The sequence below is a fragment of the Mesorhizobium bavaricum genome (assembly GCF_056781655.1).
In genome coordinates this window covers 737,349-792,084 of the sequence record NZ_CM165566.1, presented here as the reverse complement: position 1 = coordinate 792,084, position 54,736 = coordinate 737,349, and the positions used below count along the sequence as shown (strand labels likewise).

The following is a 54,736-nucleotide window of genomic DNA, read 5'->3' as shown; positions in this document are numbered from 1 at the left end:
CAAGTCGGCGCTTGAAGCCAAGGGGCTCAGCTCGGCGCAGGTCGTCGCCGCCAGCATGGAGCCCAATGGCGCGCTGACCCTGATCACCAAGAAGGCGAGCTGACAAGGCGCTGCGGCGGGCCGGCGCCCGGTCCCGCCGCATCGGCAAGGGAACCGTGGCAGGGCTGGATTCGTTTGGCTGCGTGAGTGCTGAAACGAATCTCGAAAGTGAGCGATGACCATCACCACCTTGCCCGAAGGCCGATGGCTGCATGCCATTGCGGCGACTGCGTTTCTTGCGGCGAGCCTTCCCCAGGCGCTGAATGCGCAGGGACTTGAAAGCCCAGAGACCGTCAACCGCATCGTCGGCTCGCAGGTCAAGCAGGAAGAGGCCAACGCCACCGCCGAAGCCGGCAACGTCAACACCGCAATCGACCGGACGCGCCAAAACATCGGCACGGTGCGCAAGACGTCCAAGCTCGACAAGGTCGATATCGTGTTCCTCACCGATGCCGCGCGCAGCGAAGGCGGCCCGCCGCCAGTGATCGAGAGCAAGGTCAAACAGCATCAGGACGATATCGCGGAACTGCGCAAGGAGATCGAGGCCAACGCCCTGCTGTTCAACGCCATCGAGTCGCGGCGCGTGCTTGCGCAGGATATTCTCGCCGTCGAATTCGATGCTCCTGGAAAGATCGTAATCTACGCCGCAGCCAAGCCGTCGAACTAGAGCAGTTCCAGGAAAAGCGTGGAACGGCTTTCGGTCCGGAATAGCGTCAAAACAGAGAGATAGAACGGCTTGGCGGTTCCGTGAAACGGCGACCCACCCTAGGCCGAACGCGCCGCTTGTCGTTGCTTCAAAACCGCTCGACGCTTTTTGGCGACAGGCATGAGACACCATCGATCTCACAGCTTGCCCATCACCTTCTGCTGAAATCCATAGACCTCGCGCTTGCCGCCGAGCGGCACCAGCGTTACGTCACGTTCCTGGCCGGGCTCGAAGCGCATGGCCGTGCCGGCGGCGATATCGAGGCGCATGCCGTGCGCCCGGTCGCGGTCGAATTTCAGCCCCTCATTGGTCTCGATGAAATGGTAGTGGCTGCCGACCTGGATTGGCCGGTCACCACAGTTGGCCACTTTCAGGATGACGGTCGGCAGGCCCTTGTTGAGCTCGATGTCGCCGTCCCTGGTGATGACTTCGCCCGGAATCATCGTGCCTCACACGACGCCGAAGGCGAGGCCGACGCCGATCGCGGCGCAGGCCGCACCGGCGGTGCGGGCCAGGCCACGGAACCTGATGCCGAGGCCAAGGCCGGCGGCGATGCCGACGGCATGCAGCAACGCGGTGGTGATGGCAAAGCCGGCCATGTATTCGAGTCCACCGGCACTCTCAGGCACCTCGGTGCCATGGGCGTGGCCGTGGAACAGCGCGAACAGGGCGATGATGGCGACGCCGGCCGATACTGGCAGATCAACTGCTAGCGCCACCAGCAGCCCGAGCGCCACGACCGACGCCAATATGCCGGGTTCGACGAAGGGCAGTGGCATATGCAGCATGCCGAACGCGCCGCCAACCAGCATGACGCCGACGAAAGCCGCCGGCCAGGCCCAGATTGCCTTGCCGCCTTTCAGCGCCGCCCACAGGCCGACCGCGATCATCACCGTCATATGATCGAGGCCGGAGAGCGGGTGCATGAAGCCGGCCATGAAGGAGGAGGTCGTGCCGATACCGACATGGGCATAGGCCGGCATGGCGGCGGCCAGCAGCAGGATCGCCGACAGGCATAGGCGTTTGGCGGACATCATTCTATGTGCCTTTCGTTTGCTGTGTCGTGGTGTTCACGCGGCCTTGCGCGGACCACACCCTTCGACTTTGAGAACACGCTTGGTCGAAGCGGGATATTTCTTCAGCATCGCCGCCGGGCGGATCGGCCGCGCCGAAAAATTGCCGCCGCAATTGGGGCAGGTGCCGCCCAACACGTGTTCCACGCAGTCGGCGCAAAAGGTGCACTCGAAGGTACAGATCAGCGCGTCGGCCGCCTCGGGCGGCAGGTCCTTGTCGCAGCATTCGCAATTGGGGCGCAGCTCGAGCATCTTTTTCTCTCCTCACCGGACAGGTTCGTGCACGGTCACCAGCTTGGTGCCGTCGGGGAACGTCGCCTCGACCTGCACGTCATGGATCATCTCGGCGATGCCTTCCATCACCTGCGCGCGGGTGACGACATGGGCGCCGGCCTCCATCAGTTCGGCGACCGGGCGACCATCGCGGGCGCCCTCGACGACGAAATCGCTGATCAGCGCGATCGTTTCCGGATGATTGAGCTTGACGCCGCGTTCGAGCCGCTTGCGCGCCACGACCGCCGCCATGGCGATCAGCAGCTTGTCCTTTTCCCTCGGCGTCAGGTTCATGCGTTTCCCTGGACTGGCATAGACAGACTCACAGTGACCATAATTTAGGCAGCCCCGCCCTTCCGTTGAGCAATTCGACGAGAGGAACCAGCCGCTGGCGCAGCTGATAGCCGTCCCCGGCGTAGAGCCTCGCAAGAAGCTTGCCAGATTGCTTCACGCTCCAGACGCTGGCGCTGCCCTGGTCGCCGACGATCGCCAGAACCGGATCGAGCAGCGCCTCCGCCCGCGGCGACACCAGCAGCAGCGTCGCCATGGCTATCGCGCCACCGGCAACCACCGGGCGGTCGAGCATGGCCGCGATATCGGGTCCGATGCGGAAATCCTCGGCATGAATGAGTTCGCCATCCCTGCGGACACGCCAGCGGTCATGGAAATGGCCCTGTGTGGCGCGTTCGCCCATCGCCAGGCGGCCGAAGACGGTGGCCTCCAGCACCAGCGCCTCGGCGCCGACGGCAAGCTCGACGTCGAGCGTGCGGGCAAACGCTGCCCGGTCGAAGACGATGGTTTCCTGCGGCAACCAGGCGATGCGGCCGTTTTCGCCGACCGACAAATTGACCCGCACTTCGGCCCGGTCGGATGCGGCCTTGTAGATCTTCTCGCAGGCCTGGGTCGTGATCGACGCCGAAGCAGCCTCGCCGACGTCCACCTCCCAGCCGAGACGGTCGCCGCCGGTCATCCCGCCGGCGGTGTTGATCAGCACTGCCTCGAGCGGATCGGCCGAGACGGTCGGCATCCTTATTTTGGCGGCACCATCCTGATAGAGGCGCCGCAGGCGCGTGCGACCCTCGCCGACAGCACAGGAAAGCCGCGCCACGCCCGCAACCCGCTGCGTCGAAATCCTGCCATCTTCGATCGTATCCATGCCAGCACGTTAAGCACTCAGGCGGCTTTGTCGATATATGGCTCGATATAGCTTGTTGCTTGACAACGTTTCGGTTTCTATAGAGGGAACCACCTTGGTACGGTCATGCAGCGCTTGGCGGGGGTATAGAGCGAAGACGGCGGCTTGATGCCAGGAAAAAAAGGGGCGCTGCTCAATTGGCGTCGGGAAACGCGACATAGTGGGGAAGAAACCGAATGGCCGACCAGCTGGCAACGGATATCATCGCGAAGATCAAGGCCCATGCCGAGCCGGGCGGCGAGGAAATCACCGCCAACACTGAATTGACCTCGCTTGGTATCCATTCGCTCGAGCTGACGGAGATCATCTTCGATCTCGAGGAAGAATATGGCATCGAGATCGAAATGAACACGGTCGATGCCTGGAGCAATCTGAAGAATGTCGGCGACATGGTCGAAGCTGTTCGCGCGCTGATCGCGAAAAAAGCTTGAACTGAATGCGGCAGCGCGTCGTCATTACCGGCATGGGTGGCATTTGCGGGCTCGGCACCAACGCGCCCGCGATCTGGAACGAGATGCGCGCCGGCCGCTCGGCGATCGGCCAGATCACCAGTCCACAGCTGCATGACCTGAAGGTCAAGGTCGGCTGCGAAATCAAGACGCTCCCCGATCATGGCATCGAGCGCAAGCAATTGGTGTCGATGGACCGCTTCAGCCTGCTGGCGGTGATCGCGGCCAGGGAGGCCATGCAACAGTCCGGTCTGGTCTCGAACGAAGCCACCACCTATCGGATGGGGACTGTCGTCGGTGTTGGCGTCTGCGGCTGGGAGGCGATCGAGGAGAGCTATCGCGCCATCCTGGTCGAGGGCAAGAACCGCGCCGGCATCTTCACCGTGCCAAGGGTAATGCCCAGTGCGGCCTCCGGCCAGGTCAGCATGAGCCTCGGCCTGCGCGGCCCGGTTTTCGGCGTCACCTCGGCCTGCTCATCGTCCAATCACGCCATCGCCTCGGCGGTCGACCAGATCAGGCTCGGCCGCGCCGACGTGATGGTCGCCGGCGGTACCGATGCGCCGCTGGTCTGGGGTATCCTGAAGGGCTGGGAAGCGTTGCGGGTGCTGGCGCCCGATACTTGCCGGCCATTCTCGGCCGATCGCCAGGGCCTGTCGCTCGGTGAAGGCGCCGGCATGGCGGTGCTGGAAAGCTATGAGCATGCCATGGCGCGCGGCGCCACCATCCTTGCCGAAATAGCCGGCGCCGGCCTTTCCGCCGACGCGTCCGACATCGTCGCACCGACCATCGAAGGACCGACTGCCGCCATGCGTGCCTGCCTGGCCGACGCCGGGTTCAATCCCGAGGATGTCGACTACCTCAATGCCCATGGCACCGGCACCAAGGCCAACGACCAGATCGAGACGGCAGCGATCAAGCGCGTTTTCGGTGACCACGCCTACAGGCTGTCGGTGTCATCCACCAAATCGATGCATGCCCATTGCCTGGGCGCATCGGGCGCGCTGGAGATGATCGCCTGCGTGATGGCGATCCGTGAAGGCATTGTGCCGCCGACGGCCAATTTTCGCGAAGCCGACCCCGATTGCGATCTCGACGTCACACCGAATGTCGCGCGTGAACGCAAGGTGCGCGCCGCGATCAGCAATGGTTTCGCCTTCGGCGGCACCAATGCGGTGCTGGCCTTCAAGGCGGTTTGATCCCAAGGCAGGTCTTGACCTGCCCCGGGCGGTTACCAGTTATCGCGAGGGCGGTCGCGCCTGTCTCGAACCGCCCGATTGCATTGACTGTCCGTGCATGGCGAAACTGTCGCCGCCATATTGATCAGAAGCGGCCGCGCCCCTAATCCTTGCGGAACCCGCCAAAACCGCGTCGCCAGGCGCCAATCCCCCCATTCAGGAGTTTTCCATGGCCGACCTGTCCGCCTTTCCGATCGCAACGCGCTGGCCGGCCAGGCATCCGGACCAGATCCAGCTCTATTCGGCCACAACCCCGAACGGGGTGAAGATCTCGATCGCCCTGGAAGAACTCGGCCTTCCCTACGAGCCGCATCTGGTCAACATCAGCAAGAACGAGAGCTGGACGCCGGAATTCCTGTCGCTCAACCCCAACGGCAAGATACCAGCGATCATCGATCCGAACGGTCCGGACGGCAAGCCGATCGGCCTGTTCGAATCCGGTGCCATCCTGCTCTACCTCGCCGAAAAGACCGGCCTGCTCATCCCGGCGGACGCGGCGCGGCGCTACGAGACGATCCAATGGGTGTTCTTCCAGATGTCTTCGGTCGGACCGATGTTCGGCCAGGTCGGCTTTTTCCACAAATTCGCCGGCCGCGAAATCGCCGACAAGCGTCCGCTGGAGCGCTACCGCGATGAATCGCGGCGGCTGATCGGCGTGCTCGACGGCAGGCTGAAGGGCCGCAAATGGATCATGGGCAATGACTACACCATCGCCGATATCTCGCTGCTCGGCTGGGTGCGCAACCTGATCGGCTTCTACGAAGCGCGCGAACTGGTCGGCTTCGATGATTTCGCCAATGTCGGAGCGTGGCTGGAACGCGGTTTGGCGCGTCCGGCGGTGCAGAAGGGCCTGACCATCCCGGCGAAGGGCTGAGTTTAAAAACCAGCCAGGCCCTAATACGCGGCTACTTTGCCTTCGCCTTGGCTTTCGAACCGCCCTTGCCCATCATCGAGGCGGCATACGATGCAGCACCCCGCGCTGCCACGACGACGGCGCCGGCTGCTACATTGGCCGTGGCCTTGACCGTGCGCATGGCGCTGCCCGCCAGCGAATCGTTGGCGTTTGCCGGCTTTTTCGGCTTTGCGGTTCTAGGCGCGGCTTTCGCCGCCGCCGACACCACCTTCTTCGGCGGTGACTTGCCGAACGCCGGCTTGGCGTCCTTTGAACGCTCGGCGATCGCCGGACCGGCGCCTGCTTTCGACTGGGTCGCCTTGCCCTTGGCGGGCGCAGGCTTTCTTGCCTTTTGTGCCATCGGGTGGAATCCCTCTTCTGGCAGAATTGCCTTGTCGCGATAACGGCCTGAAAGTCTTAAGGTTCCCCTTGGAGAATCTTTAGAATCAAACGGAATCGCCGATCACCAGGTCGGCGGCCCGGCGGCGGGCAAGCACCCGGTCGATATTGGGCATGTCGTTGGAGGCGATCCAGGCGCGGGCATCCGCGTCGGAGCGGCCATGGCCGTGCCAGCGCTCGAGCAACCGGCGCTCGAGCTCGTCGCGCGGCACGTCGACGAAGATCGAGAAATCGAACAGCGGCGCCAGCCGCGACCACGGCTCCTCGTCGAGCAGCAGGTAATTGCCCTCGACCAGGATGAACTTGGTCTCGGTGGCGACGATCGCGGCGGCGGCGCGCGACAGCTCCATGCCGCGGTCGAAGACCGGGATGGCGATATCGGGTTCACCGGCCCGGATGCGCTTCAACAGGGTTTCGAAGCCGGCAAAGTCGAAGGTTTCCGGAGCACCCTTTCGTGAGCGCAGGCCGCGCTGGTTGAGCACGACGTCGTCATAGTGGAAGCCGTCCATCGGCACCACTTCCACCGCACCTTCGGGCAGCAGATCATGCAGGCTCGCCGACAGCGTCGACTTGCCGGCGCCCGGAGGACCGGCAATGGCGACGATGAAGCGCGGCGCCTTGCCGGCGCGCTTGAAGATGGTGGCGGCGAGATGGGCGATTTCGGACATGAGAGCCTCTCTCTGGCAGGAGCTTCAAATCCACCATGTTCCGCATGATGATTTCGGCCCCATCTTGGCGGCAGTTGGCGGAAATTTCAAATCCGCATTGATGCCGCGCACTCAGTCTGGAGCAGGCTGGCCGATGCGCAGGAAATCGCTGTCGAAGGGAACCTCCCAGGTCGAGCCGCCGGCTGCCAGCCGCATGCGGCCATTCGCCGTGGTGATCTCCCGCGGCGGCGCGCCGCCGGACAGGGGCATGGCGCCGATGACATGGCGGAAGGAGACGCTGCGGCCTTCGCCGAGCGCAAAGGCGGTCGCCACCCCTTCGCGCTTCAGCCAGTTGTCGCCGATCGACGCGGCATGGCCGACGGAAGCGCGGCCGTCCTCGATGCCGAGCACGCCGCGATGGCGGCCGCTCCAGGGCGCGTAGTCGCGCCCGCCATTGCTGAGCCACAGCATGGTGATCGGCAGTTCGGCCGGGTTCTTCAGCACCAGCACCAGATCGTCCTCGGCCTGGCGCGCCAGTGCCGTCCAGCCCGGCCCGCCATGGTCGGCCTCGACCAGTGTGACGAAATCCTCGCGACGGTCGCCCATGCGGTATTCCGTCAGGTCGAGCGTGCCGCCGCCGTTGGCGGGAAAATGACTGAGATCCGCGGACCGCGCCGGATAGGCCAGCATGAACCGGCCGCGTGACGGGTCGGGCTCCAGCGGATCGTCCAGCGTCGCGGCAAACCGTTTTGGCGAAAAAGCCAGCCTGCCGCCGCCCGTCATCGCCGTCATCGGGTGATGGGCGACCGAGATCGCACCATGGCCGCCGGAAAACACATGCTCCTGGTAGAGGAAGGGATGGCCGTCGCGCAGCGCCAGGATCTTGTCGACGGTCGCGCCCATCACTCTGTGCCGCAAGCGGAAGCTAGCCCGCCAGCCATCGTCTGTCGCAGCACTCTCGACGACATCCCAGGCGCTGTTGGCCGGCCAGCCATGCAGCGGCGCGTCCTCGACATCGCTGCGCGAAAACGGCGCGCAGAGGAAGTCGCCGGACAGGCGGACGGTGCCTTCGGGCAGGTCCTTCGGCAGCGTCTCGCGCGGCTCGTCGATCCAGGGTGCGCGATGCAGTGGCCGCAGTTGGCGCCCGTCGGCGTTGATGACCATGTCAGCGATGTGGCCGACCGTGAGATCGAGCGAGACCGAAATGCCTTTTGCCTTGATCGTGCTGGTATCCATTGCGCTCTCACCGATTCTCGGCGCATGACCCCGAAAATCGGAATCGATTTTCGGAAAGGATCCTGCGCAAAATCAAAACGTTACAGCGTCCTTTGCGCGTCCGAAAGGACGCGCGGCGCTGTAATGGCGCAAACAGAACCCGTTCGGCGCCGCTTGCGCAAGCACCGCAATCGGCATTTTGCATCAGGGCTCGCTTCGACCCTGGCCGCGCCTGCTACTGACGCTTGTATTCCCGCACCGGCGACTTGGTGCCGTCGGTATAGGTGACCTGCACCGACATCGACGTCACGCTGTCGGCGACCTTGAAATAGGGCTGGTAGTCGTAAGGGATGGAATATGGATCCTTCTTGTCGCAAGGTGGTATCTTGAGCGACTTGTCGAGCGCGGCGCCGTTCAGGCTGTAATGCACCTCCTTGATGGCGCAGCGGTAGGACAACATCTGGGTGAAATAGACCAGGCCGTGATTGCCGCTGGCGTCGAAGGCGATCCACGAGGTCCAGAACTGGTCGAGGATCTGCTTGTCGCCTTGCTGCAGGGCCGTCTCGGGGTCGAAGCGGATGTCGAACGGCCCGGTCTCGCGGCCCCTGATGTCGAGATATTTGACGGCGATGATGCCGGCCACGGTGCTGCCGGACAGCTCGAAACTCGGATTGGGCATCGGCTTGCCGGTGGTCTGGTCGTTGACCGCCAGGAAGCCGGTGTCGGTGAACGGACCGCTGTCGCCCATGCGCCAGGAGATGGCGGTCGCCGGTTCCGGCAGCGAGATGGTCATCGACCAGCCCTGGTTGGAGCGCATCGGCGTCAGCGTCGGCACGAAGCGGGAGGGGTCGAGCACGTCGCCGAGGGCTGCCAGCCGGCTGCGGCTGCGGTCCAGCCAGTCGGCGAGCTGGGTCTGGTCGACGAAATATTTGAGCAGCCCGCCGTCCTTTTCGTAAGACAGGAACCTGGTCAGCGCCTTGGCCTCGTTGCGCTTGTCGGCCAGGGTCTGAGCGCCGAGGCGGTCCTCCGAAAACTCCTGCGCCAAAAGGAAATAGGCCGGTGCGAAATCCGCATTGGCCGCCAGGAAGGCATTGAGCTTGTCGAGGCGCTGGGTGTCGTCGAACTGCAGGATATGCACCAGCTTGATCGACAGCGCCTTGCCCTTGTCGGAAAGCGCGCCGAACACTTCGCGGGCGCCGGCCTTGCCGTCCTGGACCCTGAGCAGCGTGGCAAAGCGCGTATAGGGGTCGATGGCGTCGACATCGAAGCCGGCAAAGGCGAGATAGGCGCGCCGCGCATTGAGCATGTCGCCGGACAGCTCGTAGACGCGGGCATTGTGATAGAACTCGTCCGGTCGCTTCGGCTCGGCGATCGCCCCGCCTTGCGCGGCAAGGGCGGCAAAGCCCTTGGCGATGGTGTCGATCGAGGCGGCGATCTGCTCGGTCGTCGCCTGCAGCTTTTCGGTCTGGGCCTGCTGCTGCGCCTGGCCGGCGGCCAGCGTCTCGGTCTGCTTCTTCACCTCTTCGGCGGTCTTCTGCACTTGTGCCGTCTGCTGCGTCTGCTGCTGCTGGGTCGACGCGATCTCCTCGGTCTTCTTCGCCACCGTGTCGGTCGACTGCTTGACCGCTTCGACCGTCTTTTGCGTTTGCGTGACGGTCTGCTCGATCCTGGCCACCTTCTCCGAGACGATGCCCATCGACTGCTGCAGCCCGGCGATGGCTGGCACCAGACTGGCGATCACCCCGTTCTGCGAGTTGGTCTGCTGTTGCAGGCCGTAGACGCCGCCGGCGACGGCCGCCGCGCTGGTGGCGAACACCAGCGCCGGCAGCGCCTTGGCCGCCAGCACCAGCCTGAGCACGATGGCAATGGCGATGATGACCGCCGCGACCGAGGCGACCAGCGCGATATAGGCGGCGAACGGCGCCAGCGGATTGAGGATGTCGGAAGCCGCGCCGCCGACAAAGGCGATGCTGCCGGCCCATTTGCCGGTGCGGCTGAGTGATGCCTTGATAAGCGACGGCGCTGCGCCGCCCGCCCCGATATTCGTCATGCCCAAGCCCCCCAGCTATCAGATACCACGCCCCTTCCCACAGGAAACGCGGCTTTGGCAAGGGAAGACAGGAAACAGGCGATTTCGCGGCGGGGCAAACCTGGGGATGCACGACAATCCTGGGTATGACCGCCATTAACCTGTTGGACGCAGCTGGCGGGTTACGTTAGCTTCGCCTCATCTCAGCAACAGCATGACCAGAACAGTCCAGCCCTTGTCCAGACCGCGTCCCCTTCCGCTCATCCAGAAGCTTTTCGCGGCGCTTGCCCTGCTGGTGCTGCCCCTGCTGGCGCTGCTTGCCGGCTGTACGACCGTGACGCCGCCGGATGCCGTGCTGGCCGTGCCGGCGGCGCCGCAGAAATATGCCGCGATCGTCGTCGATGCCAAGACCGGCAAGCAGCTGTTCGAGGTCAATTCGACGGCGCAGCGCTATCCGGCGTCGCTGACCAAGATGATGACGCTGTATTTGCTGTTCGAGGCGCTGGAGACCGGCCGCGTCACCAAGGAGACGCAGATCCCGGTGTCCGGCCATGCCGCCTCGCAGCCGCCGACCAAGATGCGTTTCCGGCGCGGCGAGACCATCGACGTCGATTCGGCGATCCGCGCCATTGTCGTCAGGTCGGCCAACGACGTGGCGGTGGCGGTCGGCGAATATCTCGGCGGCTCGGAGGAGCAGTTCGCCGGCATGATGACCGCCAAGGCGCGCCAGATCGGCATGACCAGCACCGTGTTCCGCAACGCGTCGGGCCTGCCCGACGCCGACCAGCACACCTCGGCGCGCGACATGGCGGTGCTCGGCATGGCGCTGCATTCCCGCTTCCCGCAGCAGTTCCACTATTTCTCCGAAAGCGATTTCATGTTCCGCGGCAGGCTGGTGCGCGGCCACAACGACATGCTCGGCCGCGTGCGCGGCGTCGACGGCATCAAGACCGGCTACATCAGGGCCTCCGGCTTCAACATCGTCACCTCCTACAATGCCGACGGCCGCCAGCTGATCGTCGTGGTGATGGGCGCCGACAGCGCCCGCCAGCGCAACGACCATGTCGAGGCGCTGATCCAGCGCAGCCTGTCGCCTGATATGGCAGACACCAGGACAAGGCTGATGTTCGCTCAGCAGTGAGGAGTGGTCCGCAGAGCGGACAAAAAGCCAATTGCTTGGCTTTTTGAACGACGAACGCCCTGAGCCTGCGAAGGGCGAGCTGCCTGTGGTAAGGATCGCGCCCGGCTGCCCCTGGCGGATTGCAAAGTGAGGGCAGTTATGCTACTGTTTTAGCCATGGTGCTGATTTGCGCCATCGACCCGCCGCAAGGCGGGTTTTTGTTTCCGTTGCCGTCCTTCCCCGGGAGCCATCCCGCTTTCTTCGCGGAGGCTTCGGCCAATCTCGAATGTCTCCGATGGTCCGCGGCCCGCGAACCGCCGCCGGCTGCGGCCCGCCTCTCCCGATCATCACAACCACTTGTACGCGATGCGAAATCCGCCGTGACGGTGGATAAGCTCTCTTCTATTGGCGTATCGTCTCAATCCAGCACCATTGCAGGAGCCCGCACCATGAGCACCGTTCCGAAAGCGCCGCCCGAACAGGCGGCAGACAATCAGCACGATGGCGGCGGCGAATATTTCGAGGCGCCGACCACCGACGAGCTCGAGGCCGAACAGGGTTCGGACGAGCATCTCGAAACGCCCGATGTGCCGGACTCGGAACCATCAGGGCCCGGCGGCCACCGTGGCAAGCCGAAGAAAAAACCATCGGCGATCTCAGGCCGAAAATTCCGCAAGCGCGACCTCGTCCGTATCGACACCTTGCGCCCGAGCCTCGCCGACCGCATCCGCGCCGATCATCCGGACCTGCCGGCCGGCGCCCGCATCAGCCGCGCCGAGCTAGGCCGCTACCGCATGCGCTACATGGAGGAGCTGCTCCAGCAGGAGCACGGCGAATTCTCCGAGCTCGACCGCCAGGTGGTCGAATCGATCGCCAGGCAGGACACCATTTCCGAAAACAGCGAGGAGGAGTTCGAGGAGCACCGCACGTTTGCCGACCGCGTCTCCGACAACATGGCGGCCTTCGGCGGCAGCTGGTGGTTCCTGATCTCGTTCGGCAGCGTGCTTCTGGTGTGGATCGGCATCAACCTGCTCGAGGGCACGGTGAGCGCCTTCGACCCCTATCCCTTCATCCTGCTCAACCTCTTGCTCTCCTGCATTGCCGCCATCCAGGCGCCGATCATCATGATGAGCCAGAAGCGGCAGGAGACCAAGGACCGCCTGCGCTCCTTCAACGACTACCGGGTCAACCTCAAGGCCGAGCTGGAAGTGCGCCACCTGCACGAAAAGCTCGACTACCTCATCTCGCGCCAATGGCAGCGGCTGGCCGAAATGCAGCAGATGCAGCTCGACGCCATGCATGAACTGACCGGCGCCAAGAAGCCAAAGCGGGTGCCACGCAGGAGGCAGGCAGGTGAGGCGCGGTCCGCGTAGCGGACGAAAAGCCAATTGCTTGGCTTTTCGAGCAACGATCGGTGAAGTCCCGGTCCGCCTTCGGGCGGATCAGGAGGTCCAGTGGACCCTTTGAAGGGGCTGAACGCCCGAAGGGCAGGGAGCCTGCGAAGGGCCGGGCGCGGCGCGACCCTCACAGCCGCTAACCTGGACGCACCGAGCCAGGTCGCACCGCCAATCGCCAATTGCCCGTTGAAGCCCGCCCCGGCTTCCGCTAAGAAGCCGTGACTTGCCGGTTCACCGGCTGGTTCGTTTTCCGGATCGCCGATCCTGAAAGCACCCGTAGCTCAGCTGGATAGAGCGCTGCCCTCCGAAGGCAGAGGTCACAGGTTCGAATCCTGTCGGGTGCGCCAGACCTCCAAGGTCCGTTCCGGGCACATAGTTTACTATACCGCAGACATGGGTAACACTTTTGGCCCAAAGCGGGCATCGGGCCCAGCGCCCACCTTACCCCTGCATCACCCCCCGCAGCCACCCCACAATCGCCTCGAAATTAATCGCCTTCGTCGTATCAACCTCAAACAGCGGTCCGCGCCGCAGCGGCTCGGCGCGTTTGGCCAGTTCGATCAGTTCGGGGATGTAGGCGGCACCGGGATGGCCGGGGAGGCGCTGGTCGAGGCGGGCGCGGTAGCGTTCGGCCAGGACGTCGCCGGGGGCGTGGCACCAGATCTCGAAGGTCTCTTCGACGCCGGCCCGGCGCAAATGGTCCTCGAGCACCTGGCGCGGCTGGAAGCCGAACCAGGCATCGACGACGAAAATGCTGCCCGAAGGCGCTTCCGCGACGACCGACCAGATGGCCTGGTAGCTGGCGCGGCCGAGCGTGCGGTTGAACGCGCGATCGCCGCCGCCGAGCACTTCAAGGAACGGGTTCTTGATCGTGTCCAGCGCCAGCAAGGGCCAGCCCATGCGCTCTGTGATGCCGCGCGAGACCGTGCTCTTGCCGCTGGCGGGGATGCCGTTGACGAGCACGGCGCGCCGGCCGCGATCGGGACGGGGCCGGGCGGATGGCAAAGAGACCGGCGACACTCGGGGCGACGCCTGGGGCGACACCTGGCTGGCTAGCGCCTGTGCCGCCATCGCCTGCAGGCCGGCGCCGATGACGCCGGCGTCGTCGCCGAGCTGCGCCGGCTCCACCGGGCACTGGAACCAGGCAGCGAGAGCGGGGGCCCTGGCAAGTGCCCTGTGCGCCGCCTGGCCAAGTCCGCCGCCGAGCAGCACCAGGTCGGGGGCGAACATGGCGACCGCCGTGTCGATCGCCGCCCTGAACGGCCTGGCCCAGGCATCCAGTATGCCGCGCGCGACAGCGTCGCCGCCGGCATCCCGGGCGAAAAGCTGATCGATAGAAACGTCGGGACCGAGGCCGGCGCGGGCGATGTGGCGGCCAAGTGCTGTGCCGGAGCTGGTGGTTTCGACGCAGCCGCGCCGGCCGCAGATGCAAGGCTCGCCGTTGACGTCGACGCCGATATGGCCGAGCTGGCCCGCCGTCGCCTTGCCGCGCACGATCTTCCTGTGCTGGACGACGGCGCCGCCAATGCCGGTGCCGATGGTGAACATGACGATGTTGTCATGGCCTTTGGCGGCGCCCCGCGCCATCTCGGCAATCAGCGCCATGTTGCAGTCATTGTCGATGACGACGGGCTTGCCGGCCATGCCTTCCAGCCGTTGCGCGAGCGCGACCGATGCGAGGTCGACATAGCCTCCGGACAGCACCGCGCCGCGCCGCGCATCGACGCGCCCGGGCACGCCGACGCCGATGGCCGTCACGTCGCGGGCATCGAGCTGGCGCACCATGTCGGCGATCCGGCCGAGCACCAGCTCCGGGTCGGGCGCGCTCTTCTCGGACAGGCGCCTGAGGATTTCGCCCGTGCTGGAAATGTGGGCGGCGCGCAAATTGGTGCCGCCGATATCGATCCCAATGGCCATCGAACTATCTTGCGGTTTGACCATGATCTTTTCCGAAAACCGGTTCCCACTTTTCGGGATCATGGTCGAGGCATGACGTCCCGTACTTGTCTGGCCTTGCTCCAAGGTATGTCGAGAGTCAGGTCAGGCCGAGTCGAGAATGATGGCTTCCGAGAACCGGAGCGGAGCGTACTTGTTGTACGTGAGCACCGGAGGCGCGGGAAACCGCCATTCGCAGGCCGGCATCACCTGAATACCGACAACAGCTAGGCCGCCTTGCGGCGATAGTTTCCGATCACCGCCTGAAGCTCGCGCAATCTCGACACGGCGATGGTCCTGAGCTTTTCACGCTGAATGTCACGGTCGAGCGAGATGCAGTCCTTCCACAGCGAGCGGCCGGCGATGACACCCGAGGCGCCGTTCTTCATGGCGATTTCGACCTGGCCGAGGAACGTCGCGTGGTTGACGCCGGCCGACAGCACCGCCCACGGCACCTCGCCGGCCATGCTGGTGATCCTGGCGCAGGCTTCCGGCGTGCCTGGATAGGGAAGCTTGAGCACCTTTGCCCCGCAGTCCAGGGAAATCCTTGTGCCCTCCTCGACCAGCGACGGAATTTTGGCCGTATAGTCCTCCAGGCTTTCGCCATCGAGTTGATAGGTCAGGAACTCGACGACGAGCAGCAGGTCCTCCTTGCCGAAATCGGCAATGCACTGGCGCAGGATGGCGATGTTGTGCTCGTTCGCCTCGGGCTTGTCGGCACGCAGATAGACCATGATCTTGCCGCCGGTGCCGCCCAGTTCGCGCACCCGGCGCGCGTCGATGCCGGGGACGAGACGCGACAGCCGGTAGCCGGCGGGCGAGACGTCGAAGCCGGAGGCGTCGAGGCCGATGAGCAGGGCCGTATCGCGGTTCAGGACCCCTTCGTCGACAACGCGCGGCACCGCGCAGAGCGGGTCGAGCAGCACGCAGGATGCCTGGCTGGCGAGGTATCGCGTGATGTCGGCCTTGGTGTCGCCCAGCATGTCGTTGGTGATCCTGGCCTGGTCTTCGGGGTCCGACGCCAGCAAGGTCCGCATGCCGCCGCGCTGGTCACAGGCGATGGCCATCATTGCCCCGTCCTTGCCGCAGATCTGCTGGTAGCCGCGCAACTCCGCCGTCGTCATCTTTGTCATGGTGTTTTGTCCGATGTTGGCGCCCATTCACCCGGGCGCAATTCCGTGGAACAAGAAGGTTCAGTTTTTTACCTGCCGGTCGGCAGGCAGGTCTTGCGCTTTGATGCGCTATCGAACCGGCAATTCCGGCCCGGCCCACACTGTCTGGCGGGAACGAACCCACGTTGCGAACCTGCCGGATTTGCGCGATAACTCGATCGGTCGCCGACCCTGTAACACATTGCTGAAAGGAATTGCAAGCTGTCTGCCCCTCCCGCAAACGATGCGGCCGCATCGCGCACGATGCTGCATACGGTCGCCAAGATGCACTACGAGGCGGAGATGTCGCAGGTCGATATCGCGCGGCGGCTCGGTGTCTCGACCGCCACCATATCGCGTCTCCTGCAGCGGGCGCGGGCGGAGGGCATCGTGCGGATCGAGGTTCTCGATATTGCAACGCCCGAGGTGATCACCATGCAGCTGATCGACGGGCTTGGGCTTCGCAATGCGGCGGTCATCGAGACGCCGGCAGCCGGCGCCCTGACGGCGCTCGGCGCACCGCTCGGCGCCTTGCTGAGGCAAGCCGAGCTGACCGCCGGCTCGGTCGTCGCCATCGGCTGGGGCCGCGCCGTCCGCGAGGTGATCCGCGCCGGCCTGCCGCGCATTCCCGGCGTTCTGACCGTCGCCGCCACCGGCGGCATGCAGCAGCAGGCGGCGCATTTCCAGATCAACGAGTTCGTGCGGCTGGCCGCCGAGGAATTCGGCGGCACACCGCATTTCATCCATGCGCCCTACCTGCCATCCACCGAATTGCGCGACGTCTTCCTTGGCGACGCGGCTATTCGTGACAGTGTCGCACTCTGGGACCGGACCGATGTCGCGATCGTCGGCATCGGCCTGCCGCATGCCATCAACCCACCCGAGGCGAGTGCGGCGACGCTGAGTGAGCAGGCGCTGTTTCAAGCGGCTGGAGATGTCCTTCGCCATTATTTCGATGCTGACGGCACCCTCATCGCGTGGGAAGGGGAGAGCCGGATGATCGCCATGTCGCCGGCCCAGCTTCGCGCCGTCCCGCTGGTGATCGGTGTTGCCGCCTCGCCGGAGAAGGCGACGGCCATCATCGGCGCCGTCCGCGCCGGGCTCATCAATGCCCTGATAACGGACACCAAGACGGCTCAGGCGATTCTCGAGGCGCTGTCACCTCGATAGTGTGGGGCGCGCCAGCTGCAAAATCACCCGTTGTGCCATCGGCGGGTTGAGGCGATAGTCTCGCGAGGGGCTCCACAGAGCAGACAGATGTCTGATTTTGAAAAGCGTTTCACCGGGGAAATACCCGGTTGCAATTTCTTTCAGCAAAGTGTTACAACCTTGCAGACCGGCCGCATACGCGCCGGGCAGCGCGGTTCCCTTGACCTTACGGAGGCGAGGAAACGGGACTGCTGATATCAGGCCGGTCGGTTTCGACCGGCTGATCCAACGACTTTTGGGGGCGCCTGGGAGGAGCTGCCCGTAACGCAAGCAGGCGAAACCCGAGTTCCGACCGTCAGTATATTTGCGATCCGTAGCCTAACGGGTTGACGGCCATTCCGATGTCAATCGCAAGGCAAATCTGCCAACACCATGAGGAGGATGTCATGAGGAAGATTGTTGCCGCGTTCGCGGCTCTCGCCATCAGCGCAACGGTGCTGATCGCGCCGGCACAGGCGCAGGACAAGAAGTACACCATTGCGCTCGTCCCGGGCCTGACCACCGATGGTTTCTACATCACCATGCGCAAGGGCGCCCAGGCCGCGGCCGATGCCCTTGGCGTGAACCTGGTTTTCCAGGGCGCCCCGGATTTCAATCCGGTCACGCAGGTCCCCGTGCTTGACGCGGTCATCGCCAAGAAGCCGGACGCCATCCTGATCGCGCCGACCGACAAGGTTCAATTGGTCGAGCCGCTGCGCAAGGCCAATGACGCCGGCATTCCGGTGATCACCGTCGACACCTTCATCGGCAGCGGCGTCTACCAGACCGGCGCCGGCGATGCGGATTTCCCGCTGGCCTACATTGCGTCGGATAATGTTCTGGGCGGCGAGATCGCCGCACGGGCCTTGGCCACCGCGATTGGCGACAAGGGCAAGGTCTACGTTTCGAACGTCAAGCCTGGCATCTCGACCACCGACCAGCGTGAAGAAGGCTTCAAGAAGGAGATGGCCAAGCATACGGGCATCACCGTGCTCGAGACCCAGTTCAACGACGACGACGCCAACAAGGCAGCCTCGCAGCTGCAGGCCGTGTTCGCGCGCAATCCCGATCTCGTCGGTGTGTTCGGCGCCAACCTGTTCTCCGCTCTTGGTGCCGCCAACGGCGTCAAGCAGGCCGGGCAGAGCGGCACCGTCAAGGTCGTGGCGTTCGACGCGCCGACCAGCATCGTCGACAACATCAACACCGGCCTGGTCGACGTTGCGATCGCCCAGCATCCGGCCGAGATCGGCTATTTCGGGGTCGTTTCGGCCTATGCACACCTGACCGGTCATTCGATCCCGGTTGCGATCGGCACCGGCTTCACGATCATGGACAAGTCCAACATCGCGGACCCGAACATTTCGAAGTACCTTTATTCCGAATGAGCCCCAAGGGGCTCTATTCCGAATGAGCCCAGCCGACCTGGTCTCCTGCCCGCCTGCCGGGAGGAGACCAGCGCCGGGTGACCCCGGGACCCTGTTTGACGGAGGCCGCGCCGCGGATCGGAACCATTCATGACTTCAACATCCCCAATCCAAGGCGAAACCCATGTCGCCCCTCAGGCGGATCATGGTGATCCGGCCAGGACGTTGCTCGGACGCATCGCCGAAGGCCGCGCCTGGCTGTTCCTCGCCGGCCTGATCATCTGCTTCGAGGTCTGGTCGCGGCTCTCCTTCGGCGCGACCTTCGTGCTCAACCCGTTCAACGTGCAGTCCATCGCGATCTTTGCCGTGGCGCCGCTGCTGCTTGCGACCGGGCAGACATTCGTCATCATTTCGGGAGGCATCGACCTCTCGCTGGGCTTCATCATGGGCCTTGCGGCCGTCATTGCCGCCCACGCCACCAACATGGCGGGCGCCGCGATCCCGCTGCCGCTGGCCATGCTGGCGGGCATTCTGGCCGCCGTGCTTGTCGCCGGCGTGCCGGGCGTCATCAACGGCCTTTTGATCTCGCGGCTCAGAATCCCGCCCTTCATCGGCACGCTTGGCATGTTCGGCGTGGCGCGCGGTGCTGCTTTCCTGCTGGCCGGCGGCACCACGGTGCCGGTGCAGAATTCCTGGTTCGCGCTGCTCGGCAACGGCAAGTTCTACGGCGTGCCCTATCTTGTCATGATCACTGCCGTCTTCGTCATCGTCATGCACTACATCCTGAGCCAGACCCGGTTCGGCCAGCACAACTACGCCATCGGCGCCAACGTGCAGGCGGCGCGTCGCGCCGGCATCGACATCAGGGGGCATATCCTGCGTCTCTACGTGCTTTCGGCGATGTGCGCCGGCCTCGGTGGCGCGCTCTATGCGGCGCGCTTCACCGCCGGTGCCGCCCAGGCCGGCGAGCCCTTGCTGCTCGACAGCGTCGCGGCCGTCGTGATCGGCGGCGCCAGCCTGTTCGGCGGATCCGGCACCATCTTCGGCACGGTCGCCGGTGCCCTGGTGATCGCGGTCATCCAGTACGGGCTGGTCTTCGTCAATGTCGAGCCGTTCTGGCAGTTCATCGCCGTCGGCGTCGTCATCATCATCTCCGTCCTTATCGACCAGGCGCAGCGCCGGTTCAGTGGAGCTCGCCAGGATGAATAATTCGCAACAAGCCATACCGCTTCTCGAAGTCCGCCACCTCTCCAAGCATTTTGGTGCCGTCCAGGCGCTCAACGATTTCTCCATGGTCGTGCGGCCGGGCGAGGTGGTGGCGCTGGCGGGCGACAACGGTGCCGGCAAGACAACGCTGATCAAGGCGATATCGGGGGTGTTTCAGCCGACGGGCGGCGAGATCCTGCTCAGCGGGCAGCCGGTGACCTTCGCGACACCGCAGGAGGCGCGCGAAAAAGGCATCGAGACCATCTACCAGGACCTGGCGCTGGCCGACAATTTGTCCATCGGCGCCAATATCTTCCTCGGCCGTGAACCGATGCGCAAGGCCTTCGGCTTCCTGCCGGTGCTCGACCGCAAGGCCATGGCCGTGGCCGCCAAGCAGACCATGGGGCGGCTGGACTTCCATGTCAGCCGGCTCGATGCCCCGGTCAGCAATTTCTCCGGCGGCCAGCGGCAGGCTGTCGCCATCGGCCGGGCCGTCTACTGGGACGCGCAGATCCTGATCATGGACGAACCGACCGCGGCACTTGGCGTGCCCGAACAGCGCAAGGTCATCGCGCTCATCCACCAACTCAAGGCGCAAGGTCGCGGCGTGATCTTCATCTCGCACAATCTGCAGGACATCTTCGCCGTTTCGGATCGCATCGTCGTGCTTCGGCGCGGCGTCCAGGCCGGGGAGCGCAAGATCTCGGAGACGAACCACGACGAAGTCGTCAAGCTGATGGTTGGCGGATAAGGCGCCGGCGCGCGAGCCGACGCTTTTAACCCGACGCTTCGCTCGAAGGGCACTCCAGCTTGGTGATCGTGCTCGGCTATGCCGCGCGAGACCGTGCTTTTGCCCGAGGCGGGAATGCCGTTGGCCAGCACCGCGAGCCTGGCGCCATATTATGCCGAGAGGGCGCCGAATATCACTTCTGTCTCGGCGACGAGCGTGCGCATCAACTGCTCTGCCGGAAGCTCCCGGTTCAATGAGGCAGCTTGCCCGTAGAGGTGAAAGCCGAAGTCCCCACGCCCCGTTGCGCGTTCGGCATCGCCGAGTGGGGTGCTGAGCGCGACCATTTGCGGGAAATCCGGAAGCCGCGTCCGGCGCTCTTCCATCTCGAGGACGTAGCGTGTGCGCCTCATCCGCGCCGCGCGGCCGGAAAAGGCATTGCTGACCATTGTGTCCATGTCGGTCGCAGACCGGATCAGGGCGCGGCGCGGCGCATCGGTGCCGGCCTCGTCGCAGGACAGAAAGCCAGTGCCGATCTGGACGCCGCTGGCGCCAAGGGCAAAGGCGGCCGCTATGCCTCGACCGTCGGCAATGCCTCCCGCGGCAATAATTGGAAGATCGATGGCATCCACGACCTGGGGAACCAGCGCCATCGTTCCCACGCCGTCACCTGAACCGTTCGGAACGTGAGAGCCGCGGTGCCCTCCCGCCTCCCATCCCTGGGCGATGACCGCGTCGGCTCCACTCTCGGCAAGCTTGCGCGCCTCGGCAACGGTCGTCGCCGAACTCAAGATCACGATACCGGCCTTCTTCAGTCTGGCGATCGCAGCCTGGTCCGGAATGCCAAAGTGGAAACTGACGACAGGCGGGTGCACCTCCAGCACGAGATCAAGCTTCGCTTCGTCGAAGCCCGGCCCGATCGGTGGAAGCCGCGCAGGCGGCGCGCCAAGCGACAGCTCCTCATAGTAGGGCCGCAACCTGTCGATGGTCTGTGCCAGGACGGTGTCACTCGTGTGGGGCTGCGGATAGACGAAGAAATTGAGATTAAACGGATTTTCCGTCCAGCCGCGCAGCTGGCGGACAACGTTGCGCAGAGCATCTGGCAGCATCGATGCGCAGCCGAGCGATCCCAACCCGCCGGCATTGCTCACTGCCGCGGCAAGTTCTGGCGTTGCCGAACCAGCCATCGGGGCCTGGATGATCGGATGCTCGATCTTCAGCAGATCGCATAGGCGACGGTTCGGCCACATGAGCGACGTTCCACTACCCAAGGGAGGATCGCACGAAATCGCAGCATAGGACTAGGTTGGGGTCAGGTCACCGGAATTATGTCGGCGCCACCACCCTTACGCTCTCCCGCTCCACCAGTGGGCACTCCAGCTTGGTGATGGGATACCGCCCCCGCCCCGGAGCCGCCGGCGCCTCCAGCTGTTCGATCGCCCATTGGCCCATCGCCATGTGCGGCAGGATCGAGGTCGTCAGCGGTGGAAAGAGATGGCGGGCGATTTCTTCGTCGTCGTAGCCGACGACGGAAATATCCTGCGGGATGTGCAGGCCGGCTTCCTTCAACGCCTCGTAGCAGCCGATCGCGGTGCGGTCGTTCTGGCAGAAGATGGCGGTCGGCCGGTCCTTCAGCGCCAGCAGCTTGACGGTCGCGGCATAGCCGGCGCTTGCCGACCAGTCGCCTTCGACCACCAGTTCCGGGTCGAACGGGATGTCGGCGGTGGCGAGCGCCCGGCGATAGCCCTTCAGCCGGTCCTGCGCGGCCTGCATCCAGGGTTCGCCGGTGATGGTGGCGATGCGGCGATGGCCGTGACTGATCAGATGGCGGGTGGAGCTCTGGCCGCCGGCGATCTCGCTCGGCACCACGGCCGGGAAGGCGTAGTCCGCCGTGTAGCAGTTGAGCAGGATCACCGGTATGTCGAGGCCGTAGAGATAATCGGGCGCGACGATCTCGCGGGTGAAGATGGTCATGTAGATCAGCGCCGAAATGCCTCGCTTGGTCAGAGCCGCGATGGCACGTGGCTCCATGACGGAATCGCCTAGCGTCTGCGCCACCAGCAGCACGTTGCCGGCATTCCACGAGGCTTGGCGTGCGCCCTCGATGGCGACCACGGCTTCCGGGCTGGTGGCGAGCTGATCGACGGCGAAGCCGATCACGCCGTCAAGCCCTTCGAAGGCTGGAAGCGGCTTTTGCAACGCCGAGAAGGCCGGCGGCGAATAGCCGAGCGCACGCGCGGCCTCGATCACCCGTTCGCGCGTCTGCTGCGACAGCTTGATGCCGGGCGAATTGTTGAGCACGAAGGAAACGGTCGCCTGCGAGCAGCCGGCGGCTCTCGCGATGTCGGTCATGGTGACGCGACCCCTGGCGCTCTTCGCCGGCGGCTTGCGCCGCCGCGCCGTATCAAGGGCTTCCGGATCCGTCGTCTCGCTCATGGCATCCCCAATCCTAGGCCTGTCTAGCGGCAGCCGGTCAGGCCGACAAGATGGCCTGACATTATCGATTTATAGGAATCGTCATCGCCATTTATATCTATTAGTGATCTAGTGGTCCATCCACAACGCCGTTACCTCAGTCCGAAACCCAAAAACCACAAGGCTCGGCTTGGATACGGCCAGCGCATCCGATTGCCGGCCGACATGCCCCGAAACCGCAGTATGCCCTGAAATATCGCCTCGCAACTAATACTGTTTACTAATACAATGATGCGCTGTACCGTCAATCCGTCGCGTCCGGCCCGGTTGGGTCGGGAGCGGAGGGAGTGAGCGTGAATGGCCTGATGGCGAGCGGATCCTATCTCCGCAAGCTTGTCTCGGACATGTGATATGTCAGACAAATCGGACTATTTACGAACGATGGATGAGTCTCTAAGGTCCGTGATCGTGGCTGGAACGCCGCCATTCTTTCGGTGTCGGGAACCCTTTGAGGAGGAGGGCGTCCAAGCTGCAAACGGCAAATCAGGTCAGTGCAAGATCGGTCAGTCGAACGACTGAACCAAACGGGAGGTTGAACATGAAATCCTTGATACGAAATGCATCCGTAGCCACAGCTGTGCTGCTGCTCGGCTTGTCGGCGACGGCAATCGCGCGCGCCGACGACAAGCCGACGCTGGCCTTTGTCGTCAACGGCGCTTCCGATTTCTGGAAGGCCGCCGAAGCCGGCGTCAAGAAGGCGCAAGGCGAGCTGCCGGACTACACCCTGGAGCTTAAATATCCCGAGCAGTCCTCGGTCGCCATCCAGCAGCGGCTGATGGACGATCTGGTGACGGCCGGCGTGAAGGGCATCATGGTCTCGGCGGTCGATCCGAAGACCTCCACCGATGGTCTCAACAAGATCGCCTCGCAAACGGCGCTGTTCACCACCGACAGCGACGCTCCGCAGACCAAGCGCGTCGCCTATATCGGCTCGTCCAATGTCGATGCCGGCAAGCAGGCGGCCGAGATCGCCAAGAAGGCGATGCCCAATGGCGGCAAGTGCCTCGGCTTCGTCGGCCTGCTCGGCGCCGACAATGCCAAGGAGCGCATCCAGGGCATGAAGGATGGGCTGGCCGGGACCAAGATCGAACTCATCGACGTGCGCGGCGACGACATCGACCAGGCCCGCGCCAAGAAGAATGTCGAGGACGCGCTGGTCGCCAGCCCCGACGTCACATGCATGGTCGGCTTCTACTCCTACAACACGCCGCGAATCTATGAAGCGCTGCGCGACGCCGGCAAGCTCGGCTCGATCACCGTCGTCGGCTTCGATGACGATCCGATCACGCTGGGTGGCGTCAAGGAAGGCACAGTTGCCGCCACCGTCGTGCAGCAGCCCTTCGAATGGGCCTATCAGGGCATGAAGCTGATGGCTGCCTATCTCAAGGGCGACAAGTCGGGCATCCCGGAGGGCGGCCTCATCATCATCCCGACCAAGATCATCGGCAAGGATGACGTCGACGCCTATGCCGCCAATCTGAAGGCGATGTCCGGAAACTGAGACCACAGGCAGTTCAGCCGGCTCAAGTTCGCCTTGAGCCGGCTGCTCGCATTGACGAACACCGTGAGGATCGTCAGTCTGAAGATGGACCAAAAACGGCCCACCGGCTGCTGTCAGGCATGATGAATTATTCCGACACATCCTTAACCGCGTCCATCCCGTTCCTCAGCCTCGAGAACGTGCGCAAGACCTATCCGGGCGTCGTCGCGCTCGATGGCTTCTCCATGGAGGTCAGGCCGGGCGAGGTCATCGGCCTCGTCGGCGAGAATGGCGCCGGCAAATCGACATTGATGAAGATCCTCGGCGGCGTCACCAGGCCCGACACCGGCACCGTCACCGTCGACGGCATCGCGCATGATGGGCTTTCCGTCGAAGCCAGTCTCGGTTCCGGCATCGCCTTCGTCCACCAGGAACTCAACCTGTTCGAGAATCTCGACGTTGCCGCCAACATCTTCTTCGGCCGCGAGCCGTTGCGCGCCGGGCCGCTCAAGCTCGTCGACCGCGCCAGGCTGCGCACCATGGTGGCGCCGCTGTTGAAGCGCGTCGGCGCCAATTTCTCCGCCGACACGCCGGTCTCCGCCTTGTCGCTGGCCCAGCAGCAGATGGTCGAGATCGCCAAGGCGCTCTCGATCAAGGCAAGGCTGGTCATCCTCGACGAGCCGACATCGAGCCTGCCTCTCGCCGAAACCGACAAACTGCTCGACGTCATCAAGGCGCTGAAGGCCGACGGCATCAGCGTCATCTTCATTTCGCACCGGCTGCACGAGGTCGAGCGTGTCGCCGACCGCGTCGTCGTGCTGCGCGACGGCATGCTCGCCGGTACGCTGCAGAAGAGCGTCATCAACCACGACCAGATGGTCAAGCTGATGATCGGCCGCATGCTGAAGGAGCGCGAGAAGGCTTCCGAGGCCGCGCGGGCGCCGGGCGCCGTCGCACTCTCGGCCAAAGCCATCCGCACCCCCGCCTATCCCGGCCGGCCGGTCGACCTCGATGTCAGGCGCGGCGAAATCCTCGGCCTTGCCGGGCTTGTCGGCTCCGGCCGCACCGAACTGGCGCGAGTGTTCTTCGGCATCGACAGCAGCCTTGGCGGCGCGCTCGAACTCGACGGCAAGCCGCTTGTGCTGGGCTCGGCGGCGGACGCCGTCGCGCACGGCATTTTCCTCGTGCCCGAGGACCGCAAGCTGACCGGCATCCTGCTCGACCTGTCGATCGCCCAGAACATCTCGCTGCCCAATCTTCCGGCGCATGCGCGCCGCTCCCTGGTTTCGGCAAGTGCCGAGACCGCCACCGCCGAGAAGCAGAAGACCAATCTCGGCATCAGGGCGCCGTCGGTGCAGACGCGCACCGGCACGCTATCGGGTGGCAACCAGCAGAAAGTCGTGCTCGGCAAGTGGCTCGCCATGAGCCCGAAGGTGATGATCCTCGACGAGCCGACACGCGGCATCGACATCGGCGCCAAGGCGGAAATCTACGGGCTGATGCGTGCACTCGCCGATGCCGGCGTCGCCGTGCTGATGATCTCCAGCGACATGGAGGAGGTGATCGGCGTATCCGACCGCATCGCCGTCATGCATGAGGGCCAGATCTCGGGCATTCTCGACAAGGAACAGTTCAGCCAGGAAAACGTGCTGCTGCTGGCGGTGGGCAAGCAGCCGAAATAGCTTTGTTCCGCCGCGGTCCGGTCGCGGGAAACACTTTGTAGAACCTGTTCAAGCAGGCGTTTGGGAGAAGACGATGAGCAAGAAAGATCTCGGCCTGCTGATCCTGATCCTGGTGGTCGGTGCCATCGTGGCGATCATCAACCCACGCTTCCTGTTGCCGATCAATCTCGCCAACACCTCGAACCTGATCGGCCTGTTCGGCATCCTGTCGATCGGCCAGGCCTTCGTCATCATCACCGGCGGCATCGAACTGTCGGTCGGCTCGGTGGTCGCGCTGCTGGGAACGCTATTCATCGACTTTATCGCCGTGCGCGATCTGGACTGGCCGCTGGCCTTCGTGCTGATCATCGCGCTCGGCGCCATCATCGGCCTGGTGCACGGCTGGCTGATCACGCGGCTCAAGCTGCAACCCTTTGTCGTCACGCTGTGCGGCCTGCTGATCTACCGTGGCGTCGCCCGTTTCTACACCGCCGACGGCACCGCCGGCTTCGCCTTCGGCCAGAATTTTCCCGAGCTCGAATTCCTGACGGCCGGCCGCTCCTGGGGCGTGCCGAACAGCTTCATCGCGCTGATCGTCATCGCCATCGTCATGTGGGTGGTGTTGCACCGCTCGGTGTTCGGCCGCTACCTCTATGCCATCGGTAAGAATGAGGAGGCGGCAAAATATTCCGGCATCCGCACCGGCCGCGTCGTCATGGCCGCCTATGTCATCTGCGGCGTGCTGACGGCGCTGTCGGCGATCTATTTCGCCATGTACACGCGCTCGATCTCGCCGGCCAGCCACGGCCAGTTCTACGAGCTCTACGCCATTGCCGCGGCGGTGCTCGGCGGCTTCTCGCTGCGTGGCGGCGAGGGCTCGCTGATCGGCGTCATCCTGGGCACGGTGCTGCTGCAGGAACTGCAGAACCTCGTCAATCTGCTCGGCATCCCGTCCTCCCTCAACTTCGCGGTGATGGGCGGCGTCATCCTCATCGGCGTGCTGGTCGACCAGCAATGGGGCGTGTTCCGGGCACGGCGGCTGATGGTCGATGCCTCCCGCAAAAACGTCGCCGGTGCGGCCGCGGAGTAACGTCGGGTCAAATGCTAGATCAGGCCCGACATGTCTGAGAAGGCCATCGCCTTGCGCAGCACTTCGGCGAAACGCTCGCCGGCCGCCTCGCGCGGGCCGCTGTTGTCGATCGAGGTGACGCCTGGTCCCGACAAGGTCACATTGGCGCTGCGCGCCAGCCGCGCCAGCACCTCGCCGCGCGACTCGCGGCCGCGCATCGCCAGCCGTTCGGCCAGCACCTCCGGCGAGGCGGTGACCTCGACAACGGCCAGATTGGCATAGCGTTCGCGCAGGACCGGGATGATCCCACGCGACACGTTGGCGACGGCGACACGGCCGTTGGCGACCGACCAGTCGACATCGGCCGGGATGCCATAGCGCAAGCCATGCGCCTCCCAGGAAATGGCGAAGGCGCCATCGGCTTCGGCTTCGACGAAGGCAGCGTCGGCCAGCGTGTCGTGATCCTCGCTCGCGGCGTCGCTCGGCCTTGTGATGACGCGGCGAACGAACTCCAGCCGGGTCTCGTCGGCAAAGCGGGCGCGGGCGTAGCCGATCACCGTATCCTTGCCGGCGCCGCTTGGGCCGACAACGGCGACGAAGACGCCGTCGCGGATCGGAAACGTCTCGGCGGACAATTCACGCTCGATCAACGCCGACACCATCATGCTACGCGCCGTCCCTGCCGCCAGACCGTGCGCACGACCGGAACATGGTCGTCGACACGCACGCGCACCAGGTCGGCGCGGCGGCCCTGTTCGATGATGCCGCGGTCGGTCAGCCCGACCGCTTCGGCCGGGTTCTTCGAGACCATGGCGACCGCCTGCGGCAGGGAAATGCCTTCGACGACGTCGCCGAGGAAGAACGCCGACTGGATCAGGCTGAACGGAATGTAGTCGGACGACAAGATGTCGAGCAGGCCGTCGCTGGCCAGCGTGCGGGCCGAGACATTGCCCGAATGCGAGGCGCCGCGCATGACGTTGGGCGCACCCATCAACACGCCGAGCCCGGCCGCTTTCGAGGCCCTGGCGGCTTCTTGCGTGGTCGGAAACTCGGCGACGCGCACGCCCTGTTCGATCGCCTCGCCGACATGGCCGATCGTGGCGTCGTCATGGCTTGCCAGCACGATGCCGCGCTCATGGCAGGCGGCGGCGATCACCGCCCGATTCGGTGCCGAATTGCGCGCCGATTCCCCCATCCGCTTTTCGCAGAACAGTTTGAAGTCGCGGTCGGTCAGCTTCAGCTTGCGCTGGTAGTAGTAGGCATAGGTTTCGAGGTTGACGAACTGGCGCTGGCCGGGCGCATGGTCCATCAGCGACGCCAGCTTGACGCGCTCGTCGCCGTCGAAATTGGCGAAGGCCTTGAGGCAGTCCGGCGCCGAAACCTCGCAGCGCAGATGGATGAAATGGTCGGCCCGCAGACGATCCTGCTGGACACTGTCCTCGATCGCGTCGGTCAGCTTGCGGATGTCGTCCGATGTCAGGTCGGCGTCCTCGTCCATGCCGACGCGCAAGGCGTCCAGCACGGTGGTGATGCCGGCGGTTGCCACCTGCGCGTCGTGGGCAAGCACGGCGGCGATCGGGTTCCAGCGCACCTTCGGCCGCGGCGCGTAGTGGCCTTCGAGATGATCGGTGTGGAGTTCGACCAGCCCGGGGATGATATAGTCGCCGCCCATGTCCTCGCCGGCCATGTTCCCGCCGGTTTGGCCGGCGCCGGCATCGATGCCGGCGATAAAGCCGTCGCGCAGCACCAGCGAACCCTCGACGATCTCGTCGGCAAGCACGATGCGGGCGTTGGTAAGAACAGTCTCGGCGGTCATTTCAGGCAGTCCTTGCTTGGTTCCGGCAGGGGTTCTTCAGGCAGTTCTTTTGGCCGGGCGGCGCCCGAGCGCGTGATGGGAGAGCACCATGAATGGTGCGCCCGGTTCGGTTTCGACAAACAGCGTCAGCGCATCCACCAGCACCGGCTGTTGCAGCACGTCGGCGAACAGGCTGTCGATTGCTAGGCGAAGACGAGGGCTTTCCTGTGGCTCCGCCCGGCCGGACAGCGTCATGTGGAAGCGAAAGGTCTCGAAGACGTAGGGATAGCCCCACTGGCACAGATTGCGGAACTCGGCCGGCTTCAGCGAATCCGGGCTGCGTCGCTCGATTTCCGCCTCGGTCAACGGCGCGCGAAAACGGTCGAAACCGAGCACGACGTCATCGGCGAAACGGTTGAGCGCAGGCAGCGGTCCTTCCGGCACCAGCGCAAAGAAGCTGTCGATCTGGCTGGCGACAAGGCGCGGGATCGTCACCACCGGCGTCGCTTCGGCAAAATGGTCGAGTGCGGCGCGCAGCGAGGCCTCCGTCTCGTTGGCCGCCAGGCGGAACGGTGCTTTCAGCGTCGCGTGAAAACCGTAGCGCCGCGCCGAAGCGGTGTGGAAGGCGACTTCCGCCGCCGATAGATCGGCCACCGCCTCCACCGGCCTTGTCGCGGCCCCAAACGGGTCGCGCCCCAGCCAATTGGCGGCGATCCGCGCCAGCGGCTCGTCCTGCCGGGGGGTGAAATAAATGGCGTAGCGCATGAGAAGTCCTCGTCAGTTCCGCTGCCATAGGTGATTTCCATGACGGATTGACGAAGCTTTGAAGGGTTTTCGAGGGCAAATCGACCCGGCGGGGTCCTTAGCCGACGATTTTTCCAAGCTGGACCAATAGCTTCACCCGAAAGGTATGACCGATCAGGCCTTCATCAACCATTCGTGCTCGGGCGCGTTGTGGAATTTCCACGTCCGCTTCGGCCCGGCCATCACGTTGAGATAGTAGAGGTCATAGCCATGGCAGGCGGCGCAGGGGTGATAGCCCTCGGGTACCATCACCACATCGCCATCCTCGATCGCCATCGCCTCGTCGAGTGCGCGATGGCCGTTCTTGTCGGCGTCGGTGTAGACGCGCTGGAAGGCAAAGCCCTGCGGCGGATTGAGGCGATGATAATAGGTTTCCTCGAGATAGGATTCGGCCGGCAGGTTGTCCTGATCATGCTTGTGCGGCGGGTAGCTCGACGTGTGGCCGCCGGGCGTGATGACCTCGACCACCAGCAGTGAATCGGCCGGCTTGCCCTCCGGCAGTATGTTTGTGACGTAGCGCGTGTTGGTGCCTTTGCCGCGCACCTCCTGGCCGAGATCGTCCGGTCCGATCACGCGCACCGGCAGACCGCCGCCAAGACCTGGCGCCGAGCAGACCGCGAGTTCCAGTTCGGTGTCGGCCGTTACCGACCAACCGGAGCCTTCCGGTATATAGACCGACCACGGCTTGCCCTCGAAGGGCGACATGCGCTCGCCCAGCAGGCCGAGGTCCTTGCCGCCGGCGGACGCCGTGCCCTTGCCGGTGACGAACACCAGGCAGACCTCGCGATCGTCCGTTTTTCCCGAGGCGCTCTCGCCGGGCTTCAGCCGATGCAGGTCGAAACCGACATAGGTCCAGCCTGCGATCTGCGGCGTCACATGGGCGACGCGGCCATGGCCCTTGTTGGCCTTCACCAGCAGCTTCGACATCCGGTTCACTCCTTCGGTTCGGGCTCGGCCGCTGCCTTGCTCTCGTCGGCCGGTTTGTAGAGATAGAAGAATTGCCAGACGGCGTAGCCGGCGAAGCCGAGCGCGAGCACGCCCCAGAACGGCGTGCCGGTGGCGAATTCGATGATCGACCAGATGACGCAGACCGCGACGACGGCGACACGCCGCCACAAAGGCCGGAAAAATGGGTGCTCGGAATCTTTCATCCGACCAACCTACAGCAACCCGGCGTCGCCGAGAACCAGCGCGTCTGGCATTGGCAAAGCCCTGGGCATTGGGAAAGCCCTAGGCATTGGGAAAGCCTTGTGTCTCGACCGTATAGCCGGCCGCCGTCATCACCCGCATCAATTCCTTGTGGCCAACCTGCGCCATCCTGAGCGGTGGATTCTTCTTCGGGTCCTGCTCGGCCTCGACCACGAACCAGCCCTCATAGCCATGATCCGCGAACCGCTGCACGATGGCGCCGAAATCCAGCGAGCCGTCACCCGGCACCGTGAAGGCGCCGAGCGCAACGGCATCGAGGAAGGACTGCTTCGTGCGAACGAGCTTGTCGATCACTTCCATGCGCACGTCCTTCACATGCACATGGCTGATGCGCTTGTGATGGTTGTCGATGGCGCGCAGGACATCGCCGCCGGCAAAGGCCAGGTGCCCGGCATCGAGCAGCAGCGGAATGCCGGCTCCGGAATAATTCATGAAGGCATCGAGTTCCGGCTCGGTCTCGACCACCGCGGCCATGTGGTGGTGATAGGAAAGCGGCATGCCTTGATCGGCGCACCATTCGCCGAATTCGGTGAGGCGTTTCGCATAGGCCTTCATCTCGTCGTCCGACAGCTTCGGCTTGGTCGCAAGCGGCTTCGAGCGGTCGCCCTGGATCGAGCGGCCGACCTCGCCATAGACGATGCAAGGCGCGTTCACCGCCTTGAACAGATCGATCATCGGCTGGATGCGATCCTTGTTGTCAGCCATCTCCCCTTCGACCAGCGTGCCAGAGAACCAGCCGCCGCACAGCGTCACGTCGGCTGCCTTCAGGATCGGCAGCATGACATCCGGATCATTGGGAAAGCGCCGGCCCATCTCCATGCCAGTGAAGCCGGCCGAGCGCGACTGGCGCAAACACTCCTCCAGCGACACGTCGTCGCTGAGTTCGGCAAGATCGTCGTTCCACCACGCAATGGGGGACATGCCCAGTTTGGCTTTCAAGTCGTCACTCCGGTTTCAGACCATTCGGACCGGGTTCGCCCGGTCATTTTCAAATCAAGGCAGCGTTGGCATCAATCGCCGATGGTTTGCATCTGCCGCTTCTCGTCATAGGCCTTGCGCGCCGCGTTCACCTGGGCTCGCGTCGACACTTCCGGCACCGCCACATCCCACCAATGGCCGCCGGCGTCGGTGGAAACCAGCGGATCGGTGTCGATGACCAGCACGGTCGTGCGGTTGTTCTTCCTTGCCTTTTCCAGCGCGTTTTCCAGCCCGGCGATCGACGGCACTTTCTCGGCGATCGCGCCCATGCTCGCCGCATGTGCGGCGAAGTCGATATCGGGCAGGACCTCGTGGCGCGAGTCCTTCAGGAGATTGTTGAAGGTGGCGCCGCCGGTCGCCATCTGCAGCCGGTTGATGCAGCCATAGCCGCGATTGTCGAGCAGCACGATGGTCAGCTTGAGGCCGAGCATCACCGAGGTGGCGATCTCGGAATTCAGCATCAGGTAGGAGCCGTCGCCGATCATGACGACGACCTCGTCGTTGGGCTTCGCCATCTTGGTGCCGAGCCCGCCGGCAATCTCGTAGCCCATGGTCGAGAAGCCGTATTCGGCGTGGTAGGAGCCGGGGGCGCCCGCTTGCCAGAGCTTGTGCAGTTCGCCGGGCAGACCACCGGCGGCATGCAGCAGCGTCACGCCAGTGCCCATCGCACGCTGCACGGCGCCGATCACTTGCGCGTCGGAAGGATAGGCGGCATTGGTCGACGCCGTCACCTTGGCGGCCTCGGCCTGCCAGGCCGTCTTGCCGGTGGCCGCATTGTCGGTCCAGCTTGCCGGCGCCTTCCAGCCCTTCAGCGCCGCGCCGAGCTCGGCCAGCCCCTCCGCCGCATCGGCGACCAGTGGCAGCGCCCGATGCTTGCCGGCGTCGAACGGCTGCACGTTGAGCCCGATGATGGTCTTGCCGGAGTTCTTGAACAACGCCCACGAGCCGGTGGTGAAATCCTGCAGGCGCGTGCCGATGGCCAGCACGACATCGGCTTCTTCAGCCAGCCGGTTGGCGGCCGAGGTGCCGGTGACGCCGACCGCCGCCATGTTGAGCGGATGATCGTCCGGCAGCGAGGATTTGCCGCCTTGCGTCTCGCAGACCGGAACGCCGGCGCCTTGCGCGAATTTCGCCAACTCGTGCGAAGCCTGGGAATAGAGGACGCCGCCGCCGGCGATCACCAGCGGCTTCTTCGCGCCCTTGAGCGCCGCCACCGCGGCGGCAAGCTCATGGCGGTCCGGGCGCGGCCGGCGCTGATGCCAGACCCGCTCGGCAAAGAAGCTCTCGGGATAATCATAGGCCTCGGCCTGCACGTCCTGGCACAGCGACAGCGTCACCGGGCCGCAATCGGCCGGATCGGTCAGCACCTGCATCGCGCGGGTCAGCGCCGGGATGATCTGCTCCGGCCGCGTGATCCGGTCGAAATAGCGAGACACCGGACGGAAGCAGTCATTGACCGTCGCCGTGCCGTCGGAGAAATCCTCCGCCTGCTGCAGCACCGGATCGGGGATGCGGTTGGCGAAGACATCGCCGGGCAGAAACAGAACCGGCAGCCGGTTGACGTGGGCCAGTGCCGCCGCCGTCACCATGTTGAGCGCGCCGGGGCCGATCGATGACGTCGCAGCCATGAAGCGGCGGCGGAAATTGGCCTTGGCATAGGCGATCGCCGCATGCGCCATCGCCTGTTCGTTGTGGGCGCGGAAGGTCGGCAACTCGTCGCGCACCTGGTAGAGCGCTTCGCCGATGCCGGCGACATTGCCATGGCCGAAAATCGCCCAGACGCCGCCGAAGATCGGGACTTTCTTGCCGTCGATCTCGGTCATCTGCTTGCTGAGAAAGCGGGTCAGCGCCTGCGCCATCGTCAGGCGGATTGTCTTGCTCATGGTATTTTCCTCCGCAGTCCTATGCCGCGCCTTCTTATGCTGCTTTGCGGCCGCGCGCGGCAAGCCACGCTTCGGTCAGCTGTTCGAAGCGCGACGCCATGTCGGCGATCGCCTCGTCATCCGACATCTTGCCGGCCAGCCATTGTTCGGCCGCGTGGACGAAGATGGTGCGGCCGACGGCAAACCCCTTGACGATGGGCGCCTTGGCGGTGGCGGCGAACGCCGCTTCCAGCTCGTCTTGCGGCGCTTCCAGCCCGAGCAGCACGACGCCGCGGCACCACGGATCGTGCTTCAGGATCACCGCTTCGATCTTGGCCCACGCAGCCGCCGAAGCCTGCGGTTCGAGCTTCCACCAGTCCGGCTTGATGCCGAGCGCGTAGAGTTCCTCCAGCGCGCGCGGAATGGTCGTGTCGTCGAGCTTGCCGTGCTTGCCGGCGATGATCTCGACGAGGAGTTCTCGGCCTACTTTCCGCGCCGCCTCGAACAGCGCGCGCAGCTTCTGCTGCTGCTCTTCCTTGAGCGCCGCCGGATCGTCGGGATGATAGAAGCACAGGCACTTGATGCAGTGGTCGACCGGCCATTCGACAAGCTGCGAGCCGATGTCCTGCGAGAATTCAAAGCGCAGCGGCCGTGAGCCCGGCAATTCGACCGGCCGCCCGAGCCAGGCGAAGGGATGGCGGGCGAATTCGAACATCGCCTCGCGGCCATGCTTCTCGTCGATCAGCATGCCATAGCCGTCGCGGCCGGCAGCGACCTTCGCCGCCGCCTTGACCGCCAGCACCTTGAAGTCGCGGATTCGTGCGGGATCGGCACCGGCCTTCGCCGCCACATCCTCGAGCTGGATGCGGTGGTCGCAGGCGAGCGCCATCAGCGAGGGAACGTCGCGCCGGCGGGTGGTCGCCCAATGAATATGGTTGATCGCCTCGTCCTTGCGCAGCGCCAGGTGCTTGCTGCCGTTCTTGAGGAAGAACTGCAATTCCTCGAAGGTCGGATATTCCGGCGCACAGAGCAGCCGCGACACGGCAAAGGCGCCGCACGCATTGGCCCAGGTCGCCGCCGTGGCATGATCTTCCCCACCCAGCCAGCCGCGCAGGAAGCCGGACATGAAGGCATCGCCAGCGCCCAGCACATTGTAGATCTCGATCGGAAAACCCTTGCCGACGATGCCGTCTTCCAGATCGTCGCTGATCGGCCCGTCATAGACGATGCAGCCCATGGCGCCGCGTTTCAGAACGATGGTCGCCGCAGACAGCGAGCGGATCGTCTTCAATGCGCTTAGGCAGTCGTCGGCGCCCGACGCAATCATGATCTCTTCCTCGGTGCCGACGATCAGGTCGCAATCGGGCAGTACAGTCTTCAACTGGGCCGAGACCCGGTCCGACTTGACATAGCGCTCGAACCCTTCGGCATGGCCGGCCAGACCCCAGAGGTTCGGCCGATAGTCGATGTCGAACACGACCTTGCCGCCCTTGGCCTTGATGATGCGGATGGCCTTGCGCTGGGCGGCATCGCTGTTGGGGCGGGAAAAATGCGTGCCGGTGACGACGATGGAGCGCGCCGAGGCGATGAAGGCCTCGTCGATGTCTTCCGGCGCCAGCGCCATGTCGGCGCAGTCCGAGCGGTAGAAGATCATCGGCGAAACGCCTTCGTCCTCGACCGACAGCAGCACCAGCGCGGTCAACCGCTCCTTGTCGGTCTTCAGCCCGTCGACGTTGACGCCTTCGCGCTTGAGCTGTTCGCGAATGAAGCGGCCCATCTGCTCGTCGCCGACGCGGGTGAGCAGCGCCGAGCGCAGTCCGAGCCTGGCCGTGCCGACCGAGATGTTGGCCGGGCAGCCGCCGACCGACTTGGCGAACGAGGTGATGTCCTCCAGCCGCGAGCCGATCTGCTGGCCATAAAGGTCGACGGAAGCACGCCCGATGGTGATGACGTCGAGCGGCGCCTGTTTCGCGTCCACGGCTTCGCTCATTGGAACCTCCCGTCGGCCTTGTTGTTTTGGGGTACACGCGCGAGCGGCAGCGTGGCGCCGGGGAATATGAAATAATAATTCCAATCCATAGTCAATATGGAATGAGCATTCCTTTGCCTAAAATTGCCTTTGAGGTGGCTGCTAGACCTTGCGTCTCTTACTTGTGCTGCGCCGCTTCTCGCCGACGCCGACGGTCAGCGCCATGGCCAGAGCCATCGTCGCCGACAGCGAGCGGAAGCCGGCGAAATCCGCCTCGGCAACCTCGAACCAGACGCTGGCGAACTGCGCGAGCGGTGAGAACGAGCTGTCGGTGATGGCGACGATCGGCACGCCCTGTTCCGAAATGCTGCGTGCCTCCTCGATGGTGGCCGGCGCGTAGGGCGAGAAGCTTATGGCGATGACGGCATCCGCCGGCGTGGCGAATGCGATCATCTCGGCGTTCAGCCCGGCCGCGGATTCGATCAGCTGGTTGCGGATCTTCAATTTGCCCAGCGCGTAGGCGATGTAGGACGCCACCGGATAGGAACGGCGCTTGGCCAGCACGTAGATGGTCTCCGCCTTTGCCAGCAGGGAAATCGCGTCTTCCAGATGCGCGTCGTCCAAGGTGCGCGAAATGTCGTTGAGCGAGGTGCTGGCGGCGGCGACGAAGCCGTCGAAGATTGCCCGGTGGCCGGCGCCGCCTTCGGCCTTGACGCGCAAGGCCTGCAGGCGTTCGTCATAGGATGAATTGCGCTCGCGCAACCGCTCGCGAAACACCTGCTGCAGGCTGGTGAACCCGTCGAAGCCGAGCTGCTGGGCGAAGCGGATCAAGGTCGACGGCTGCACGCCCGCCGACGCAGCGATGCTGGCGGCGGTGCCGAAGGCGATGTCATCGGGATTGTCGAGCGCATAGGCGGCGATCTGGGCGATGCGCTTCGGCAGGCTTTCGCGCCGGTCCAGGATGGTGGCGCGCAGCGTCTCGAAATCGCGAGGTACCCGTTCGTCCATCGTCGCTCTGTCCAGGCTCATCTATATGGGTACCCTCTCTGCCCCATCATAGCGAGCCTGCGCAAGAACGCCATAATAAATGAGGCAGACATTCCATTCCGAGGTAAAATGGACTAATTCATCCACGCAACGCTTCAGGCAGTGGAGAAACGGAAAATGGTCGGCGTCGGTCTTATCGGCACGGGTTTCATGGGCAAGTGTCATGCCATCGCATGGAGTGCCGTGGGCGCCGTCTTTCCCGACGTGGCCAAGCCCCGCCTCGTCCATCTTGGCGAGGTCAATGAGGACCTCGCCAGGCGCAAGGCGGGCGAGTTCGGCTTCGCCAAGGCGTCCGGCGACTGGCGCGCCGTCGTCAACGACCCGGAAGTCGATATCGTCTCGCTCACCACGCCCAACCAGTTCCATCCGGAGATGGCCATCGCCATCCTCGAGGCCGGCAAGCATCTGTGGTGCGAAAAGCCGATGGCGCCGAGTTTTGCCGAGGCCGAAGCCATGGCGGCCGCGGCGAAAAAGTCAGGGAAGGTCGCCGCCCTCGGCTACAACTACATCCAGAGCCCGGCCATCCGTCACATCGGCGCGCTGCTCGACGAGAAGATCATCGGCGAGGTCAACCATCTGCGCATCGAGATGGACGAGGACTTCATGGCCGACCCGGAGGCGCTGTTCTTCTGGAAGCACGAAGCCGCTTCCGGCTATGGCGCGCTCGACGATTTCGCCGTGCATCCGCTGTCGCTGGTCTCCGCCTTGTTCGGCCGCGTCGCCAGCGTCATCTGCGACATGGCCAAGCCCTATGCCGACCGCAAGCTCGCGGCCGGCGGCCGCCGCGCGGTGGAGACCTACGATATCGCCAGCGTACTGATGCATCTGGAGAACGGCATTGCCGGCACGCTGCTGGTCAACCGTTCGGCCTGGGGCCGCAAGGGCCGCATCGCCATCCAGATTTTCGGCTCGAAGGGATCGATCCTGTTCGACCAGGAGCGGATGAACGAAATCCAGCTCTACGTGACGGCTGATCGCCCGACCGAGCAGGGCTATCGCACCATCCTGGTGGCGCCGCATCACAAGCCCTACGACGCCTTCCTGCCGGCGCCCGGCCATGGCCTCGGCTTCAACGATCTCAAGATCATCGAATGCCACGAGCTGCTGACGCGGCTTGCCGGCAAGCCGGCGCGGGTCATCGAGTTTGCCGAGGGGCTCGAAATCGAGCGCACCGTGCACGCAATGGCACGCTCGTTCGAGGAAAAGCGCTGGGTGGATTTGCGGTAGTCCTCGCTTGGCATAGGTTTCTGCCATCCGCCTCGCGAGCTTCAGCCACCGGCGACCGGGGCGTTCGTCTCCCACCCGTCTACCCAGACCTGCCGCAGCCGATCGCCTTCGCCCTTGAACCGTAGCCCTGTCGCCTGGCAATCCTCGATCCGGTCGCTGCGGAAATTGCGGATCGCCTGGCGCAGCTCGCACCAGGCGACGACGTTGGCGCTTTCGGCGTAATAGATGAGGGCGATCGGGCGGATCAGCCGCTCGGAGGCGCGGCCGTGTTCGTCGCGGTAGGACAGGTCGAGCTTCTCCTCGTCGCGGATGGCGCGGCGCACCAGCGCCAGATCGACCGCACCGACCGAGGGCGCGGCGAACCCCCAAGCGTGCAACGCATTGGCGTCGAATGTCTGCCGCAACGGTGGTGGCACCGCGCCGGCAATCTTGGCGCTGACACGCTTGGCCGCCTGCTTCAACTCGCTGTCCCCCGTGCGCTCCAGCAGCGCGAGCGACAGAACGATCGCCTCCATCTCCTCGATCGAAAACATCAGCGGCGGCAGGTCAAAGCCGGGGCGCAGGATATAGCCGATGCCGCGCCCGCCCTCGATCGGCACGCGCATCGCCTGCAACGCCGCAATGTCGCGATAGACGGAGCGCACCGTTACTTCCAGTCGTTCGGCCATCATGGCCGCCGTCACCGGTTGCCGCGCCAGCCGCACGATCTGGATGATCTCGAACAGGCGTGACGCCTTGCGCATTTCCTCACCCGTTTCGATCGCAACTGACACTACATCGTCAGTAGGGTTGGCCTATACGACTGCCTATCGAGTTGAAAATCAACACATTCCTCAGCGGCTTGGCCGGGCGAGGCGACAGGCAACTGACATGGGCTATGCGGAAAATCTCTGGCTGTTCTTCCTCCTTCTGTTCGGCATCATCATCGTGCCTGGCATGGACATGCTTTTCGTGCTTGCCAATGCGCTGACCGGCGGCGGCAACAGAGGGCTTGCCGCCACCGGCGGCATCATGCTGGGCGGCATGGTGCACACGCTGAACGGCGCAGTCGGCGTCGGCCTCCTGATGCATTTCGTGCCGATCCTCTACAATCCGCTGCTGATTGCCGGCGCCGCCTACATGGCCTTTATCGGCCTGACGCTGATGCGCAGCTCGATCAAGGTCGGCCACGAGGGGCCCGCCGGCAGCCGCTCCGCATGGAAGGCGTTTCGCCAGGGGCTGGTGATCTGCTTGATCAATCCCAAAGCCTACCTCTTCGTCTTTGCGGTCTACCCGCAATTCCTGAAGCCGGCCTTCGGTCCGATCTGGGCGCAGGCGGCCATCATGGGATTGATGACGCTCGCGGTGCAGTTTGCCGTCTACGGCGGGCTCGCCATTACTGCCGGTCGCAGCCGCAATCTGCTGGTCGCCAATCCCCGGGCGACCGCATTTGCCGGCCGGACGGCCGGACTACTGCTGGTTGCGGTGTCGGTGCTGACCGCCTGGCAAGGTTTGAAGGCGGCGTGATCCGCCGCCCTATCCTCGCTGGCATTGTCGGCCTTGTCAGGCGGCGCCCTGCCGGTTGTCCATCATGGCGCGGCGCGCTGAGCGGCGCCACTCGACGGCGCCGGCAAGGCCGTGCAGCACCGTCTCGGTGGTCGCCCAGTCGATGCAGCCATCGGTGATGCTCTGGCCGTAGACGAGCGGCTTGCCGGGCACCACGTCCTGCCGCCCGGCGACGAGATTGCTCTCGATCATGACGCCGATGATGCGCTCGTCGCCCGCCGCGACCTGGCCCGCGACATCAGCCGCGACCTTCGGCTGGTTCTCGGGCTTCTTCGCGCTGTTGGCATGGCTGACATCGATCATCAGCCGAGGGGCCACGCCGATGCGGGCGAGTTCCACACTCCCTGCCTCGACGCTCGTCGCGTCGTAATTGGGCGCGATGCCGCCGCGCAGGATGACGTGGCAGTCCTCATTGCCGGTGGTCGTCGCGATGCCGCTGCGTCCGCCCTTTGTCACCGCCATGAAATGATGTGGCTGGGCGGCCGATTTTACCGCCTCGGCGGCGATCCGCAGATTGCCGTCGGTGCCGTTCTTGAAGCCAACCGGGCAGGACAGGCCGGATGCCAGCTCGCGGTGGATCTGGCTCTCGGTCGTGCGCGCACCGATCGCGCCCCAGGCGACGAGGTCGGCAATGTATTGCGGGGTGGTCATGTCGAGGAATTCGGTCGCCGCCGGCAGGCCGAGATTGTTGACGGCGGAGAGCACGTTGCGCGCCATCCGCAGCCCCTTGTCGATGTTGAAGCTGTCGTCGAGGTCGGGATCGTTGATCAGCCCCTTCCATCCCACCGTCGTGCGCGGCTTCTCGAAATAGACCCGCATCACGATCTCGAGCCGGTCGGACAGGGCCTCGCGCAGCGCCGCCAGACGGCTGGCATAGTCCACCGCAGCGACCGGGTCGTGGATCGAACACGGGCCGACGATGACGAGCAGTCGATCGTCGGTACCGTTCAAGATGGCGTGGATCGCATTGCGTGACGCGCTAACGGTGCGCGTCGCCGTCAGCGTGCGCGGTATCTCCCGCATCACCTGGTCCGGCGTACTCAATTCCCTGATTTCCTTGACCCGGAGGTCATCTGTGGTGGTCAACACGGCTTTCTGCTCCTGTTAGGAGACCTGCCGGCTGAAACAAAAAAGCCGCCAGGTCTGGCGGCTGTTCGGATATTGATGCTGCAATCTTCAGATCGAGCACAATCCTCCCGCCGCCAGCGAGCTCCTAAAGTACCAATACGTGGCGGTCAGGTTGATCATGAGGCTCATATAGTCGAAGCCGAGGCGTTTGTCACGTACCTGATGAGACTACTCTGGCGATGAGCCTGCGATGCTCTGATCGTAGTCGACCAGCGACCCAGTCATCACGCCCGACTGCGGGCTGACCATGTAGCTGATCAGCCGGGCGAGTTGCGCCGGCTTCACCAACTGGCCCATCGGCTGCGCGGCCTCGGCCTTAGCCAGCCAGTCGTCAGGCGCATCGTGCCATTTCTTCTGCACGATGTCCTCGCCCTCGGTGTCCATCCAGCCGGGCAGCACGGCGTTGCAGCGGATGCGGTTGCCTCGATGGGCATTGGCGACATTCTTGGTCAGCGTCATCAGCGCGCCCTTGCTGGTCGAATAGGCGGTCAGGAACGACTGGCCGCAATGCGCCGACATCGACAGCACATTGACGATCGAGCCCGGCTTCTTTTTCTCGAGCAGATGCGCCACCACGCCCTGCATCAGGAAAAACGGGCCACGCACATTGGTGTCGAAAATAGTGTCGAAAAGCTCTTCTGAAGTCTCGACCAACGAACCGCGCGCCGACGTCGCGGCGGCGTTGACCAGCGCGTTGATGGTGCCGAAATGCGAGATCGCGGTCGCCACCGTACGCTTGCAGTCGGCCACCTTTGAAACATCGGCGCTGATGAAGATGGCGTCGACGCCGGCTTTCTTGAAATGGGCGACGGCTTTGTCGCCCTTCTCCTGCGAGCGCCCGACCAGAGCCAGGGCCCGGCAGCCCTCGTCTGCCAATGCCTCGGCGACGGCGAAGCCGATGCCTTGCGCGCCGCCGGTGACGATGGCGCGCGCTTCATGATTGCGACCGGCGGATGTACTCATCACTCTGCTCCTGTGCCCTGGTCCGGATCCCGGTTCTTACTTCGCCGTGTCGAGACGGACGGTCTTGCCTGATGTCGCCGACTTCAGCGCCGCATCGGCCAGCTTCAGCGCCACAAGGCCGTCCGCGCCGCTCGGTGCGGCCTTCTTGCCTGACGTCGCGGCTGTGATGAAGGAAGCGATCTCGTTGGCATAGGCGTCGAGGTAGCGGGTCATGAAGAAGTCGTGCAGCGGCGGGCGCGTATAGCCCTTCTCGTTGGCCAGTTCGATCGACACCGGGCGCTGGTTTTCGGCCGCGATCATGCCTTTCGAGCCATGCACCTCGATGCGCTGGTCGTAGCCATAGGTGGCGCGGCGCGAGTTGGAGATGACGGCCTGCTTGCCGGAAGCGGTCTCGAGGATGACGCTGACGCTGTCGAAATCGCCGGCCGCGCCGATCTTCTTGTCGACGAGCACCGAGGCATGCGCGCTGACCGCCACCGGCTCCTCGCCGAGCAGGAAGCGCGCCATGTCGAAATCATGGATGGTCATGTCGCGAAAAATGCCGCCGGAGCGCTTGATGTAATCGATCGGCGGCGCGCCCGGATCGCGCGAGGTGATGGTCACCATCTCGACGGTGCCGATGGCGCCGTCGTCGATCGCCTTGCGCACGGCGGCGAAATGCGGATCGAAGCGCCTGTTGAAGCCGACCATCAGCGTTGCCTTGGTCTTCTCGACCACGGCCAGGCACTTCTCGACGCGCTTGACGTTGAGGTCGATCGGCTTCTCGCAGAAGATCGCCTTGCCGGCCTTGGCGAAACGTTCGATCAGGTCGGCATGGGTGTCGGTCGGCGTGCAGATGACGACGGCATCGATGTCCTTGGACTTTTCAATGGCTTCGATGCTGCGCACCTCGGCGCCATAGGCCGTCGCCAGCTCGGTCGCCGCTTTCTCGAACGCATCGGCAACGGCAACCAGTTTGGCCTGCGGATTGGAGCCGACGGCGCGGGCGTGAACCTTGCCGATGCGGCCGGCACCGAGGAGGGCGAAGCGGAGAGTCATGGAATGTCCTTTGAGGGTGGTTCGAAGCAGGGCGCCGGTCACGGGCGCGGGTGATTTTCCGGTCAAGACACAAGATCGACAGGGAGGCGGTGACCACCGCCTCCGCGCCCGGCCTAAGCCGCGAGTTCCGCCTCCCCGGTCTTGGCGCCGGTGATGTAGGAGACGATATCGTTGCCGTCGGTGTCCTGCTTGCGCAGGTTGGCGACGATGCGTCCGCGCCGGAAAACGACGATGCGGTCGCAAAGATCGAACACCTGGCGCATGTTGTGGCTGATCAGGACCAGCGGCTCGCCATTGTCCTTCAGCGTGCGGATGATGTTTTCGACCTGTGCGGTCTCCTGCACGCCCAGGGCTGCCGTCGGCTCATCCATGATGATCAGCTTGGAGGCGAAGGTGGCGGTCCTGGCGATCGCCACGCACTGGCGCTGGCCGCCCGACATGTGGCGGATGGTGTTGGAGAGGTTGGGGATCTTCACCGCCGTGCGGATCAGCGCCGCTTCGGTCGCCTTGCGCATGTATTTGCGGTCGAGGATCGAGAACGGTCCGAGATTGAACAGCACCTTTTCGCGGCCGAGGAACAGGTTCGACGGCACGTCGAGGTCGTCGGCCAGCGCCAGGTTCTGGAACACCGTCTCGATGCCCGCCTCGCGGGCCTCGATCGGGCCGGTGAAGTTGACTTCCTTGCCGTCGAACCAGATCTTGCCATCCGTGCGTTGCTCGACAGCGGTGATCTGGCGTACGAAGGTCGACTTGCCAGCGCCGTTGTCGCCCATGATGGCGACATGCTCGCCCTTGCGCAGCTCGAAGTTCGCTCCCTCCAGCGCATGCACGCCGCCATAGCGCTTGGTCAGGTTTTCGGTCTTCAGGACGATGTCTGCCATGATCAAGCCCTCATTGCCCTAAGGCGTTGACGCCACTGGTCGAGAACGACTGCGCCGACGATGATCACGCCCTTGACCATCTCCTGGTAATAGGCGTCGAGGCGCAGGAAGGTGAAGCCGGAGATGATGACGCCGAAGATCAGCGAGCCGATCACCGTACCGACGATCGAGCCGCGGCCGCCCGACAAAGAGACGCCACCGATGACCGCCATGGCGATCGCGTCGAGTTCGTACATCACGCCCATGCCCGATTGCGCGGTGAGGTTTTTCGAACTCAGCACCACGGCGGCCAGTGCTGCGAGCACGCCGGCGATGACGTAGACGAGGATCTTGTGGTTGGCGATCTTGATGCCGGACATGCGCGCGGCGTCCTCGTTGGAGCCGATCGCGTAGCAGTGCTTGCCGTACCGTGTGTAGGTCATGATCAGCTGGAACAGCACCGCCAGCGACAGGAAGATGATGACCGGCATCAGGCCTTTGCCGATTGCCGCGAAACCTTCGGTAGGAAACGAGATAGGCTGCCCCTTTGACCACCATTTGGCGATGCCGCGCGCGGTCACCATCATGCCGAGCGTGGCGATGAATGGCGGAATGCGCGTGTAGGCAATCAAGGCGCCGTTGACCAGGCCGGCGAACAGCCCGCAGCCGATCGCCACCAGCACCGGCACGATGACGGGCAGGTCGGTCCAGCCTTGCGCCAGGAACATCGCCTTGGGGTTGGGGTTGCCGTTGACGGTCGCCACCTGGGCAAAACTCATCGCGATCATCGCGGTCGCGCCGACGATCGAACCCGAGGACAGGTCGATGCCGCCGGTGATGATCACTTGCGTGACGCCGATGGCGATGATGCCCACGATCGACACCTGCAGGATGATGATCTGCAGGCGCGCCTCGTTGAAGATCGCGCTGACGTCGCTGCGGGTGTTGAACAGGAAGCTGTCGCCGAGAAAGATCCGGCCGATCAGTTCGAAGACGACGACGAGGATGACAAGCGCCAGGAAGACGTTGATTTCGGCAGGCCATGCGCGCTTCTTCGCGTCATAGCCGACCCCGCCGACGCCATGAGATGTCTGTGCCAAATCTTCTCTCCTCCGTCAGCCGCGGTCGCCCCTCGCTGCCATGCCGGCGCTGAGGGAAAGGGGAGCGGCGCTCTTGGCGCCGCTCCGTATGTCCGCCGCTCAGTTCTTCTTCAGGAACTTGTCGATGTTCGCTGGCGTTACCAGCTGGAAGGGCACGTAGACCTTGTGTTCGACCTTCTCGCCCTTGGACAGTTTAAGTGCCGCATCCAGCGCGCCCGCGCCCTGGCCGGCCGCGTCCTGGAACACGGTTGCGTCAAGGTCGCCGGCCTGCATCGCGGCAAGCGCATCCTGCGTGGCGTCGACGCCGCCGACCACGACCGACTTCATGTCGATGTTGGCGGCCTTCATCGCCTGGATGGCGCCGATGGCGCTTTCGTCATTGTTGGCAATGACGCCGTCGAACGGCTTGCCGGTCGACAGCCAGTTGGTCATCAGGTTCTGCGCCTCGTCGCGGTTCCAGTTCGACGTCTGCTTGTCGATGATCTTGATGAAGCTGCAATCCGGCGTGGCGATCACCTCTTCAATATCCTTGGTGCGCTGCACGGCGGCCTGGTTGGAAAGTTCGCCCATGATCACATAGACGTTGGCTTCCTTCTTGCCGGCTTCCTTGAACAGGCGGCAGACTTCCTTGGTTTCGAGCGTGCCGGAATCGGCCTCGTTCGAAGCGACGAAGGCCTGGTTGTCCGGCAGTGTGTCGACATTGACCGGTTCGCGATTGACGTAGACCAGCGGGATCTTGGCGGCCGCAGCGGCGTCCGACATTGCCTGCGTGGCCGAGGTATCGACCGGATTGACGATGATCGCATCGACGCCCGAGGCGGCGAAGTTCTTGATCTGGTCGAGCTGCTTGGCGACGTCGTTCTGCGCGTCCTCGACCTGCAGCTCCACGCCGCTCATGCCCTTGGCCTGCTCGATCATGCCGTTGCGCAGCACGGTCAAGAAGTTGTCGTCGAACTTGGCCATCGACACACCGACCTTGGCGGCCATGGCGGATGAACTCATCAGCGCCGCGAAAGCGACGCCCAAAATCAGTTTCTTCATTGTGTTTCTCCTCCACATATTGGTGTCCGGTTGCACCGATCTATCCGGAATCCCCGATCTCCCCGGGGAATCTCTCCCGATTGTCATTTCTGTTCCGGGTGGCGTTTCCCGTTTGCTGGAACGCCAAACCCTCTGTTTGAAACAGATGTTCCGGAACGAAAGAACCAAAATACACAGTTGGTGAAATATTTATTCCATTTTGCCTCGGGGCGTCAAGGGAGATTCCAAAACCGGATGAGCGATTTTCGGATGACGGGCGCTTCCCGCCAGGTCTCCGGCGCCGACGGTCAGCCGCGCATCGAAGGCGCTCCGGCCGAACGCGAAGGTCGAGAGCCTAGATGTTCTCGGGCAGGTAGATGTCGAACGGCAGGAACGTCTGGCCAGGTGCGTTCGCGGCACCGGTTTCGATGGCATGTGCCATCAGGTCGACCAGTTCGCGGCAAAGTGCTGCCAGCGGCGTCGAGATCACCATCGTCAGGACACCGTCCGCCAGGGCGGAGCGCGATACCGCCGTGATCTCATTGCAGATGACCGCGGGCATCTCGGCCGGCTTTGCTTGCCTGAGTGCCGCGACCGCACCCTCCATGCCGCCCCCGGCGACATAGCAGCCGACGAGATCAGGGTGGTGGCCGAGGAGGTCGAGCAGCGTGTCCTGCGTGATCTGGTTGGCTTCCAGGTTGACCAATGTCTCCAGCAAGGTGAATTCCGGCGCCTGCTCGCGAAAGAAGGAGCGAAACCCGATCTCGCGCAGTTCATGGCCGTGAAAGCGGTGGCTGCCAACGAACAGCGCGACCTTGCCCGGCCGCCTGGCGGCCTTCGAAATCATCCAGGCCGCGGTGCGGCCGACCTTGCGGTTGTCGAGGCCGACATAGCCTTCGCGAATGCCCGCCGCGAAGTCGGACAGCAGGGAAAACACCGGCAGCCCTTTCGCCTTCATCTCCTCGACGGCGACCGTCAGTGTCGGGTGATCCGGCCCGACCAGGGCGACGGCCCTGCATTTGGCTGCCAGCCTGCGCGCGCGCTCGACGATCTCATCCGGGGCCAGCGAGTCCGCGAAGTCGATGATGGCGACACCGCGGAAGCGCGGTGATCGCGACACGGCGAGCTCAAGCTCGCGGGCGAATTCGCTGTAGAAGACATAGTTGCCCTTGAGCAGGAGGAAACCGAGCCGGTACTCGGGCAATTCGTGGCGCATCCGCTGCTTGATCAGCCCGGCGGCGTGATAGCCGATCTCGGTCGCTGCCTCGTAGACGCGGCGCGCGGTATCTTCGCGCACCGGCAGGCGGCTGTTGAGGACGCGGTCCACCGTGGCAACACTGACCCCGGAGATGCGCGCCAGGTCGGTGATGGTCGGCCGTTTCGCCATGCTCGCCTCACTGGATTGTTCGGCCTTCTTACATCATCATGATAGGAAATGATAGAAACTATCTTTGTGATGTTGAGTCTATCAGGTGTCGGCGTTATTTTCAGGTTCGAAGCCAAGGGATATCGGGCATTCGCCTGGCGAATGCCTTTGCCAAGGGAGGCAATCATGTCCACAACGCCGTCCCGGCGTGACTACAGCCTGATCGGCCGCGACGCCAAGCTCGCCGTCGAGACCGGCCTGTCGGCGGCCGAGTGGTATCATACCGACATCCCGCGCAAGCAGATGAAGGAGCTGATGCAGCGCTCCGACGCACCGGCGATCCGCGACACCATCATCTGGCTCGCCGCCCTGATCGTCAGTGGCGCGGGCGGCGCCTGGTTCTGGGGCACATGGTGGTGCGTGCCGTTCTTCCTCGTCTATGGCGTCCTCTACGGCTCATCCACCGATTCACGCTGGCATGAATGCGGCCACGGCACCGCCTTCCGGACGCAATGGATGAATGATGCGATCTATCAGATCGCCTGCTTCATGATCATGCGCAATCCGGTGACCTGGCGCTGGAGCCACACGCGCCATCACACCGACACCATCATTGTTGGCCGCGACCCGGAAATCTCCGTCATGCGGCCGCCGGATCTGCCGCGCGTCGTCCTTGCCTTTGTCGGCGTGCTCGACGCCTGGCATGCGATGAGCGACATGCTGCGCAACGCCGCCGGCAACATCAGTGCGGCGGAAAAGACCTTCATCCCCGAGCAGGAGCAGCCGAAGGCGATCCGCTTTGCCCGCATCTGGACAGCGATCTATGCCGCAACCATCGCGCTGGCGGTCTATACCGGCTCGTACCTGCCCTTGATGCTGGTCGGCCTGCCCAGGCTCTATGGCGCTTGGCATCACGTCATGGTCGGGCTGCTGCAACATGGCGGCCTGGCCGACAACGTCACCGATCATCGCCTCAACAGCCGCACCGTCTACATGAACCCGATCAGCCGTTTCATCTATTGGAACATGAACTACCACGTGGAGCATCACATGTTTCCGATGGTGCCCTATCATGCGCTGCCGAGGCTGCATGCGCTGATCAAGCACGACCTGCCGGCACCGACCCCGTCGATCCTGGCCGGCTATCGCGAAATGATCCCGGCCTTCCTGCGCCAGTTGCGCAACGAGGACTATTTCCTCAAGCGTGAGCTGCCGCCGACCGCCAGGCCATACCGCGACGAATCCCACACCGATGCCGTCGCCGCTGCCGCGGAATGACCGCGCGCTGGCTATCCGATTTCCAGGGGAGGACTGAATGAGCGACTGGGTCGAGGCGTGTGCCGCAGGCGATATCGATGAAGAGGATGTGATGCGCTTCGACCATGGCGGCCGCACCTTCGCCATCTATCGCAGCCCCGATGATGACTATTTCGCCACCGATGGTCTCTGCACCCACGAAAAGGTGCATCTTGCAGACGGGTTGGTGATGGACGACATCATCGAATGCCCCAAGCACAATGGCCGCTTCAACTACAAGACGGGGGACGCCCGCGGCGCGCCGGTCTGCGTCAACCTCAGGACCTATCCGGTCAAGGTCGACGCCGGCAAAGTCCTGATACAGATCGGATGACGGATATGACGCGAGGGATGGTCATCATCGGGGCCGGCGAATGCGGTGGCCGGGCGGCATTGGCGTTGCGCGATCTCGGCTATGAGGGGCCGGTGACGCTGGTCGGCGACGAACCGCATCTGCCCTATGAACGGCCGCCTCTGTCCAAGGAGGCGATGACCAGCGATGCGCCCGAAATCAAGGCGATCGCCAGCGACGAGATGCTGGCCGGGAGCTCGATCCGGCATATCCATTCCGTTCAGGCCGTTGCGATCGATCGCGCGGCGCATACAGTGCGTCTGTCGGACGGTTCGGTCTTGCCCTACGACAAGCTTCTGCTGGCCACCGGCTCGACCCCGCGCAAGCTGCCGATGCCGGGATTGGGTTCGCGCTGCGTCTATCTCCGCACTTTCGCGGATGCGCTGGCCATTCGCGCCCATCTGCGCACCGGCAACCGCATTGCCATTGTCGGCGGCGGTTTCATCGGCCTCGAACTTGCCGCCGCGGCCCGCAAACTTGGTGCTGCGGTCACGGTCATCGAGGCGCTGCCGCGCATTTTGATGCGTGGCGTACCGGCCGAGATCGCCCAAATCATCCATGCTGCGCACATTGCCGAGGGCGTGAATATCCTGTGCGGCGACGGCATTGCGTCCATCGCCGATGACGGCAAGGAGGTGCGCATCGCGCTTGCCGGCGGACAGGAGATATCAGCCGATCTCGCCGTCATCGGCATCGGCGCCGTGCCGGTGACCGGACTGGCGGCCGAAGCCGGGCTGACGATCGACAACGGCATCGCTGTCGATGCCGAGCTGCGCAGCAGCGATCCCGACATCTTCGCCGCCGGCGATTGCTGCTCGTTTCCGCTCGCAGTCTATGATGGCCGCCGCGTGCGGCTGGAGGCCTGGCGCAACGCCCAGGACCAGGGCGCGCTGGCGGCGAAAAACATGCTCGGCGCCTGCGAGGCGCATGCGGCGGTGCCGTGGTTCTGGTCGGATCAATATGGTCTGTCCCTGCAGATCGCTGGGCTTTCCGACGAGGGCCGCAGTGTCGTGCGCCGCGACCTCGGCGACGGCGCTTTCATTCTCTTCCATCTGCACGAAGACGGCAGGCTGGTGGCGGCCAGCGGCATCGGCCCCGGCAATGCGGTCGCCCGCGACATCCGACTGGCCGAAATGCTGATCGGCAAGCGGGCGAAGCCGGCGCCGGAAGCGCTGGGATCGCAGGCCGTCAAGCTGAAGTCGCTGCTGGCGGCCTGAGCCGTCATGCAGATTGTCGAAGTCGGCGGTGACGAATTCAATATCGGCGCTGCCCGGCTCTCAACGTGCCCTAGAAAAGTGCCTTCAGCTCCGTCAGCTTGTCGTTGACCAGCCAACCATAATAGTTCTCCTCGGGCAGCTTCTCCGGCTCGCCGGCAGCGCTGCGCCTGTCGTTCTCCGCCTTCAGCGCCTCGGCGCGTTGCTCCGGATTGCCGACATTGTAGAGCGTGGCGGTCAGCCCCGGATTGTCCGAAATGTCGAAGCCGGCAATGTTCTTGTAGGCGTCGATCGATTTCCGGATCGTCGCGGCGACGTAAGGCAGCGTCAGGTCCGGATCCATGATGGTCTTGTAGACCGAATTGGGATCGGCGACGTCGAGCTTCGGCAGGCCCGAAACCTCGTGCACGAGATCGCTCATCTGCAAGGCCGTCAGCGGGTTGAGCTGGCCGAGGCCGAAGGTCTGGCCGGCATAATAGGGCTGGAAGAAGGTGGCGCCGAACCGGTCGTCGGGGAAACTCTCGCCACCGACGCTTTTGCCGCGAAACGAATGGTTCCACACCTGCTCGCGGCACTCCCACAGATCATAGCTGTCCGACACCCCAGCGCATTTCTTGAACTCCGGCCGCTGCACGAAATCGGTGATGTCCTCGCCGTCATAGGCGAAGGACAGCTTGCTGGAGAGATAGGAGATCGCCTTGACGTAGTAGGTCTGCAGCCGGTCATAGGCGTCGACATTGTAGGTGTGCTCGCCGACGATGGCGCCGACGATGTGCAGGGGATCGATGCCGTAGGCGGCGGCCGCCTTCTTGATCTTGCCGCGCAGGTCGGCGTCGTTCTGCAGCAGGGCGTAGACCTTGCGATACTTCGCCTGGAAGGTGGTGTTGGTGGCTTGTGTGCGCCGGCTCGAGGCGCCGGGAATGTCGGGCTGCTCGGCGTTGCGGTTTCCCGGCGGCACCAATGCCGCCGCATCGGCGGCGAACAGCGTCGCCGCCAGCGTCAAGCCGAGAATGACCAGGATCAGTTTTTTCATGCGCCGCCGCCTGCAGATGTTGCCGCGCAAACTAGGTAGTGCTCTTGGTCGAGTCGAGAGCGCCCAATCCGCCGGCAAGACGAAAGGTGGCCGGATGGTGCCATCTGGCCACACATGATTTTGTTTGCCGGACTGTGTTGCAACGCATCGGCCCAAAAATCGGAATCGATTTTTGGAAAGCACGATGCGTCACTCTAAAAGTCTTAGAGCGTCCGTTGCGTGTCCGAGAGGACGCGCAACACTCTAAACCGGCGCCGGAATGACCCGGCGCCGTCGTTTAAAGGATGAATCGCGACAAATCTGTGTTTCGCGAGAGATCACCGACATGCTTTTCCACATAAGCGGCGTCGATGGTGACCGCCGTACCGTTGCGATCCGGCGCGTCGTAAGAGATCTCGTCCAGCACCCGCTCCATCACTGTCTGCAGCCGCCGGGCGCCGATGTTCTCGACGCTGTCGTTGAGGTCGACGGCGATGCCGGCCAGCGAATCGATAGCGTCGTCGGTGAAGGTCAGGTCGACGCCTTCGGTCTTCATCAGCGCGATATACTGCTTGATCAGGCTGGCTTCGGTCTCGGTCAGGATACGGACGAAATCGCCCTTCTCCAGCGCCCGCAGTTCGACACGGATCGGCAGGCGGCCCTGCAATTCCGGCAACAGGTCTGACGGTTTCGAGACATGGAAGGCGCCCGATGCAATGAACAATATATGGTCGGTCTTCACCGGCCCATACTTGGTCGCCACCGTGGTGCCTTCGATCAGCGGCAAGAGGTCGCGCTGCACGCCTTCGCGGGAAACGCCGGCGCCCATGCCGCCTTCACGCGACGCGATCTTGTCGATCTCGTCGAGGAAGACGATGCCGTCATTTTCCGTCGCATCGAGCGCCTGGCGCACCACCTCGTCCTGGTCGAGCAGCTTGTCGGACTCGTCGTTGACCAGCAGAGCGTAAGATTCCTTCACCGTCGTCTTGCGCGACTTGGTCTTCTTGCCGCCCATCGCCTTCGACAGCATGTCGTTGATGTTCAGCACGCCGATATTGGCGCCCGGCATGCCGGGAATCTCGAAGCCGGGCATGCCGCCGGTGCCGGTGTCGGCCACTTCGATCTCGATCTCCTTGTCGTCGAGTTCGCCGTCGCGCAGTTTCTTGCGGAAACTGTCGCGCGTCGCCGGGCTCGCCGTCTTGCCGACCAGCGCTTCCAGCACGCGTTCCTCGGCGTTGATGTGGGCGCGCGCCTTGACATCCTCGCGCAGTTTGTCGCGCACCAGGCCGATGGCGATCTCGACCAGGTCGCGGATGATCTGTTCGACATCGCGGCCGACATAGCCGACTTCGGTGAACTTGGTCGCCTCGACCTTGACGAAAGGCGCGCCGGCAAGGCGCGCCAGGCGGCGCGAGATCTCGGTCTTGCCGACGCCCGTCGGCCCGATCATCAGGATGTTCTTCGGCATCACCTCTTCGCGCATCTGGCCTTGCAGTTGCTGCCGGCGCCAGCGGTTGCGCAAGGCGATGGCCACGGCGCGCTTGGCGTCCTTCTGGCCGATGATGAAGCGGTCGAGTTCCGAAACGATTTCGCGGGGAGAGAATGTGCTCATATCACTAAATTCCACTTTGCCACTGCTTGATGGCCTCGAACGGATGCAGCAGCATGATCACGTTGAGTGTCAGATTGTCCCGGATGAGATAGCCGGTACCCAGTTCGAAGATGATGGCGAGGCTGACGATCACCCATATAGGTAGCCTTCGCGCCATCACAAATCCCAGCACCATGGCCAATGTGTCGGACACCGAATTGATGATGCTGTCGCCGTAGTAATCGAGCGAGATGGTGCCGGCGCGGTAGCGTTCGATGATGAACGGGCTGTTTTCCAGCAGCTCCCAGCCGCCTTCGATGAGAACGGCGAATGCCAGCCTCAGTCCGATTGGCGAACGCGGGAACAGGAACCTTGCCAGCGCGTAGAACAGGAAACCGTGGATGATGTGTGAGAACGTGTACCAATCGGAGATGTGCTGGGAGTTCTCGGAACTGTTCACCACGCCGTGCCAGAGCTTCACATAACCGCAGGTGCAGATCGGCGTCCGGCCCATGCCGTAAAGGGCTCCCGCCTGGAAGATGAGCAGGGCCAGGACAAGCAGCAGCCCCATCCTCCAGCTGTCTTCATAGGCCGAATAGCTGCTGTCCTTGACCGGTGTCGTCATCAGATCATTCCCCCTCTTCCGCGTCGCCCGCTTCGGCATCGACGGCCATCAGCACGACGTCGCCATATTCCGATTGCCTGCGGTCGATAGGTCTGAATCCAGCTTTTTCATAGGCGCGGATGGCGCGTCCGTTCGCAGGGTCGGGATCGATGATGACGCGCGGAACACCCTCCTCGAACAGTTGTTCGACGAACTGGCGCACGATCGCCGAACCGTGGCCGATACCGACCAGCTCCGGCCGGCCGATCGACAGGTCGATGCCCAGCGTGCCGAACGGCTGGTCGGCATAGGGGTGGCCATCTTCCAGATGCGGGTCGTAGCTCTGCAGATAGGCGATCGGCTTGCCGTCGAGCTCGACGATCAAGGGCTCGACGGAAATGCTGTCGATGTGGCCGCGAATCTCGGCGATTTCCGTCTCGGGGTCGTCCCACCACTCCGCGACATGCGGTTCGGCGAGCCAGCCGGCGATCATCGGCAGGTCTTTCTCGGTCACCGGCCGGAAATCATACAGCACCGCCGGATCAACCGGCATCGAGCGTTTCGATGACGAAGTTGTTGTTGGTGTAGACGCAGATGTCGGACGCGATCTGCATCGCCTTGCGGGCGATCTCCTCGGCATCCTTGTCGGTGTCCATCAGCGCGCGTGCCGCGGCCAGTGCGTAATTGCCGCCGGAACCGATGGCCATCACGCCATGTTCGGGTTCGAGCACGTCGCCGGTGCCTGTCAGCGCCAGCGAGATCGACTTGTCGGCAACCAGCATCATCGCTTCCAGCCGGCGCAGATAGCGGTCGGTGCGCCAGTCCTTGGCGAGTTCTACGCAGGCGCGCGTCAACTGGTCGGGATATTGCTCGAGCTTGGCTTCGAGCCGCTCCAGCAGCGTGAACGCGTCGGCGGTGGCGCCGGCGAAACCGGCAATCACATTGCCGCCCTTGCCGATGCGGCGCACTTTCCTGGCGTTGCCCTTCATGATGGTCTGGCCAAGGCTGACCTGGCCGTCGCCGGCAATGACCACCTTGTTGCCCTTGCGCACCGTCACGATGGTCGTGGCGTGCATGGTCAGTTCATTAGACATTTCCTGGCTCCGATTCGCGCGATCCCTTCAAAAGGCGATTGGCGCGGTACGAGTGACGTGATCGGCCATATGTATGCACAGGCCCGGTGATTGCAAACGGCTCGATACCGATCGGGATGGCAACTGGCAATCGCTGGATCATGCTGCTAGAAGGCTCTCGTTTTCAAGCCGGTGAAGGCTTGGAACGCGTGAAACCCTGGGACAAGGACAAGGTCATGTCGCCCCGTTCCGCCGAAGCAAGCCGCAAGACCAAGGAAACCGATATCGCCGTATCGGTCCATGTCGACGGCTCGGGCAAGTCAGACATTTCGACGGGCGTCGGGTTCTTCGACCATATGCTGGATCAGCTGTCGCGCCATTCTTTGATCGACATGACGGTCAGGGCCAAGGGCGATCTGCACATCGACGACCACCACACCGTCGAGGACACCGGCATCGCGCTCGGCCAGGCGCTGGCCAATGCACTCGGCGAACGGCGCGGCATCATGCGCTATGCTTCGATCGACCTCGCCATGGACGAGACGCTGACGCGCGCGGCGATCGACGTATCCGGCCGGCCGTTCCTGGTCTGGAACGTTTCCTTCTCGTCGCCGAAGATCGGCACATTCGACACCGAACTGGTGCGTGAATTCTTCCAGGCGCTGGCACAGAACGCCGGCATCACGCTGCATGTCACCAATCACTATGGCGCCAACAACCACCATATCGCCGAGACCTGTTTCAAGGCGGTGGCGCGT

Annotated in this window: 55 protein-coding genes and 1 tRNA gene (2 of these 56 only partly in view); 21 read left to right on the top strand and 35 right to left on the bottom strand. The window is 64.0% G+C overall.

Annotation, left to right across the window (positions count from 1 at the left end; genetic code table 11):
* Together AC1RZR_RS03785 and AC1RZR_RS03780 are read left to right on the top strand one after the other, a co-directional pair.
* Positions 1 to 103, top strand: partial view of a hypothetical protein gene (locus AC1RZR_RS03785; protein WP_481827681.1) — the 3' portion only. 263 nt of this gene lie to the left of the window's left edge; 103 of the gene's 366 nt are visible here — the last part of the coding sequence; the start codon falls outside the window, past its left edge; the stop codon is at positions 101 to 103.
* A 111-nt stretch (positions 104 to 214) separates the two neighbouring features.
* Positions 215 to 706 carry a hypothetical protein gene (locus tag AC1RZR_RS03780; protein WP_481827680.1) on the top strand — a complete coding sequence of 164 codons (492 nt, stop codon included), beginning with the start codon at positions 215 to 217 and terminating at the stop codon, positions 704 to 706.
* A gap of 176 nt (positions 707 to 882) precedes the next feature.
* Here the strand turns inward: AC1RZR_RS03780 and AC1RZR_RS03775 are convergent, their stop codons facing one another.
* From AC1RZR_RS03775 to AC1RZR_RS03755, 5 genes are read right to left on the bottom strand one after another with little or no spacing between them, the layout of a single operon-like run.
* A complete protein-coding gene (locus tag AC1RZR_RS03775; protein WP_477268214.1) occupies positions 883 to 1,188 on the bottom strand; it encodes an urease subunit beta in 306 nt (101 codons plus the stop codon).
* A 6-nt stretch (positions 1,189 to 1,194) separates the two neighbouring features.
* Entirely contained in the window at positions 1,195 to 1,782 is a 588-nt protein-coding gene (locus AC1RZR_RS03770) for a HupE/UreJ family protein (protein WP_481827679.1), read from the bottom strand.
* A 33-nt stretch (positions 1,783 to 1,815) separates the two neighbouring features.
* Complete coding sequence (locus AC1RZR_RS03765; protein ID WP_481827678.1) at positions 1,816 to 2,070, bottom strand: DUF1272 domain-containing protein; 255 nt, start codon at positions 2,068 to 2,070, stop codon at positions 1,816 to 1,818.
* Between the two features lie 12 nt (positions 2,071 to 2,082).
* Positions 2,083 to 2,385: an urease subunit gamma gene (locus tag AC1RZR_RS03760; RefSeq protein WP_477268208.1), complete on the bottom strand. Its 303-nt coding sequence runs from the start codon at positions 2,383 to 2,385 to the stop codon at positions 2,083 to 2,085.
* 28 nt (positions 2,386 to 2,413) lie between these two features.
* The gene (locus AC1RZR_RS03755; protein ID WP_481827677.1) at positions 2,414 to 3,247 is read right to left on the bottom strand and encodes an urease accessory protein UreD; all 834 of its coding nucleotides are present in this window, start codon (positions 3,245 to 3,247) and stop codon (positions 2,414 to 2,416) included.
* Between the two features lie 215 nt (positions 3,248 to 3,462).
* Between AC1RZR_RS03755 and AC1RZR_RS03750 the strand changes: the two genes are divergently transcribed.
* From AC1RZR_RS03750 to AC1RZR_RS03740, 3 genes are all read left to right on the top strand, one after another.
* On the top strand, positions 3,463 to 3,717 hold the full coding sequence (locus tag AC1RZR_RS03750; RefSeq protein WP_224665779.1) for an acyl carrier protein: 255 nt from the start codon (positions 3,463 to 3,465) through the stop codon (positions 3,715 to 3,717).
* Between the two features lie 5 nt (positions 3,718 to 3,722).
* A complete protein-coding gene (locus tag AC1RZR_RS03745) occupies positions 3,723 to 4,931 on the top strand; it encodes a beta-ketoacyl-[acyl-carrier-protein] synthase family protein (protein ID WP_481827676.1) in 1,209 nt (402 codons plus the stop codon).
* A 208-nt stretch (positions 4,932 to 5,139) separates the two neighbouring features.
* On the top strand, positions 5,140 to 5,844 hold the full coding sequence (locus AC1RZR_RS03740) for a glutathione S-transferase family protein (protein ID WP_477268201.1): 705 nt from the start codon (positions 5,140 to 5,142) through the stop codon (positions 5,842 to 5,844).
* 31 nt (positions 5,845 to 5,875) lie between these two features.
* Here the strand turns inward: AC1RZR_RS03740 and AC1RZR_RS03735 are convergent, their stop codons facing one another.
* The 4 genes from AC1RZR_RS03735 to AC1RZR_RS03720 all read right to left on the bottom strand — a co-directional run bounded on the left by AC1RZR_RS03735 (position 5,876) and on the right by AC1RZR_RS03720 (position 10,173).
* Entirely contained in the window at positions 5,876 to 6,223 is a 348-nt protein-coding gene (locus tag AC1RZR_RS03735; protein ID WP_477268199.1) for a hypothetical protein, read from the bottom strand.
* An 85-nt stretch (positions 6,224 to 6,308) separates the two neighbouring features.
* Positions 6,309 to 6,929 carry a nucleoside triphosphate hydrolase gene (locus AC1RZR_RS03730; RefSeq protein ID WP_481827675.1) on the bottom strand — a complete coding sequence of 207 codons (621 nt, stop codon included), beginning with the start codon at positions 6,927 to 6,929 and terminating at the stop codon, positions 6,309 to 6,311.
* Positions 6,930 to 7,040: 111 nt separating this feature from the next.
* Positions 7,041 to 8,144: a hypothetical protein gene (locus tag AC1RZR_RS03725; protein WP_481827674.1), complete on the bottom strand. Its 1,104-nt coding sequence runs from the start codon at positions 8,142 to 8,144 to the stop codon at positions 7,041 to 7,043.
* Positions 8,145 to 8,358: 214 nt separating this feature from the next.
* Positions 8,359 to 10,173: a methyl-accepting chemotaxis protein gene (locus AC1RZR_RS03720; protein WP_481827673.1), complete on the bottom strand. Its 1,815-nt coding sequence runs from the start codon at positions 10,171 to 10,173 to the stop codon at positions 8,359 to 8,361.
* 193 nt (positions 10,174 to 10,366) lie between these two features.
* Between AC1RZR_RS03720 and AC1RZR_RS03715 the strand changes: the two genes are divergently transcribed.
* The 3 genes from AC1RZR_RS03715 to AC1RZR_RS03705 all read left to right on the top strand — a co-directional run bounded on the left by AC1RZR_RS03715 (position 10,367) and on the right by AC1RZR_RS03705 (position 13,016).
* Positions 10,367 to 11,293, top strand: a complete 927-nt coding sequence (locus AC1RZR_RS03715) for a D-alanyl-D-alanine carboxypeptidase family protein (protein ID WP_481827672.1) — start codon at positions 10,367 to 10,369, stop codon at positions 11,291 to 11,293.
* Positions 11,294 to 11,721: 428 nt separating this feature from the next.
* Entirely contained in the window at positions 11,722 to 12,645 is a 924-nt protein-coding gene (locus tag AC1RZR_RS03710) for a DUF1003 domain-containing protein (RefSeq protein WP_481827671.1), read from the top strand.
* A 294-nt stretch (positions 12,646 to 12,939) separates the two neighbouring features.
* Positions 12,940 to 13,016: transfer RNA gene (locus AC1RZR_RS03705), tRNA-Arg, on the top strand.
* Between the two features lie 94 nt (positions 13,017 to 13,110).
* Here AC1RZR_RS03705 and AC1RZR_RS03700 read toward each other — a convergent pair.
* Both AC1RZR_RS03700 and AC1RZR_RS03695 read right to left on the bottom strand, forming a co-directional pair.
* Positions 13,111 to 14,610 carry an ROK family protein gene (locus AC1RZR_RS03700; RefSeq protein WP_481827670.1) on the bottom strand — a complete coding sequence of 500 codons (1,500 nt, stop codon included), beginning with the start codon at positions 14,608 to 14,610 and terminating at the stop codon, positions 13,111 to 13,113.
* A 221-nt stretch (positions 14,611 to 14,831) separates the two neighbouring features.
* Positions 14,832 to 15,737, bottom strand: coding sequence for a tagatose-bisphosphate aldolase (locus AC1RZR_RS03695; protein WP_477268185.1), 906 nt, complete (start codon positions 15,735 to 15,737; stop codon positions 14,832 to 14,834).
* Between the two features lie 282 nt (positions 15,738 to 16,019).
* Between AC1RZR_RS03695 and AC1RZR_RS03690 the strand changes: the two genes are divergently transcribed.
* The 4 genes from AC1RZR_RS03690 to AC1RZR_RS03675 all read left to right on the top strand — a co-directional run bounded on the left by AC1RZR_RS03690 (position 16,020) and on the right by AC1RZR_RS03675 (position 20,264).
* Positions 16,020 to 16,925 (top strand): sugar-binding transcriptional regulator, encoded by a 906-nt coding sequence (locus AC1RZR_RS03690; protein WP_481827669.1) that lies wholly within the window; start codon positions 16,020 to 16,022, stop codon positions 16,923 to 16,925.
* 425 nt (positions 16,926 to 17,350) lie between these two features.
* Positions 17,351 to 18,328, top strand: coding sequence for an ABC transporter substrate-binding protein (locus AC1RZR_RS03685; protein ID WP_379104711.1), 978 nt, complete (start codon positions 17,351 to 17,353; stop codon positions 18,326 to 18,328).
* 129 nt (positions 18,329 to 18,457) lie between these two features.
* On the top strand, positions 18,458 to 19,516 hold the full coding sequence (locus tag AC1RZR_RS03680) for an ABC transporter permease subunit (protein WP_477268180.1): 1,059 nt from the start codon (positions 18,458 to 18,460) through the stop codon (positions 19,514 to 19,516).
* Positions 19,509 to 20,264, top strand: a complete 756-nt coding sequence (locus AC1RZR_RS03675; protein WP_481827668.1) for an ATP-binding cassette domain-containing protein — start codon at positions 19,509 to 19,511, stop codon at positions 20,262 to 20,264. The genes AC1RZR_RS03680 and AC1RZR_RS03675 overlap by 8 nt, the downstream gene beginning before the upstream one ends.
* A 149-nt stretch (positions 20,265 to 20,413) precedes the next feature.
* On the opposite strand, the gene AC1RZR_RS03670 is transcribed toward AC1RZR_RS03675, so the two are convergent.
* The gene (locus AC1RZR_RS03670) at positions 20,414 to 21,490 is read right to left on the bottom strand and encodes an NAD(P)H-dependent flavin oxidoreductase (RefSeq protein WP_481827667.1); all 1,077 of its coding nucleotides are present in this window, start codon (positions 21,488 to 21,490) and stop codon (positions 20,414 to 20,416) included.
* A 76-nt stretch (positions 21,491 to 21,566) separates the two neighbouring features.
* Positions 21,567 to 22,676 carry a LacI family DNA-binding transcriptional regulator gene (locus tag AC1RZR_RS03665; protein ID WP_477268174.1) on the bottom strand — a complete coding sequence of 370 codons (1,110 nt, stop codon included), beginning with the start codon at positions 22,674 to 22,676 and terminating at the stop codon, positions 21,567 to 21,569.
* Positions 22,677 to 23,253: 577 nt separating this feature from the next.
* Here AC1RZR_RS03665 and AC1RZR_RS03660 point away from each other — a divergent pair.
* From AC1RZR_RS03660 to AC1RZR_RS03650, 3 genes are all read left to right on the top strand, one after another.
* Entirely contained in the window at positions 23,254 to 24,216 is a 963-nt protein-coding gene (locus tag AC1RZR_RS03660) for a sugar-binding protein (RefSeq protein ID WP_477268172.1), read from the top strand.
* A gap of 122 nt (positions 24,217 to 24,338) precedes the next feature.
* Positions 24,339 to 25,877, top strand: a complete 1,539-nt coding sequence (locus AC1RZR_RS03655) for a sugar ABC transporter ATP-binding protein (protein ID WP_481829011.1) — start codon at positions 24,339 to 24,341, stop codon at positions 25,875 to 25,877.
* 73 nt (positions 25,878 to 25,950) lie between these two features.
* Entirely contained in the window at positions 25,951 to 26,946 is a 996-nt protein-coding gene (locus AC1RZR_RS03650; protein ID WP_379104723.1) for an ABC transporter permease, read from the top strand.
* A gap of 14 nt (positions 26,947 to 26,960) precedes the next feature.
* On the opposite strand, the gene phnN is transcribed toward AC1RZR_RS03650, so the two are convergent.
* The 9 genes from phnN to AC1RZR_RS03605 all read right to left on the bottom strand — a co-directional run bounded on the left by phnN (position 26,961) and on the right by AC1RZR_RS03605 (position 36,550).
* On the bottom strand, positions 26,961 to 27,590 hold the full coding sequence (gene phnN / locus AC1RZR_RS03645) for a phosphonate metabolism protein/1,5-bisphosphokinase (PRPP-forming) PhnN (protein WP_481827666.1): 630 nt from the start codon (positions 27,588 to 27,590) through the stop codon (positions 26,961 to 26,963).
* Positions 27,587 to 28,741 (bottom strand): alpha-D-ribose 1-methylphosphonate 5-triphosphate diphosphatase, encoded by a 1,155-nt coding sequence (locus AC1RZR_RS03640; RefSeq protein WP_481827665.1) that lies wholly within the window; start codon positions 28,739 to 28,741, stop codon positions 27,587 to 27,589. The genes phnN and AC1RZR_RS03640 overlap by 4 nt, the downstream gene beginning before the upstream one ends.
* 36 nt (positions 28,742 to 28,777) lie before the next feature.
* Complete coding sequence (locus tag AC1RZR_RS03635) at positions 28,778 to 29,485, bottom strand: DUF1045 domain-containing protein (protein ID WP_481827664.1); 708 nt, start codon at positions 29,483 to 29,485, stop codon at positions 28,778 to 28,780.
* Positions 29,486 to 29,638: 153 nt separating this feature from the next.
* Positions 29,639 to 30,451, bottom strand: coding sequence for a 5-deoxy-glucuronate isomerase (gene iolB / locus AC1RZR_RS03630; protein WP_481827663.1), 813 nt, complete (start codon positions 30,449 to 30,451; stop codon positions 29,639 to 29,641).
* Between the two features lie 5 nt (positions 30,452 to 30,456).
* Positions 30,457 to 30,675: a DUF3329 domain-containing protein gene (locus AC1RZR_RS03625; protein ID WP_477268161.1), complete on the bottom strand. Its 219-nt coding sequence runs from the start codon at positions 30,673 to 30,675 to the stop codon at positions 30,457 to 30,459.
* Positions 30,676 to 30,754: 79 nt separating this feature from the next.
* Positions 30,755 to 31,672, bottom strand: a complete 918-nt coding sequence (gene iolE / locus AC1RZR_RS03620) for a myo-inosose-2 dehydratase (protein ID WP_481827662.1) — start codon at positions 31,670 to 31,672, stop codon at positions 30,755 to 30,757.
* A 71-nt stretch (positions 31,673 to 31,743) separates the two neighbouring features.
* Positions 31,744 to 33,594: a 3D-(3,5/4)-trihydroxycyclohexane-1,2-dione acylhydrolase (decyclizing) gene (gene iolD / locus AC1RZR_RS03615; protein ID WP_481827661.1), complete on the bottom strand. Its 1,851-nt coding sequence runs from the start codon at positions 33,592 to 33,594 to the stop codon at positions 31,744 to 31,746.
* A gap of 34 nt (positions 33,595 to 33,628) precedes the next feature.
* The gene (locus AC1RZR_RS03610) at positions 33,629 to 35,563 is read right to left on the bottom strand and encodes a bifunctional 5-dehydro-2-deoxygluconokinase/5-dehydro-2-deoxyphosphogluconate aldolase (RefSeq protein ID WP_477268154.1); all 1,935 of its coding nucleotides are present in this window, start codon (positions 35,561 to 35,563) and stop codon (positions 33,629 to 33,631) included.
* Between the two features lie 141 nt (positions 35,564 to 35,704).
* Positions 35,705 to 36,550 (bottom strand): MurR/RpiR family transcriptional regulator, encoded by an 846-nt coding sequence (locus tag AC1RZR_RS03605; RefSeq protein ID WP_477269784.1) that lies wholly within the window; start codon positions 36,548 to 36,550, stop codon positions 35,705 to 35,707.
* A 156-nt stretch (positions 36,551 to 36,706) separates the two neighbouring features.
* On the opposite strand from AC1RZR_RS03605, the gene AC1RZR_RS03600 reads away from it, so the two are divergent.
* Positions 36,707 to 37,816: a Gfo/Idh/MocA family protein gene (locus AC1RZR_RS03600; protein ID WP_481827660.1), complete on the top strand. Its 1,110-nt coding sequence runs from the start codon at positions 36,707 to 36,709 to the stop codon at positions 37,814 to 37,816.
* A 41-nt stretch (positions 37,817 to 37,857) separates the two neighbouring features.
* Here the strand turns inward: AC1RZR_RS03600 and AC1RZR_RS03595 are convergent, their stop codons facing one another.
* Positions 37,858 to 38,559, bottom strand: coding sequence for a helix-turn-helix transcriptional regulator (locus AC1RZR_RS03595; protein WP_481829010.1), 702 nt, complete (start codon positions 38,557 to 38,559; stop codon positions 37,858 to 37,860).
* 127 nt (positions 38,560 to 38,686) lie between these two features.
* Between AC1RZR_RS03595 and AC1RZR_RS03590 the strand changes: the two genes are divergently transcribed.
* Complete coding sequence (locus AC1RZR_RS03590; protein ID WP_477268150.1) at positions 38,687 to 39,322, top strand: LysE family translocator; 636 nt, start codon at positions 38,687 to 38,689, stop codon at positions 39,320 to 39,322.
* Positions 39,323 to 39,358: 36 nt separating this feature from the next.
* Here AC1RZR_RS03590 and AC1RZR_RS03585 read toward each other — a convergent pair whose 3' ends face one another.
* The 7 genes from AC1RZR_RS03585 to AC1RZR_RS03555 form a co-directional block, all read right to left on the bottom strand.
* Entirely contained in the window at positions 39,359 to 40,450 is a 1,092-nt protein-coding gene (locus AC1RZR_RS03585; RefSeq protein ID WP_481827659.1) for a 3-deoxy-7-phosphoheptulonate synthase, read from the bottom strand.
* A gap of 207 nt (positions 40,451 to 40,657) precedes the next feature.
* Complete coding sequence (locus AC1RZR_RS03580; RefSeq protein WP_481827658.1) at positions 40,658 to 41,452, bottom strand: SDR family oxidoreductase; 795 nt, start codon at positions 41,450 to 41,452, stop codon at positions 40,658 to 40,660.
* A 36-nt stretch (positions 41,453 to 41,488) separates the two neighbouring features.
* Positions 41,489 to 42,490, bottom strand: a complete 1,002-nt coding sequence (iolG, locus tag AC1RZR_RS03575; protein WP_481827657.1) for an inositol 2-dehydrogenase — start codon at positions 42,488 to 42,490, stop codon at positions 41,489 to 41,491.
* 113 nt (positions 42,491 to 42,603) lie between these two features.
* Positions 42,604 to 43,371 (bottom strand): ATP-binding cassette domain-containing protein, encoded by a 768-nt coding sequence (locus AC1RZR_RS03570; RefSeq protein WP_477268142.1) that lies wholly within the window; start codon positions 43,369 to 43,371, stop codon positions 42,604 to 42,606.
* 2 nt (positions 43,372 to 43,373) lie between these two features.
* On the bottom strand, positions 43,374 to 44,450 hold the full coding sequence (locus AC1RZR_RS03565; protein WP_379104758.1) for an ABC transporter permease: 1,077 nt from the start codon (positions 44,448 to 44,450) through the stop codon (positions 43,374 to 43,376).
* Positions 44,451 to 44,549: 99 nt separating this feature from the next.
* Positions 44,550 to 45,491 carry a sugar ABC transporter substrate-binding protein gene (locus AC1RZR_RS03560; RefSeq protein WP_379101028.1) on the bottom strand — a complete coding sequence of 314 codons (942 nt, stop codon included), beginning with the start codon at positions 45,489 to 45,491 and terminating at the stop codon, positions 44,550 to 44,552.
* Positions 45,492 to 45,825: 334 nt separating this feature from the next.
* Positions 45,826 to 46,857 carry a LacI family DNA-binding transcriptional regulator gene (locus AC1RZR_RS03555; RefSeq protein WP_481827656.1) on the bottom strand — a complete coding sequence of 344 codons (1,032 nt, stop codon included), beginning with the start codon at positions 46,855 to 46,857 and terminating at the stop codon, positions 45,826 to 45,828.
* Positions 46,858 to 47,022: 165 nt separating this feature from the next.
* On the opposite strand from AC1RZR_RS03555, the gene AC1RZR_RS03550 reads away from it, so the two are divergent.
* The 3 genes from AC1RZR_RS03550 to AC1RZR_RS03540 are packed head-to-tail and all read left to right on the top strand — an operon-like array spanning position 47,023 to position 49,701.
* Positions 47,023 to 48,114 carry a fatty acid desaturase family protein gene (locus AC1RZR_RS03550; RefSeq protein WP_481827655.1) on the top strand — a complete coding sequence of 364 codons (1,092 nt, stop codon included), beginning with the start codon at positions 47,023 to 47,025 and terminating at the stop codon, positions 48,112 to 48,114.
* Between the two features lie 37 nt (positions 48,115 to 48,151).
* Positions 48,152 to 48,466 (top strand): MocE family 2Fe-2S type ferredoxin, encoded by a 315-nt coding sequence (locus AC1RZR_RS03545; RefSeq protein WP_095083246.1) that lies wholly within the window; start codon positions 48,152 to 48,154, stop codon positions 48,464 to 48,466.
* On the top strand, positions 48,463 to 49,701 hold the full coding sequence (locus AC1RZR_RS03540; RefSeq protein WP_481827654.1) for an NAD(P)/FAD-dependent oxidoreductase: 1,239 nt from the start codon (positions 48,463 to 48,465) through the stop codon (positions 49,699 to 49,701). The genes AC1RZR_RS03545 and AC1RZR_RS03540 overlap by 4 nt, the downstream gene beginning before the upstream one ends.
* A 70-nt stretch (positions 49,702 to 49,771) precedes the next feature.
* Here AC1RZR_RS03540 and AC1RZR_RS03535 read toward each other — a convergent pair whose 3' ends face one another.
* The 5 genes from AC1RZR_RS03535 to hslV all read right to left on the bottom strand — a co-directional run bounded on the left by AC1RZR_RS03535 (position 49,772) and on the right by hslV (position 53,999).
* Positions 49,772 to 50,731, bottom strand: coding sequence for a DUF1402 family protein (locus AC1RZR_RS03535; RefSeq protein ID WP_477268133.1), 960 nt, complete (start codon positions 50,729 to 50,731; stop codon positions 49,772 to 49,774).
* Positions 50,732 to 51,008: 277 nt separating this feature from the next.
* Positions 51,009 to 52,322: an ATP-dependent protease ATPase subunit HslU gene (gene hslU / locus AC1RZR_RS03530; protein WP_481827653.1), complete on the bottom strand. Its 1,314-nt coding sequence runs from the start codon at positions 52,320 to 52,322 to the stop codon at positions 51,009 to 51,011.
* Between the two features lie 4 nt (positions 52,323 to 52,326).
* Positions 52,327 to 52,926 carry a DUF2585 domain-containing protein gene (locus AC1RZR_RS03525; protein WP_477268129.1) on the bottom strand — a complete coding sequence of 200 codons (600 nt, stop codon included), beginning with the start codon at positions 52,924 to 52,926 and terminating at the stop codon, positions 52,327 to 52,329.
* Between the two features lie 4 nt (positions 52,927 to 52,930).
* Positions 52,931 to 53,458: a GNAT family N-acetyltransferase gene (locus AC1RZR_RS03520; protein ID WP_477268127.1), complete on the bottom strand. Its 528-nt coding sequence runs from the start codon at positions 53,456 to 53,458 to the stop codon at positions 52,931 to 52,933.
* On the bottom strand, positions 53,448 to 53,999 hold the full coding sequence (gene hslV, locus AC1RZR_RS03515) for an ATP-dependent protease subunit HslV (RefSeq protein ID WP_111545071.1): 552 nt from the start codon (positions 53,997 to 53,999) through the stop codon (positions 53,448 to 53,450). The genes AC1RZR_RS03520 and hslV overlap by 11 nt, the downstream gene beginning before the upstream one ends.
* Before the next feature lie 215 nt (positions 54,000 to 54,214).
* On the opposite strand from hslV, the gene hisB reads away from it, so the two are divergent.
* Positions 54,215 to 54,736, top strand: partial view of an imidazoleglycerol-phosphate dehydratase HisB gene (gene hisB, locus AC1RZR_RS03510; RefSeq protein WP_481827652.1) — the 5' portion only. The gene runs 78 nt beyond the window's last position; 522 of the gene's 600 nt are visible here — the first part of the coding sequence; its start codon is at positions 54,215 to 54,217; the stop codon falls past the right edge of the window.

Excerpts from the sequence above, each read along its gene's own strand:
- AC1RZR_RS03780 (WP_481827680.1), top strand. The coding sequence starts at position 215 with ATGACCATCACCACCTTGCCCGAAGGCCGATGGCTGCATGCCATTGCG.
- AC1RZR_RS03775 (WP_477268214.1), bottom strand. The coding sequence starts at position 1,188 with ATGATTCCGGGCGAAGTCATCACCAGGGACGGCGACATCGAGCTCAAC.
- AC1RZR_RS03770 (WP_481827679.1), bottom strand. The coding sequence starts at position 1,782 with ATGATGTCCGCCAAACGCCTATGCCTGTCGGCGATCCTGCTGCTGGCC.
- AC1RZR_RS03765 (WP_481827678.1), bottom strand. The coding sequence starts at position 2,070 with ATGCTCGAGCTGCGCCCCAATTGCGAATGCTGCGACAAGGACCTGCCG.
- AC1RZR_RS03760 (WP_477268208.1), bottom strand. The coding sequence starts at position 2,385 with ATGAACCTGACGCCGAGGGAAAAGGACAAGCTGCTGATCGCCATGGCG.
- AC1RZR_RS03755 (WP_481827677.1), bottom strand. The coding sequence starts at position 3,247 with ATGGATACGATCGAAGATGGCAGGATTTCGACGCAGCGGGTTGCGGGC.
- AC1RZR_RS03750 (WP_224665779.1), top strand. The coding sequence starts at position 3,463 with ATGGCCGACCAGCTGGCAACGGATATCATCGCGAAGATCAAGGCCCAT.
- AC1RZR_RS03745 (WP_481827676.1), top strand. The coding sequence starts at position 3,723 with ATGCGGCAGCGCGTCGTCATTACCGGCATGGGTGGCATTTGCGGGCTC.
- AC1RZR_RS03740 (WP_477268201.1), top strand. The coding sequence starts at position 5,140 with ATGGCCGACCTGTCCGCCTTTCCGATCGCAACGCGCTGGCCGGCCAGG.
- AC1RZR_RS03735 (WP_477268199.1), bottom strand. The coding sequence starts at position 6,223 with ATGGCACAAAAGGCAAGAAAGCCTGCGCCCGCCAAGGGCAAGGCGACC.
- AC1RZR_RS03730 (WP_481827675.1), bottom strand. The coding sequence starts at position 6,929 with ATGTCCGAAATCGCCCATCTCGCCGCCACCATCTTCAAGCGCGCCGGC.
- AC1RZR_RS03725 (WP_481827674.1), bottom strand. The coding sequence starts at position 8,144 with ATGGATACCAGCACGATCAAGGCAAAAGGCATTTCGGTCTCGCTCGAT.
- AC1RZR_RS03720 (WP_481827673.1), bottom strand. The coding sequence starts at position 10,173 with ATGACGAATATCGGGGCGGGCGGCGCAGCGCCGTCGCTTATCAAGGCA.
- AC1RZR_RS03715 (WP_481827672.1), top strand. The coding sequence starts at position 10,367 with ATGACCAGAACAGTCCAGCCCTTGTCCAGACCGCGTCCCCTTCCGCTC.
- AC1RZR_RS03710 (WP_481827671.1), top strand. The coding sequence starts at position 11,722 with ATGAGCACCGTTCCGAAAGCGCCGCCCGAACAGGCGGCAGACAATCAG.
- AC1RZR_RS03700 (WP_481827670.1), bottom strand. The coding sequence starts at position 14,610 with ATGGTCAAACCGCAAGATAGTTCGATGGCCATTGGGATCGATATCGGC.
- AC1RZR_RS03695 (WP_477268185.1), bottom strand. The coding sequence starts at position 15,737 with ATGACAAAGATGACGACGGCGGAGTTGCGCGGCTACCAGCAGATCTGC.
- AC1RZR_RS03690 (WP_481827669.1), top strand. The coding sequence starts at position 16,020 with ATGCTGCATACGGTCGCCAAGATGCACTACGAGGCGGAGATGTCGCAG.
- AC1RZR_RS03685 (WP_379104711.1), top strand. The coding sequence starts at position 17,351 with ATGAGGAAGATTGTTGCCGCGTTCGCGGCTCTCGCCATCAGCGCAACG.
- AC1RZR_RS03680 (WP_477268180.1), top strand. The coding sequence starts at position 18,458 with ATGACTTCAACATCCCCAATCCAAGGCGAAACCCATGTCGCCCCTCAG.
- AC1RZR_RS03675 (WP_481827668.1), top strand. The coding sequence starts at position 19,509 with ATGAATAATTCGCAACAAGCCATACCGCTTCTCGAAGTCCGCCACCTC.
- AC1RZR_RS03670 (WP_481827667.1), bottom strand. The coding sequence starts at position 21,490 with ATGTGGCCGAACCGTCGCCTATGCGATCTGCTGAAGATCGAGCATCCG.
- AC1RZR_RS03665 (WP_477268174.1), bottom strand. The coding sequence starts at position 22,676 with ATGAGCGAGACGACGGATCCGGAAGCCCTTGATACGGCGCGGCGGCGC.
- AC1RZR_RS03660 (WP_477268172.1), top strand. The coding sequence starts at position 23,254 with ATGAAATCCTTGATACGAAATGCATCCGTAGCCACAGCTGTGCTGCTG.
- AC1RZR_RS03655 (WP_481829011.1), top strand. The coding sequence starts at position 24,339 with ATGAATTATTCCGACACATCCTTAACCGCGTCCATCCCGTTCCTCAGC.
- AC1RZR_RS03650 (WP_379104723.1), top strand. The coding sequence starts at position 25,951 with ATGAGCAAGAAAGATCTCGGCCTGCTGATCCTGATCCTGGTGGTCGGT.
- phnN (WP_481827666.1), bottom strand. The coding sequence starts at position 27,590 with ATGATGGTGTCGGCGTTGATCGAGCGTGAATTGTCCGCCGAGACGTTT.
- AC1RZR_RS03640 (WP_481827665.1), bottom strand. The coding sequence starts at position 28,741 with ATGACCGCCGAGACTGTTCTTACCAACGCCCGCATCGTGCTTGCCGAC.
- AC1RZR_RS03635 (WP_481827664.1), bottom strand. The coding sequence starts at position 29,485 with ATGCGCTACGCCATTTATTTCACCCCCCGGCAGGACGAGCCGCTGGCG.
- iolB (WP_481827663.1), bottom strand. The coding sequence starts at position 30,451 with ATGTCGAAGCTGCTGGTGAAGGCCAACAAGGGCCATGGCCGCGTCGCC.
- AC1RZR_RS03625 (WP_477268161.1), bottom strand. The coding sequence starts at position 30,675 with ATGAAAGATTCCGAGCACCCATTTTTCCGGCCTTTGTGGCGGCGTGTC.
- iolD (WP_481827661.1), bottom strand. The coding sequence starts at position 33,594 with ATGAGCAAGACAATCCGCCTGACGATGGCGCAGGCGCTGACCCGCTTT.
- AC1RZR_RS03610 (WP_477268154.1), bottom strand. The coding sequence starts at position 35,563 with ATGAGCGAAGCCGTGGACGCGAAACAGGCGCCGCTCGACGTCATCACC.
- AC1RZR_RS03605 (WP_477269784.1), bottom strand. The coding sequence starts at position 36,550 with ATGGACGAACGGGTACCTCGCGATTTCGAGACGCTGCGCGCCACCATC.
- AC1RZR_RS03600 (WP_481827660.1), top strand. The coding sequence starts at position 36,707 with ATGGTCGGCGTCGGTCTTATCGGCACGGGTTTCATGGGCAAGTGTCAT.
- AC1RZR_RS03595 (WP_481829010.1), bottom strand. The coding sequence starts at position 38,559 with ATGCGCAAGGCGTCACGCCTGTTCGAGATCATCCAGATCGTGCGGCTG.
- AC1RZR_RS03590 (WP_477268150.1), top strand. The coding sequence starts at position 38,687 with ATGGGCTATGCGGAAAATCTCTGGCTGTTCTTCCTCCTTCTGTTCGGC.
- AC1RZR_RS03580 (WP_481827658.1), bottom strand. The coding sequence starts at position 41,452 with ATGAGTACATCCGCCGGTCGCAATCATGAAGCGCGCGCCATCGTCACC.
- iolG (WP_481827657.1), bottom strand. The coding sequence starts at position 42,490 with ATGACTCTCCGCTTCGCCCTCCTCGGTGCCGGCCGCATCGGCAAGGTT.
- AC1RZR_RS03570 (WP_477268142.1), bottom strand. The coding sequence starts at position 43,371 with ATGGCAGACATCGTCCTGAAGACCGAAAACCTGACCAAGCGCTATGGC.
- AC1RZR_RS03560 (WP_379101028.1), bottom strand. The coding sequence starts at position 45,491 with ATGAAGAAACTGATTTTGGGCGTCGCTTTCGCGGCGCTGATGAGTTCA.
- AC1RZR_RS03555 (WP_481827656.1), bottom strand. The coding sequence starts at position 46,857 with ATGGCGAAACGGCCGACCATCACCGACCTGGCGCGCATCTCCGGGGTC.
- AC1RZR_RS03550 (WP_481827655.1), top strand. The coding sequence starts at position 47,023 with ATGTCCACAACGCCGTCCCGGCGTGACTACAGCCTGATCGGCCGCGAC.
- AC1RZR_RS03545 (WP_095083246.1), top strand. The coding sequence starts at position 48,152 with ATGAGCGACTGGGTCGAGGCGTGTGCCGCAGGCGATATCGATGAAGAG.
- AC1RZR_RS03540 (WP_481827654.1), top strand. The coding sequence starts at position 48,463 with ATGACGGATATGACGCGAGGGATGGTCATCATCGGGGCCGGCGAATGC.
- AC1RZR_RS03535 (WP_477268133.1), bottom strand. The coding sequence starts at position 50,731 with ATGAAAAAACTGATCCTGGTCATTCTCGGCTTGACGCTGGCGGCGACG.
- hslU (WP_481827653.1), bottom strand. The coding sequence starts at position 52,322 with ATGAGCACATTCTCTCCCCGCGAAATCGTTTCGGAACTCGACCGCTTC.
- AC1RZR_RS03525 (WP_477268129.1), bottom strand. The coding sequence starts at position 52,926 with ATGACGACACCGGTCAAGGACAGCAGCTATTCGGCCTATGAAGACAGC.
- AC1RZR_RS03520 (WP_477268127.1), bottom strand. The coding sequence starts at position 53,458 with ATGCCGGTTGATCCGGCGGTGCTGTATGATTTCCGGCCGGTGACCGAG.
- hslV (WP_111545071.1), bottom strand. The coding sequence starts at position 53,999 with ATGTCTAATGAACTGACCATGCACGCCACGACCATCGTGACGGTGCGC.